The sequence below is a fragment of the Streptomyces mabaensis genome, assembly GCF_053763515.1.
Window position 1 is genome coordinate 114,071 of record NZ_JBSOPZ010000006.1, and the last position, 55,531, is coordinate 169,601.

Sequence of the window (55,531 nt, forward strand, 5' to 3'; positions counted from 1 at the left end):
GCCCCCGTACCGCCTGCGCGTAGCACCAGGGCGCCCGCGCGGGCCAGTTCGCCGACGGTGGTGGCGGGCCAGCGGGACGGGGCGGCGGCCGTGACGGGCGGGGGCGTGAGCCGGGTGGCCAGCAGCAGGGTGTCGCCGAGGTTGTCGCGTACGGCGGTGAGTTCGGCCGCGCCGCCGCCCGCGGCGGGGGGCGGGAGGTGCCGGGCGGGGGCCAGGTCCACGTCGTCGTCGAGGAGTTCGATGACAGGCAGGGCGCGGCTGATGCCGGGCCGCTCCTCGGCCGTCCCGTCGCGGTCGAAGGCCTGCCAGGCCTCCAGGACCGTGGAGTGGACGGTCTGCCAGGGCAGCCGGTCGCGGCCGTCGATGTTCAGTTCGGCGGTGTCGACGAGGAGGAGTTCGGGCGAGGGCTGCTGCCCGGCGCCCGGCCGGCGCAGCACCCACAGGTGCAGCGGGATGCCGTACGGCGGCGCGGCGCCGGCCGGCAGCGCGATGACGGCCCGGAGCGCGCCGCGGCGTAGCAGATCGGCGCGGATGCGGCGGCCGGAGCGGCGGGAGGCGACGGCCGGGGGCATCAGGAGAACGGCGGTGCCGCCTTCGCGCAGCCGGGCGAGGGTGTGCTGGACCCAGGCGAGCTCGGACTCGGTGCGGGCCGGGAAGCCGTACTCCCAGCGCGCGTCGTAGGCGAGTTCGTCGTGCCCCCAGTTGCGCTCGTTGAACGGCGGGTGGCAGAGCACCACGTCGGCGGCGAGTGAGGGGAAGGCGTCGGCGCGCAGGCTGTCCGCGGCCCGGACGCGTACCTCGGCGTCGCGTTGCAGGGCGAGGCGCAGGGCGGTGAGCGCGGCGAGGTCGGGCGAGGTGTCCTGGCCGCGGACGGCGGTGGGGTTCGGGACGGCGCGCAGCAGGCTGCCGGTTCCGCAGGCGGGGTCGAGCACGGTACGCGCGGGCCCGGCCAGGGCGGCCATGAGTTCGGCGGGGCCGGGCGGGGTGAGCGTGTACTGGCGCGGATTGGCGTCGAGATGCCGGCCGAGCAGGAACTCGAACGCCTGCCGGGCCCCCAGCTCAGCGGCAAGCTCGGCGACCGCGCGCAGGAAGGGCGCGGAGGCGGCCAGTCGGGCCGTTTCGGCCGCCGACGCGGGATCACCGGGGTGCGCGCCGGGCGTCCGGGGGGCGGGGGCCGGCGTACCCGAGGCCGGCGTACCGGGGGCGGGGGCAGGGGCCGGGGCCGGCGTACCGATGGGCAGCACGGGCGGCGCTTCGCCGAAGCGGGCGGTCAGTACCTGGTCCAGGACGCGCGGCAGCAGGGCGGCCATCCGCTCGTCGGACACGGCGGTCAGCTCCAGCCAGACGGTGGGCCGGTCCCGTACGAGCAGCAGCGCGCAGCCGGCCTGGACGAGGGCGTTCACGGCGCCCGCGGGGTGGCCCGAGAGCTGCTGCCAGACCCGCTCACGCAACGGAACCTCGGCGAGTTTGCCCTGCTCACGCAGCCATCGCTCGACGTCGGCGAGCGCGAAGGAGGGACTGGTCTCGCTTCCGCCGACGGGCTTGGGGAAGTCGGCGTGGCGGCGCCGCCAGTTGCTGACGGCGGCCCGGCCCACGCCCGCGAGGCGGGCGATTCCGGCAGCGGTCACCTCTGCTGCGTTCTCCGGCACCTGGCGCGTCCCCTCGTCCGATCCGGCTCCACTGTGGCGCCGAGCATACCCGTACACGCGACACAGACCCCTTCACGGCGTGAACTCTACGATTTCTGTGAATCGTGTTGACTCGGTTCACAAGCTCTGATGTGATTACCCCCGTCGCAACGAGAGTCCTCACCGCGCCAGAGAGGTGCACCCATGTCCCAGCAGCAGTTCCACCCGCACTACGGTCCGCAGCACGCCGCCCCGCAGCCGCCCCGCCGCAGCTGGGTCGCCCGCCACAAGGTGCTCACGGGCCTCGGCGCGGTGGTAGCCGTGATCACGATCGCCGGAATCGCGGGCGCCGGGGGCGGTGACAGCGAGAACGGCAGCTCCTCCTCCACCTCCGCAACGGCCAAGAAGGAGGACGGCTCCTCGAGCACGCCGAAGGCGAAGAAGGCGGCGAAGAAGGCGGTCCTCGGGGGCGACGGCGACGCGGAGGTCGGCACCGACATCAAGCCCGGCACCTACAAGTCCTCCGGCAACGACGACGGCATGTGCTACTGGGAGCGCGCCAAGGACTCCAAGGCCGAGCTCGACTCGATCATCGCGAACGACAACGTCACCGGCACCGCCTACGTGACCGTCAAGGCGACCGACAAGATCTTCAAGTCGACCGGCTGCCAGGACTGGGAGGCCGTCGACCCGAAGGCCACCGGCACCCCGGCCGCCGCGATGAAGGGCGACGGCGGTATGTTCAAGATCGGCACAGACATTGCCCCGGGCACCTACAAGTCCTCAGGCAACACAGACGACATGTGCTACTGGGAGCGCGCCAAGGACGCTGAGCACGGTCTTGAGTCGATTGCCGCCAACGACAACGTCTCGGGCAACGCGATCGTGACGATCACGGCCAAGGACGCGTACTTCAAGACCACCGGCTGCCAGGACTGGAAGAAGACGGGCTGACCCGCCTTCCGTCCGCAGACCGCTCCCCGCATCACCTCAAGGCCCTCTCACCCATGGAGAAGAACACCATGCGTTCCACCGCCCTCGCCGCGCTCTGCATCGCGGCCGCCGTCGGCCTCACCGCCTGTGGCACGGACAAGAAGGACAGCGACAGCAGCAAGGTCTCCGGCTCCGAGTGGCAGGAGAAGAAGAAGGAGCAGAAGCCGGAGCCGTTCGCGGACCTGTCCGGCCCGGAGATCGTCGAGAAGGCGGTCAAGGCCACCAAGACTGCCACCTCCCTGCGGATGAAGGGGAACATCGAGGACGCGGACGGCCCGATGACCATGGACATGGCGCTGAACACCAAGGACGAGTGCGCCGGCAAGATGTCGGTCAACCAGGAGGGCTCGCTGGACCTCATCAAGACCGGCGAGACCGTCTACATCAAGTTCGACGAGAAGTTCCTGCGGTCCCAGAGCAAGGGCGAGCCGAAGGCCGAGACGGACGCCGCGGTGGCCATGCTCGCCAATCGCTGGATGAAGACGAAGACCTCCGAGCCCGACGCCAAGGAGTTCGTCGGCGTCTGTGACCTCAACGCGCTTCTCAAGGAGTTCGACGACGTCAACTCCGTGGCGCGCAAGGGCGCGGTCACCACGGTGGACGGCCAGGAGGCGATCACCCTCACGGAGACCGACGGCGACGCGACCCACACCCTGTACGTCGCCACTCAGGGCGAGCCGTACCTGCTGAAGATCGTCTCCACGGGCGGCGACGAGCCCGGCACGATGAGCTTCACCGACTTCAACAAGCCCGTCCCGGCCGAGGCCCCGGCCGACAAGGACGTCGTCGACCTGGCCAAGCTGGGCGGCTGACCGGCGGACCGGCCGACTGACGCGCCGAGGGAGCCGCCCCGGAGGGGGAGGGCGGCTCCCTCGGCGTTCCGGCGTTACGCGGCAGCGCCGCCGAGCACCGCCCCGGTCTCGGCGACCAGCGCCGCGACGTACTCCGCGGCCGGCCGGGGCCGGGTGAGCGCCGCGGCCTGACCGGACCAGAGGTTCACGTAGTCCGGCAGCCCGCGCTCGGCCGCCGCCGTCCGCAGCGGGCGGGTGAGCGTGTACTGCAGCGGATAGGGCGCCACCTCGTGCTCGTGGGCCGCCGTCTCGCGGGTGAAGCGGTTCGGGATCGCCCGGGCGAGCCGGCCGGAGAAGGCACGGGTCAGTACGGTCGTCGCGGCCTCGGGGCCGTGCAGCGCCGCCCGGTGGACCGGGCTCGCACCGGACTCCTCGGTGGCCAGGAAGCCGGTGCCGATCTGCACCCCGTCGGCGCCCAGGGTGAGCGCGGCGGCGACGCCCCGGCCGTCCGCGATGCCGCCCGCGGCGATCACCGGAATCGACACGGCCCGGGCCACCTGCGGGACCAGCGAGAACGTACCGACGAGGGACTCGTTCACCGGGCGCAGGAACGACCCCCGGTGGCCACCCGCGTCGCTGCCGGAGGCCACGACCGCGTCGAATCCGGCCCCCTCGACGGCGACGGCCTCCTCGACGGTCGTCGCGGTGCCGAGGGTGACGATCCCGCGCCGCCGGGCCTCGGCGAGCACTCCCGCGGGCGGCAGGCCCATCACGAAGCTGATGACCGGCGGCCCGGCCGCGAGCAGCGCCTCGGCCTGCTCGGCGAAGGTGGGTGCCGCCGGGGGCTCCTCCAGATGTCCGGCCGGCAGGCCGAGTTCCTCGAACCACGGCCGCAGCAGCGCGGCGTACCGCTCGCGCGCCGCCGCGTCCGGTGCCGGTCCGGCCTCGTCGGGGTGCGGGACCCAGAGGTTGACCGCGAACGGCCGCGAGGTGGCCTTCCGCAGGTCGTCCACCAGCGTGCCGATGCCGTCGGGGGTGAGGATGTGCGCCCCGTACGAGCCGAGGCCACCGGCCTCCGAGACGGCGGCGGCGAGCGCCACGGACGACAGTCCACCGCCGAACGGACCTTGTACGAGGGGGTACTCCAGTCCCAGCAGCGTGCTGAGCCGGCCGTGCTCCCAGGAGCGGTTCGTGGCGTTCATGCGGTTCATGGTGTTCATACCGCCCACGCTAGACGACCGGTCAACTAAAAACCACCGGAATAGTTGACCGCCCGTATACTCGACCCATGGGACGGACCAGCACCGCACGGGAACGCCTCCTCGTCGCCGCCTGCTCACTGATGCTGAGCCGCGGATACGGGACCATCGGCGTCGCGGAGATCTGCGCCCGCGCGGACGTGAAGAAGGGCAGCTTCTACCACTTCTTCGAGTCCAAGCAGGCGCTGACCATCGAGGCGGTCAACACCCACTGGGGCGAGCAGCGCCGGGCCTGGGCCGCGGTGCTCGGCGGCGACGGCCCGGCCGAGACCAGGCTGGAGCGGCTGTTCCAGGAGCAGGCCGCCGGCCAGCGGAGAGCGAAGGAGGAGGGCGGGGCCGTGCACGGCTGCCTCTTCGGGAACCTCGCGCTGGAGCTGAGCACCCAGGACCATGTGGTCCGGGCCCGGCTGGCGGAGATCTTCGACGAGCAGATCGACCTCGTCCACGCGACGCTCGGCGAGGCCGCGGCGGAGGGTGTGATTCCGGCAGCCGCCGCCGACCGCGAGACGGCCCGGTCCGTACTGGCCCAGCTGGAGGGCATGGTGCTGTTCGCCAAGCTCGCCAACGATCCCGCCGTCCTGGACGGCCTGTGGGACCGGACCCGGCCGCTGCTGCGGGCGGCGGCGTAGGTCGGCATATGCCGTCCCAGGACGGCAATCCCGTCCCGCCGGAATCCCACAGGAATCCCGCAGGACTCCCGCATGCCCGGCGGGGGAATCGCTCATAAGGTGGCCGCGAGGGGCGAGGAGGTGAGCGGACGTGGGGCACGGCCGGAGGTACCTCCACGCGATCCGCACCGCGCGTCGCCTCACCACATCGCTCGCCCACAGCTTCACCCCGCGCGGCCGAGCCGCCCGCGACCACCTCCGCTGGCTCAACGAGGCGAGCGTACGGATCGGGACCACGCTCGACCTGTCCACCACCTCCCAGGAGTTCGCTGACTTCACCGTGCCCCGGCTGGCCGACGCCGCCGCCGTCGATCTTCTGGAGTCCGTACTCCAGGGGGAGGAAGGCGCACGCCCCAGCGGTGCGCGCCCGGTCACGCGGGCGCTGGCCGTCTCGGCGATCGACGTACTGGGGTCGCTGGAACCCGACCCGGTGGGCGAGATCTCTTCTTCCCGTCCCACGTACGCCACCCACTGCCTGACCACCGGCAAGCCGGTGCTGATCAAGCGGATCAGGCCGGACGAGTTCGAACGGGTGGCCCCGACCCTCAGCGCGGCCGCCCAGATGCGCAAAGCCGGCGTGCACAGCTACCTGGTGGTGCCGCTGATCGCCCGCGGAGTGCTGCTGGGCGCGGCCGACTTCATCCGCACGGGCAGCCGGCCCGGGTTCACCGAAGGGGACCTCGCACTGGCCATCGAGCTCGCCTCGAAGGCCGCCGTGTTCGTGGACAACGCCCGGATGTACGGGCGTGAGCGCGAGCACGTGGCCAGGCTCCAGCGGAACCTGCTCCCCCGTGCCACCCCGTGCACCCCAGGCCTGGAGGTCACCTCCCGCTACACCCCGACCACCGACCCGGGCGGGGTGGGCGGCGACTGGTTCGACGTGGCGCCCCTGCCGGGCGGCCGCACGGCGCTCGTGGTGGGTGACGTGATGAGCCACGGCCTGTCGGCGGCGGCCACCACGGGCGTACTCCGCGCCGTCGCCCGGACCCTCATGGCGACGGACATGTCCCCCGACCGGATGCTCGCCCGGCTGGACCTCGCCGCCCGTGACCTGGAGGAGGACCAGGTCGCCACCTGCCTGTGTGCCGTCTACGACCCGGCCGACGCCAGTTACACCCTGGTCAGCGCCGGTCATCCGCCGCCGCTGCTGATCGCTCCGGACGGCACCGCCGAGTATGTGGACGTGCCCGTCGGCGCTCCCATCGGCGCCGGCGTCATCCCGTACGACCCGTTGCGCCTGACCGTTCCGCCCGGGAGCCGGCTCGTGCTGTACACCGACGGGCTGATCAAGTCCCGCACGGACGACATCGACGTCCAGCTGGGGCGGCTGCGCGAGACGGCCGCCCGGATGGGGCCGTCCGAGCTGGATTTCTGCGCCCTCAGCGATTTCGCACCGGCCGGCGCCGCCCGGTTCGACGAGGCCGTCATTCTGGTGGCGGCCGCGCTGCAACCGCTGGGCGGAACGGATCTGCACGCGTGGGACCTGCCCGGCGACGGCTCGGCGGCGGGCGCGGCCCGCAAGTTCGTCAGGGACCAGCTGGACAGCTGGCAGCTCGGCGAACTCTCGGACGTCACCGAACTGGTGGTCAGCGAACTCGTCGGGAACGCGCTGCGGTACGGGGGCGGGCCTGGCCGGCTGCGCCTGATGCGGCACGACCGCCTGGTGGTGGAGCTCGCCGACACCGGGCCGGACCTGCCCCAGATCCAGCACGCGTCCCTCAGCGACGAGGGCGGCCGCGGTCTTCAGCTGATCAACATGCTCTGCCGGCGCTGGGGTTCGTGCCGGACGCCGTCCGGCAAGATCGTCTGGGCGGAGCAGGACATTCCGGCCGTGCCCTGAGGCCTGTCTCCGGCGGTGCCCTATAGCGTGTGCCGTACCCACACATTGGGCTCGACATAGACGGCGTACCCGCGCCCGGCCTCGCAGTGCACGGGCACCAGCGCCCCCGGTACCTCCACCGGACCGTCGGTGTCGAAGGGCAGCCCGGTCCACTCCCGCCACTGGCCGAGCGATCCCGAGACGGTCATCGAGGCGGGTGCCACCGCTTCGATCACCCCGCCGGCGCGGACGTGCACCCGCAGCCACGGGTCGTACGGCAGTCCGTCCTCGCGGGTGCGGTGCGCGTACTCCTCGATCGACGCGCCCGCTTCCCGGTGCTTCGCGCTCGGCCGGACCGGTGCGACGACCTCGCCGAAGCCGCGGGCCCGGGCGTTCTCCCGCAGCGCGGCGAGCACCCGGCCGGAAATCCCCTTCCCCTGAAGGCCGGTGGCGACCGTGATCTCGATCGCGCTGACTGTGTCCGGGACGACGCCGTGCCGCAGGTCGGAGAAGGCCCACAGCAGCACCTGGTCCCAGCCGCCCGCGGGCAGTTCGTCGCGACCGTCCTTCTTCAGCGCGAAGGGCACACTGAACGCGCGGGCCACGACCTCGTCGTTCTCGTCCGTCGTGACGAGGACGTACTCGGGCAGTTCGGCGACGATCCGCCCGATGAGCAGCCAGCCCACCGGATCCTGGAGCATGAAGGCGGGCCAGGTGTCGAGCATCCGCCACATCGGCCCCTGCAGTTCGGGCCGCTCGGCGAGGGTGGTCGTCGTCAACTCCATCCGCGCAGGCTAACGAACCCGCCCCCCGGGTCCCAACGGGTTTTCACCCGCACTGCGCCAGCATCATCCGCTTGTCGGCCGCAGTCACCGGCAGGTCGTACTTGAGCGCGACCTGCGAGAACCGCACCGCGTACGCGCAGCGGACCGGCTTGTTCGGCGGCAGCCAGGAGGCCGGGCCCGAGTCGCTCTTGGCGCTGTTCGCCGGGCCCGACACCGGGAGGAGGTTCAGCGGATCGTTGGCGATCTGCTCCCGCTTGCCCTCGTTCCAGCGGGCCGCGCCCATCTGCCAGTCGTAGGACAGCGGCATGACGTGGTCGATCTGGACCTCGGAGGCCTGCTGCTTGCGCCACGCGATGGCCCTGCCGGTGTAGGGGTCCTGGAGGGTCATGGAGACGACCACACAGTCGGAGCCGGACCGGTGCGTGATGTCCTGCCCGTCCCTGGCCAGAAGATCGTTTCGGGTTATCTCTATACCCTTCCTGATTGCGATGCACATGAGGCACAGCAGTAACCAACTCCTGTCCCTCGCCGTTATCAGTCATGCCATGAGGCACATGAGTGACATCGGAGACAGGAAGCAGATCCATGACGTTATGCACGGAGAAGGCCGTCTCGCCCACCACCGGCGAGACCACCTGGCTCCTGGTCGACGAGGAGACGTACGCGCCCCACCCCGAAGCCCGTGAGTTCTCCCTGTACCTGCGCGGAGCCGGGCGGTCACCGCAGACACAGCGCGCGTACATCCCCAGAATCGGCCACTACCTCAATTGGTGCGCAGAGCGGGGTACCGACTGGAGGACCGTCCGGCTCGGGGACATGAGTCTGTTCAAGTTCCACGTTGAGCGGACACCGACCCGGTACGGGCGGCCTCCGTCCGGCAAGACGGTCAACGCCACGCTCACTGCGGTGTGTGAGTTCCTCCGCTTCTGCGCGGTTCAGGGACATGTGGGTCACGAAGTCGCCGCGCGTCTCAGCGAGCCGCGCTTCCTCGCCCACGCCCCGGCCGGCTTCGATCCCGGCGAGGGCGGCCAACACCTGATGGTCAAAGCCCGCGTCCTGAAGGCGCCGGAGATCGAGCGGGCACCGCAGACGCTCACCCGAGCCCAGACGGATCAGATCCTCAACGCCGCTCGCACCGCGCGTGACCGGCTGCTGCTGACCGTCCTCCTGGAAGCCGGCCTCCGCATCGGCGAAGCCCTCGGACTGCGGCGCGAGGACATGCATCTACTCCCCGATTCCAGCCACCTCGGCTGCCGGATTGGTGGCGCGCACCTGCACGTCAGGCCTCGGCAGGACAACGTCAACGGGGCACGGGCCAAGGCCGGGCGCCCTCGCATGGTTCCGCTGACGCCAGAGGTGGTGCATCGGTATCGCGATCATCTCGCCGAGCGTGAACAGGTGGCCGGCTCCGCCGCCTGTGACTACGTCTTCGTCAATCTCGTCGGCGTGCACGCGGGACGGCCCCTGTCGTACTCCAACGCCAAGCAAGTGGTCGAACGGATCGGGAGACGCTGCGGTCTGACCGCCCGGCCGCACATGATGCGGCACACGGCCGCCACCCGCTGGATTCGCAACGGGGTCGCGCCGGACGTCGTGCAGACACTCCTGGGCCATGCCTCGTCGGCGAGCACAGCCGTGTATGTGCACGCCCAGGACGAGGATCTCCGCGCGGCCGTCGACAGCCTCGCTCCGGAGCTGCTGCGATGACCATTGCACCTCTCCGCTCGGCTGTCGTTGCCTCGGTCTCCGTTGAACCGGAGTGGCCGTCATGGCTCGCGGCGCGCCTTCCGTCGGGCTGGCGGGCAGATGAGTGGGACCCCGTTCAGGCACTGTTCACTGCCGATCCTGGTAACCCGACGACCAGCGTGTTCGTCTGCTCCGTGGCCTCCTGCACCACCCATGTGGCGAGCAACGGCTCCCGCTGCGACGCCTGCCGGAAAGCCCGATACCTCCTGGGGAACCCTGCGGACTTCGACACCACGCACACCCCGGATCCGTCTCGCCGCAGGCCCAATGCCTCCGCGAACGGGGCGATGCCCGGCGTCTCCCAGTTCTCGCTCGCGGGTGTGAGCCCCGCGGTCCGCCAGGAGCTCTTGTACGGGCTACAGCAGCGCGACGACGCCGGAATCAACCTGGTCCCCCAGCGGGTACGCCGCATCGTGGCCGGCCTCCCCGCCGGACTCGGCTCGCTCCTCGACCTGGACGCCTCCTTCTCCTCCGGGCTTCCAGCCGCGACCTCCGGCGTCCTGAACGGTGTTCTCCAGCACGTCCGACGCGCACGCATCGAGTTCGAGGGCACCGATCCGACCTCGGGCGACGTATGGGAGTGCGCTCTCATCGGGCTGACGGCAGGGCGCGGTCGCAAGTACACCGCTGTCCACGGCGACATCGACTTCCGTCCGGTACGGCAGCGTTGGCTGCGGGAGCTGGTCAAGGAGTACGGCCGCACGGCACGCCCCAACGTCATGGACCTACGGCAGACCGTCTACGCGGCGACCATCGCGTCCTCCGCGCTGGCAGGCCGCCCCCACGGGGATGAGCCCGGGCTCCTCGCCATGGCTGACATGAACGCCGTAGTGGACATGTTCCGAATCACCAAGCGTCCCGAGGACGGTCACGACTACTCCACCAGCCACCGCAGAGCCCTGCTCCGCCACTGGCGCACGTTCCTGGACTACGCCCGTCAGGCCGGGATGATGGATCACGTGCCCGGCGGATTCGCGCTCAACCCCCGCTTCCACAGCATCGCCGCCGCGGAAGTGACCGAGGACGATCTCGGCCGTGCGATCCCCGAGCACGTCATCGCCCAGCTCGACGCGCACCTCGATCTGCTGGGCACCTCGACGGGGTACGCGAGCGGCGGCTGGGCGGCCGCCGACTTCGCGCGGATGTACCAGGTGGTCTACGCGGTCCTCCGGGACACCGGCCGGCGTCCGGGCGAGGTCACCAGCCTGCGCCGCGACTGCCTGGAGCGGGTCGACGGCAAACCGACGCTGATCTACGACAACCACAAACGGCGACGCCACGGCCGTCGGCTGCCGATATCGGAGAGCACCGCCCAGCTGATCGAAACCTGGCAGAAGGAGCTCGATGCGCTACCGGCCGTACCGGCCTGCGCCCAGTGGCTGTTTCCCTCGCCCGGACAGCGCAACCGTCCGCGCCGCGGGCATCTGAACACTTCGCACTTCTGCAACCGGATCTTCCGGAACTGGATCGACGAACTGATCCCAGACCTTGTGGACGACCGGCTCGACGAGGACGGCGCCCCGCTCGCTTACGACCGGACCCAGGTCGTCCCGTACGGCTTCCGCCACGCTTACGCCCAGCGCCATGCGGACGCGGGCACTCGCCCCGACATCCTGCGGGAACTCATGGACCACCGTTCACTGGACGTGACCATGGGGTACTACAAAGTCTCCCTCAGCCGAAAGCAGGAGGCCGTGCGCACGGTCGCGGCACTCGCCGTCGACCGGCACGGAGCAGCCCGCGGATTCGGCGATCCCCTCGCCTACGAGGTGGAAAGCGTCGGGGTTCCCTACGGCGGCTGCACCGAGCCGAGCAACGTCAAGGCCGGCGGCGGGCACTGCCGCATCCGCTTCCAGTGCGCCGGATGCGACTTCTACCGCCCCGATCCCTCCTACCTCCCCGCCCTGGAACAGCAGGTCGCGGACCTGCGAGCCGACAAGGAAGCCGCCCTCGCGATGGAGGCCGCCGCCTGGGTCGTACGCAATCTCGATGACCAGATCCGCGCCTACTCGAAGTCGGCCGACGAGATGCGGCGGAAGCTCGACGCCCTGCCCGCCGAGGAGCGGGCCGCCGTCGAATCCGCCTCACGCGAGCTGCGCAAGGCACGTTCGGCAGCGGCCTTCATCCCTGTGCAGGCGCTGACGACACGGAGCTCGGAATGAAGATTCCTGCTGCTTCCGGCGGCAACGACCGGAGCGCCCGGGTCGAGCGGCTGCGCGTCAGCCGCGCCAAGGACAGCGAAGACAAGACGAGGCGTGCACTCGACGCCGTGGATGCCCTTCTCCGCTCGGGGCGACGGATCACCGTCGTCCAAGTGGCACGGGATGCCTCGGTGTCCACGTGGTTCGTCTACAACCAGCCTCAGGTGCACCAGGCCGTTCAGGACGGCATCTCCGCCCAGCGAACGCGAGGTCGCCAGAACTCCCACACTCCAGAAGCGTCCAAGGTGTCTCCGGCCGGGTTGCGGACGGACCTTGCACTGGCCCGCGAAGAGATCAAGGACCTCAAGAAGGAGCGCGATCGGCTCCGTAACCGGGTCAGGCTATCTCTCGGCGCCGAGTTGGAGGGCGTGAACCAGCACGAGCTGATCGAGCGGGTACAGCAGATCGAGCAGCGGAATACCGCGCTGGAGCAAGCGCTGTCAGAGGCCAGGGATCGGATCGCCGCCCTGGAGAGCCAACTGCGTGAGGCGGAGGACGACCTCACCGCCGCGCGAGCCAGTCTGCGCCGTGCCATGCGGGCTGTTCCGTCCCCGTAGCTCGCGTTCCACCACCACCTGCGGCTGTCCGGCTTGAGTGCTGTCTGCCGGGCAGCCGTGAGAGGCGGAATCAGAATGGGGGATCGTTGAAGAACGAGCCGGTCCGGACAGGCGAGACCGGCTCGGAATCACGCTGCTGAAGGAGTGCGACGGCGTCGTTGACGCGCCCCAGGTCGATGAGGTGGCCGGCAAGTTCGTTGCTGTTCTCGGGGGCGTGCTGTTCGAGAACGGCAACAGCTTCCTCGGGGCGCCCGGCGCCGACGAGCAGCTCGGCGATGTGCGGCGCCGCGTACGAGGTGGATCCCTCGGGGTGGGAGCAGGCCTGTGCGACCGCTGCATCGACGCCGTCGCGGGCGGCGATGAGCGGCAACCGTATCCAGTACAGGTCCCACTCCTCCTCGCCCCCGCGGGCGGCGGCGAGGGCGTCGAGGTGCGCCAGGCCGTCCTCGGGGCGGCCCTGAGCGAGGCACAGGTTGGACCACGTATGCAGGACCCAGTCGTCCCCGTTGTGGGCCTCGGCCAGGACTCGCATCACATCGACCGCTTCGCCCCCTCGGCCATGCCGTGCCAGGAGCTCCGCCAGACGCACCGTGCCGTGGCACCGGAAGTCCTGCGAGTCGCCCGACTGCCGGTACACGGCGATCGCGCCTTCCACGTCACCGCGCTCCTCCAGTGCCTCAGCCAGACGCTGCGCGGCGTGACCGAGACGATCGGTCACCGCGTACGCGCGCAGTTCCTCGATCCGACCGTGTCTCGCCAGCAGGTCGGCCAGCTGATCCCGGTTGTTGACCGAGGTGATGTACCGGGTGCGCAGCAGGGCGATCGCTTCGTCGACGCGGCCCTGGCGTTCGCGGATCGTGACAAGAAGCCCGATGGCGTCGTCGGGGTCGAGACCGTGGCAGCACCATGGACTGTCACAGCGGTGCTGGTCCGGGATACGGGCAGCCAGCAGCGCGGCGATGTCTTCGTCCCGGCCTGCTCCCTCGGCGATGTCGACCAGAGCGGCGGCAAGAAGCCGGTCCTCAATTCCTGCGCTCAGCCGAGTGACTGCCTCGTCCGTACGACCGTGCCGCGCCAGCAGGCGCGCGAAATACTCCAACGGGAGCCCTCCCGTGCTCGCGTACGGCAGGGCCAGCGCAATCGCTTCCTCTGCCCGCCCCCAGCTCTCCAGCAGCTCCGCCTGGGTCCGTGCTGCCGACCACCAGCCAGTGGCAACGTACGGAGAAAGCACCTCCAGCGCCTCGGCTTGCCGACCCTGGTCACTGAGCAGCTGCGCCCAGGCCCGCGCGCAGAACCATTCCCCGCGACGGGCTTGGGCCTCCACCTCTTCACTGTGGCCGATCTCAAGAAGCCGGGAGACCAGGAGTGGAGGAATACACCCGGACAAGGTCCGGGCCTGACGGTCGAGATCAGCAGCGTCCATAACAGCGCACCTTAGCCACCACGTCCGAGAGGGAACCCGCAACGCCGAGGCCGGGACAGCCATGGGGATGCTGTCAGCCCTGGCACTGCTTCAACATCGTCGCCCTGTCCGCCGCCGTCACCGCGAGGTCGTACTTGAGGGCCACCTGCGCGAACCGCACTGCGTACGAGCACCGGATCGACTTGTTCGGCGGCAGCCAGGATGCCGGACCGGAGTCGCGTTTGGCGGAGTTCGTGAAGCCCGAGACCGGCAGGAGATTCAGCACGTCGTTGGCCAGCTGCTGCCGCTTCTCCTTGCTCCAACGTGAGGCACCCATCTGCCAGGCGTACGACAACGGCACCACGTGGTCTATCTGTACCTCGGTGGCCTTGGCCTTCTTCCAGGCGATGTCCTTGCCGGTGTACGGGTCGTACAGGTCCATCGACACGACCACGCAGTCGGAACCCCTACGGAACTCGACGTCCTGTCCATGAAGTTTCAGCAAGTCGTTCCGGGTGTCACAACCGTTCCTCGCCAGCGGCACCCCATCCGCCGTGTCCATCCACGCATAGCCGAACTTGTCCCGTTCGTAGCCCGTCTTCGGCCCACGCCCCTTGACTGTGAGTTTGTCGACGAGCTTGCGCGCGTTCGCCTTGTCCGCCTCCGACGTGAGCGCGGCGAGCCCCGGCTTCGTTCCGTCCGGATTCGTCAGCGGGCTCGCCGCCCGCCCGGCAGCGGCGTCCGGTCCGGATCCCGCGGAGCTTCCGCCCGGCTCCAGACCATCACAGCCTGCGACGAGCGTGACGGCAACGGTGACCGTAAGGACGAGCCTCTTCCCGCGCGTACACAGCGGCCTGTGACTCATGTGCCTCTCACTACGCACAGGCGACCACACCCTGCATACGCTGAGAGAACAGCCCCACCACAGCGCGAACCATAGAGATAATTCGGGTGTCACAGCCGTTCCTGGCCAGCGGTATGCCGTCGACGGAGTCCTTCCAGGCGTAGCCGAACTCGTCCCGGTCGTAACCCGTCTTCGGCCCGCGGCCGGCCGTGCGGACCTTCGTGATGAGCTCCAGCGCGGCCTTCTTGTCCGCCGACGCCGTCACGGGCCCGAGGCCCGGCTTCGTCCCGTCCGGGTTGTCCAGCGGGCTGACGCCGTACCTCCCCGCACCCGGGGCCGCACCGGAGGCGCCGCCGCCCGCGTCGCCGTCCAGCGGCGTCCCGGTGCAGCCGGATACGGCGACGGCGACGACAAGGGCGATGGCCGGCAGGGCGGTTCGGCGGCCACCGGCAGGAAGGGCGAGGCGTATCAAGGCAGTCCGGTCCCGGCGTGAGTGCGGCATGAACCCAGCATCCCAGGCGGTAGCCGCGCACACCTGCCTCAGGCAGTGACGGGATCCAGCTTCCACCCCAGGTCGCCGCGTAAGCGACGAGGTCGGCAGGATCCGACGTGACGACGACATCCGTGTGATGCAGCACCGCCGTCACCACGACCAGGGCATCGACCACGTCCGGGCGCTTTTTGTGCGGCAGTTCGGCCTGGCCGAGCATCCAGCCGGCGCGCTGGTAATCGCTCACGGTGAAGGCCGAGAACACCTGACACTGCGTCAGGAACTCGGCCAACCGGTACTGACGCGGCCCGCCCCGCCAGACCTGTGCGAGCACGGGGCCCGGGACGATGGGCCGGATCCCCCGCGGAGCGCCATGCCGTATGCAGATACCGCAGGTCCCCGCTGCCGCGTCGACGGCGATCAGAGCTCCACGTCATAGACGACCTGTGGCGTCATACGGTCAGTGAGCCCTTGCCGAAGAACCTGCCGAGCACGTCGTCGAGTTCCGCCTTGCGCTCCGCCGACAGGGGTTCGGGCTCGGGCCAGCTGGCAGCGTCGGCAGCCCCATACGCCTCGTTGCTCGCCGCGTCCGCCTCGCGGAAGGCATGACTCGTCGCTTCGTCCTGCTCGACGGCAACCAGCACCCGCGCCTCGATGTACGCGGACATCGTGGCGCCGGCCCGCTCGGCGGCCCGGCGGAGTCGCTCCGCGTCCGCCGGGCCGATCCTGAAGCTCACTTGTGTCTTCGTCACCTGCCGAGCGTAGTCGGCCCTTACGACCCCAGGATCGTCGTCAGGAACTCGCCCGTCCAGGCCAGCAGTTCGCGGCCCACCACCGGCTTGCCGCCGATCTTGCCCGTCGTCGGGCGCGGGACCAGGATCTGGTGCGTGGCCGGCTTGATGACCGTACGCGGGTACAGCCGCTTCAGGCGCAGCTCCTGCGACTCCCGCAGCTCCACCGGGCCGAACCGCACGTTCGGGCCCTGCAGCGTGATGTCCGCGACCCCGCAGGCACGCGCCAGCATCCGCAGGCCGGCGACGAGGAGCAGGTTCTCCACCGGCTCGGGGAGCTTGCCGTAGCGGTCGGTGAGCTCCTCGCGGACCGCCTTGATGTCCTCCTCCGAGTTCGCCGAGGCGATCGAGCGGTACGCCTGGAGGCGCAGCCGCTCGCCGGGGGCGTAGTCGTGCGGGACGTGCGCGTCGACCGGGAGCTCGATCTTGACCTCCAGCGGCGGCTCCTCCTCCACGCCGCCCTCCAGCGAGGCCCGGTAGTCCGCGACCGCCTCGCCCACCATCCGTACGTACAGGTCGAAGCCGACGCCCGCGATGTGCCCGGACTGCTCGCCGCCGAGCAGATTGCCCGCGCCGCGGATCTCCAGGTCCTTCATCGCCACGTACATGCCCGCGCCCATCTCGGTGTGCTGGGCGATCGTCGCGAGCCGCTCGTGCGCGGTCTCGGTCAGCGGCTTCTCCGGCGGGTAGAGGAAGTACGCGTATCCGCGCTCCCTCCCCCGGCCCACCCGGCCGCGCAGCTGGTGCAGCTGCGAGAGACCGAAGTTGTCGCCGCGCTCGACGATCAGGGTGTTGGCGTTGGAGATGTCGATGCCGGACTCCACGATCGTCGTGGAGACGAGCACGTCGAACTTCTTCTCCCAGAAGTCGACCACGACCTGCTCCAGGGCGCTCTCCCCCATCTGCCCGTGCGCCAGCGCGATCCGCGCCTCCGGCACGATCTCGCGCAGCTTCGCCGCCGCCCGGTCGATCGACTCGACCCGGTTGTGGATGTAGAAGACCTGGCCCTCGCGCAGCAGTTCACGCCGGATGGCCGCGCCGATCTGCTTCTGCTCGTACGGGCCGACGAAGGTCAGCACCGGGTGGCGCTCCTCCGGCGGGGTGGTGATCGTCGACATCTCCCGGATGCCGGTGACCGCCATCTCCAGCGTGCGCGGGATCGGGGTCGCGGACATCGTCAGGACGTCGACGTTCGCGCGCAGCTTCTTCAGCTGCTCCTTGTGCTCGACGCCGAAGCGCTGCTCCTCGTCGACGATGACCAGGCCCAGGTCCTTGAACTTGGTCTCGGAGGAGAAGAGCCGGTGCGTGCCGATGACGATGTCGACCGCGCCCTCCTTCAGCCCCTCCAGGGTCGCCTTCGCCTCGCTGTCGCTCTGGAAGCGGGACAACGCCCGGGTGACCACCGGGAATTGCGCGTACCGCTCGGAGAACGTACCGAAGTGCTGCTGCACCAGCAGCGTCGTCGGGACGAGCACCGCCACCTGCTTGCCGTCCTGGACCGCCTTGAACGCCGCGCGGACCGCGATCTCCGTCTTGCCGTAGCCGACGTCGCCGCAGATCAGCCGGTCCATCGGGACGGACTTCTCCATGTCCTCCTTGACCTCGGCGATGGTGGTGAGCTGGTCGGGCGTCTCCACGTACGGGAAGGCGTCCTCCAGCTCCCGCTGCCACGGGGTGTCCGGGCCGAAGACATGGCCGGGCGCGGCCATCCGCGCCGAGTACAGCTTGATCAGGTCGGCGGCGATCTCCTTGACCGCCTTCTTCGCCCGCGCCTTGGTCTTGGTCCAGTCGGCGCCGCCGAGCCGGTGCAGCGTCGGCGCCTCCCCGCCCACGTACTTGGTGACCTGCTCCAGCTGGTCGGTGGGGATGTAGAGCCGGTCGCCGGGCTGGCCGCGCTTGGCGGGGGCGTACTCGACGAGGAGGTACTCGCGGGTCGCGCCCTGCACCGTGCGCTGCACCATCTCGATGTACCGGCCGACGCCGTGCTGCTCGTGGACGATGTAGTCGTCCGCCTGGAGGGTCAGCGGGTCGATGGTCTTGCGGCGGCGGGCCGGCATCCGGCCCATGTCCTTGCTGGCGGTGCGCTGGCCGGTGAGGTCGGTCTCGGTCAGTACGGCGAGCCTGAGCCCCTGGTCGACGAAGCCGTAGTCGATCGAGCCGCACGAGACGTGCACGACGGACGGGGAGATCTCCGCCAGGTCGGCGTCGAGGCGGGCCGCGATGCCCTCGCCGCCGAGCACCTCGACGGTACGGGCCGCCGGACCGTGCCCTTCGGTGATGTACACCGTGCGCCAGCCGTCGGCGATCCAGCCCTTGGTGTCGGCGAGCGCCCGCGCGGTGTCGCCGCGGTAGCTCTCCGGCGCGTGCATGCCGAGCTTCAGCGTTTCGTCCGACAGCTCCTCGTCGGCGGCGAACGGCGAGATGGACCACCACATCATTCCGAGCTCGCGGGCCCGGTCCCGGACGTCCGCGATGCCCCACAGGGACGCCGCGTCCACGTCGATGGGCGCCTCGCCGCCGCCGGCCGTCGCCGCCCACGACGCCTGCAGGAACTCCTGCGAGGTGGCCACCAGGTCGGCCGCCCGGGTCCGGACCCGCTCGGGATCGCAGACCACCGCCATCGAGTCCTTCGGCAGCACGTCGAGCAGCAGCTCCATGTCGTCGACGAGCACCGGAGCCAGCGACTCCATGCCCTCGACCGCGATCCCCTCGGCGATCTTGCCGAGCAGCTCGCCCAGCTCCGGGTGCTCCTCGGCAAGGGCGGCGGCCCGCTGCCGTACGTCCTGGGTCAACAGCAGCTCACGGCAGGGCGGCGCCCACAGGCCGTGCTCGGCGACCTCCAGCGAGCGCTGGTCGGCGACCTTGAAGTAACGGATCTCCTCGACGTCGTCGCCCCAGAACTCCACCCGCAGCGGGTGCTCCTCGGTCGGCGGGAACACATCGAGGATGCCGCCGCGCACCGCGAACTCGCCGCGCTTCTCCACCAGCTCCACCCGGGCGTACGCAGCCGCGGCGAGCGCCTCGGTCACCTCGCCCAGGTCGGCGCTCTGCCCGCTGCGCAGCGCCACCGGCTCCAGGTCTCCGAGCCCCTTGACCTGCGGCTGGAGTACGGAACGCACGGGCGCGACCACCACGCTGACCGGCCCGGCCGACGGGTCGTCCGTGCTCGGGTGCGCGAGCCGGCGCAGTACGGCCAGCCGGCGCCCCACGGTGTCGCTGCGCGGCGACAGCCGCTCGTGCGGCAGCGTCTCCCAGGACGGGTAGTCCACCACCTGGTCGGCCGGCAGCAGTGAGCGCAGCGCGGCGGCCAGGTCCTCCGCCTCCCGGCCGGTCGCGGTGACCGCGAGCACGGTCCGCTCGGTGCGGCGCGCGAGCGCGGCGACGGCGAAGGGCCGGGCGGCGGGCGGACCGACGAGGTCGACGTGCATGCGGTTGCCGTCGGCGGCGGCCTTCACCGCTTCGGTGAGTGCGGGGTCCTGGATGACGGCGTCGAGCAGACCGTGCAGGCTCATGGAGAAGGCTTTCCGTCCGGGGGCCGGCCGAGGGGGAGACCTGAGACCGAGGGGTGGGCAACGCGAAGGACCCGACACGTCGCACGGGCCGGGGGTTCCAGCCTACGGCGTGGGCGGGTCACTCGCGCGAGGGAATGAGGTCACTCCGGAGAGTGAATGGGCTGGCTCGGACGGCAGTGGGCCCGGTAACCTAAGTCCACTGCTTAGTCCACCCAGCTTGAGAGGCCGCCATGGAAGCAGCCCGGCAGTACAACGTGCACGAGGCGAAGACGCACTTCTCCAAAATCCTGGAGGTGGTCGCCACCGGCGAGGAGGTGATCATCAGCAAGTCCGGCGAGCCGGTTGCCAAGGTCATCCCGCTGAAGGGGAAGGTCCAGCGGACCGATTACGGCTCGCTCAGGGGGCAGATCGAAATCGCCGACGACTTCGATGAGCTCCCGGAGGGCTTCGCAGAGGCATTCGGAGCGGACGCGTGAAGCTGCTGCTCGATACGCACGTCGTGCTGTGGTGGCTGAACGGGGAGCTCGCCGATGAGACGCGCGACCTGCTCGCCCATGAGCGCTGGGTCTTCGTCAGCGCCGTGACTCCCTGGGAGATCTCGGTGAAGCAGGCGACGGGCAAGCTCACCGGCCGGGGCGACATGGCCGAACAGGCCCGGGACACGCAGTTCCAGGCACTGCCGGTCATCGCGGACCACGGCATCCGCGCCGGGCAGCTCCCGCCCCACCACCGGGATCCGTTCGACCGGATACTGATCGCCCAGGCCCAGACCGAGGGCCTGACCCTCGTCACCCGCGACAAGTTCATCCCGCTCTACGACGTCCCCGTCCTCGCCGTCTGAGACGCACCGACGGACGCACCGACGCGAACCGGCCCCGGCGCGCTCGCGAAGAGCACACCGGGGCCGGGCCCCCCGTATCCACCACCACTACTCCGTGGCGATGGCGTTTAGTACGTTCATCCGCCCCGCCCGGAACGCCGGGACCAGCGCCGCGAACAGGCCCACGAACGCCGAGCCCACGAACACCGTCAGGATCGTCGGCCACGGGATCTCCAGGACCCCGAGGCCCTCCAGCGCCAGCAGCTGCTGCGCGGTCGCGCCCCAGCCCAGCCCCAGCCCCAGGCCCAGCAGGGCGCCGAAGAGGGCGATGACCACCGACTCCAGGCGGATCATGCGGCGCAGCTGGCGGCGCGAGAGGCCGATGGCCCGCATCAGGCCGATCTCGCGGGTCCGCTCCACGACCGACAGCGCGAGGGTGTTCACCACGCCCAGCACCGCGACGATGATCGCGAGCGCCAGCAGCCCGTAGACCATGTTGAGCAGCTGCCCGATCTGGTCCTTCAGGTCCTGCTTGAAGTCGGTCTGGTTCTGCACCTTGTACTGCGGGTACGCCGCGAGCGAGTCCTTCAGGGCGGCGTACGCGGCCTCCTCCTTGCCGTCCTCCGCCTTCGCGAACATGATCATGTTCTTCGGCATCTTCTCGGCCGGCAGGTACCGCTCGACGGTCGTGATGTTCACGTACATCGCGCCCTTGTCGACGTTCGTGTCGTCGGACGTGATGGCGGCGACCCGCAGCCGGGCGGTCTCGCCGCCCTTGAAGGCGACCGTCATCTCGTCGCCGACCTCGACGCCGTGCCGCTTGGCGTAGGCGTCGCCGACCGACATGGCGTCCTTGCCGTACGCCGCCGCGAGTTCACCGGCGACCGTCACGCGCCGCAGGTCCTGCGCGTACGTCGGGTCGGCGGCGGCCAGTCCCTCCTCCTCCGTCTTACCGTCGGGGGAGGTCAGCTTCGCGTCCACGAACTTGTACTCGGTGACGTGGGCGATGCCGGGAGCCGCCTCCAGGGCCTGCTGGGCCTGCGGCATGATCGGCTGCCCGTTCGCGGACTGGACGATGAAGTCCGCGCCGACCGACCTGTCGAGCTCGTCGGTGGCCGAGGCCACCATCGAGGACCCGACGACCGACAGGCAGGCGACCAGCGCGAGCCCGATCATCAGCGCGGCGCCGGTGGCTCCCGTACGGCGCGGGTTGCGCAGCGCGTTGCGCTCCGCCATCCGTCCGACCGGGCCGAACATCCGCAGGACGACCGCGCTCAGCACCTTCACCACCCCGCCGGCCAGCAACGGTCCGATCACCACGAAGCCGATCAGCGTCAGCACCACACCCGCGCCGAGGAACAGCGAGCCCTCGCCCGCCTTGTCGGCGGTGGCCGCGAGGTAGAGCCCGGCGACGCCGGTGCTCGTCAGCGCCAGCCCGAGGATGCCCCGGATCCAGCCCGCCTTGCGGTCGCCGGGCGTTCCCGCGTCGCGCAGGGCGGCCATCGGCGAGACCTTGCCCGCCCGCCGGGCCGGCACGGCCGCGGCGATGAGGGTGACGACCACGCCGAGGACCACACCGACCACCGGGGTCGTCCACTTGACCGTGAGGTCGGCGGTGGACAGCTCCATGCCCATGGAGCCCATCAGCTCCATCAGCCCGACGGCGAGACCGACGCCGGCGCCCACGCCGAGGACCGAGCCGAACACGCCGAGCAGCAGCGCCTCGACGCGCACCGACTGGTTGATCTGGCCCCGGCTCGACCCGAGGGCCCGCATCAGGCCGATCTCACGCGTCCGCTGCGCGACCAGCATCGAGAAGGTGTTGAAGATCAGGAAGATGCCGACGAGGAAGGCGATGGCGGCGAAGCCGAGCATCACGTACTTCATCACGTCGAGGAACGAGCCGACGTCCGCGCGGTTGGCGTCCGCGGCCTCCTTCGAGGTCTGGAGCTTGTACGGGCCCTCGACCGAGGCGGCGAGGTTCCGCTTCAGCTGCTCGTCGCTGACCCCGTCGTTCGCGGTGACGGCGACATGGGTGAACAGGTCCGTCCCGCCGAGGAGCCCCCGCTGCGCGGTGGCGGTGTCGAAGTAGACGACGGCCGCACCCGGGTTGGTCACCTTGAAGGTGGCGATCCCGGAGATCTTCGCCCGGATGTCACCGGTGACGGCGATAGTGCGCAGCTCGTCGCCGAGCTTCAGGCCGTGCTTGTCGGCCGTGTCGGCGTCGACCATCACCTCGGTGGGGCCGCGCGGCGCGTGACCGGAGGTGATCTCCATCGACTTCAGTTCATTGCGGGTCCAGTTGCCGGCGAGCGTGGGAGCGCCGGTGGTGGAGCCCATGTTCTTGTTGTCGCTGTTGACGACGGTGACGCTCATCGAGACGACCGCGCCCTCGGCAGCCTTCACCCCGTCGGCCTCGGCGACCTTCGCCACGACCGAGGCGGGCAGCGTCTCGGGCCGGCCGGTCTGCGAGATCTCCTCGCCCTCCTTCGCGGACTTCGGGCTGACGGTGACATCGGCCGAGGTGACGGCGAAGAGCTTGTCGAACGTCGTGTTCATCGTGTCGGTGAAGACGAGCGTGCCGCACACGAACGCCACCGACAGCAGGACCGCGACGGCGGACAGCGCCATCCGCCCCTTGTGCGCGACGAAGTTGCGCATCGAGGTCTTGAGTACGGTCATGACGTCCGCCCGCGCGCGTCGAAGTCCTTCATCCTGTCGAGGACCTGATCGGCCGTCGGGTTGAACATCTCGTCCACGATCCGGCCGTCCGCGAGATACAGCACCCGGTCCGCGTACGAGGCCGCCACCGGGTCGTGCGTGACCATCACGATGGTCTGCCCCAGCTCGTCGACCGACTTCCGCAGGAAGCCGAGCACTTCGGCGCCCGCCCGGGAGTCGAGGTTTCCGGTCGGCTCGTCACCGAAGATGATCTCGGGCCGCGCCGCCAGCGCACGGGCGACCGCCACCCGCTGCTGCTGACCGCCGGACAGCTGCGTCGGCCGGTGCTTCAGCCGCCCGGCGAGACCGACGGTCTCCACCACCCGGTTCAGCCACTGGGCGTCGGGCTTGCGGCCCGCGATGTCCATCGGCAGCGTGATGTTCTCCAGCGCGTTGAGCGTCGGCAGCAGGTTGAACGCCTGGAAGATGAAGCCGATCCGGTCCCGGCGCAGCTGCGTGAGCTTCTTGTCCTTGAGCTTGGTGATCTCGGTGTCGTCGACGTAGATCTCGCCCGAGGTCACGGTGTCGAGGCCGGCGAGGCAGTGCATCAGGGTCGACTTGCCCGAACCCGACGGCCCCATGATCGCGGTGAACCGCCCCCGCGCGATGTCCACATCGACATGGTCGAGCGCGACGACCCGCGTCTCCCCCGACCCGTACGCCTTGACGACCTGCCGCGCCCGCGCGGCTACGGCCGTAGGCCCTCCAGTGCCCTCGTGCCTGGGAATGGTCACAGCCGTAGTCACGGTAAATCTCCTCGGTCGACGTCGTGGTGCGTGCCTGGAACAACTGGGTCGAGTCTGGTCGGCACAGGGGTACGGGCGCGCTGGTGCGCATCTCCGTATCCACCCGGGGGTTAGCCCCACCCACCGGGTGAGGCGGCCCGTAAGAACCAGTTAAGAACCGGTCCGCGGCCATCTCCTCCTCCACCGGTACGAACGGCCCCTGGCCCGAAGGGCGGAGGTCCCCCTAGGGGGAGTACGCCGTCGGGCGGAGTCCGTCTCGGGGACCCCCGCCCCCTCCCGCGGCCCGGCCCGGGAATGAGAGGGTGTCCCAGGAAAATAGATGCACGGTGAAAGGATTCGGGTGAGCGGCAGCAGCGGCGGCGGTACGGAAGCCCTGCCCGGCACCCGGTCCGCCCCGGAGTCCGCCCGCCGGCGCAGGCCGGTCGTCGCGGCGCTGATGCTCGGTATGGCGCTCGCCGCCCTCGACGGCACGATCGTGTCCACCGCCGTCCCCCAGATCGTCGGCGACCTCGGCGGGTTCGCGGTCTTCTCCTGGCTCTTCTCCGGCTACCTCCTCGCCGTCACCGTCACCCTCCCCGTGTACGGCAAGCTCTCCGACACCTTCGGCCGCAAGCCGGTCCTCATCGCCGGCATCGCCCTCTTCCTCGTCGGGTCGGTCCTGTGCGCGGTGGCCTGGAACATGGCGGCCCTGATCGCCTTCCGGGTGGTCCAGGGACTCGGCGGCGGCGCGATCCAGGGCACGGTCCAGACGATCGCCGCCGACCTCTACCCCCTCAAGGAACGCCCCAGGATCCAGGCCCGGCTCTCCACCGTCTGGGCCGTCTCCGCGGTGGCCGGACCGGCGGTCGGCGGGCTCCTCGCCGCGTACGCCCACTGGCGCTGGATCTTCCTGATCAACCTGCCGATCGGGGCGTTGGCGATGTGGCTGATCGCCCGTCACCTCAAGGAGACCGCCCGTACGGCTCCGGCCGCCCGCCCCCGGATCGACTGGGCCGGCGCACTGACCGTCTTCGCCTGCGGCGGCCTGCTGCTGACCGCCCTGGTCCAGGGCGGCGTCGCCTGGCCCTGGCTGTCCGCGCCCTCGCTCACCCTGCTCGCCGGGGCGGCGGTCCTCGCGGCGCTGGCCGTCGTCGTCGAGCGCCGGGCCGCGGATCCGGTCATCCCCGGCTGGGTCTGGCGCCGCCGCACCATCGCCGCCGTCAACCTGGCCCTCGGCGCGCTGGGGCTGCTGATGGTCGCGCCGACCGTCTTCCTGCCCACGTACGCGCAGTCGGTCCTGGGCCTCGGCCCGATCGGCGCGGGCTTCGTCCTTTCGATCATGACCCTGAGCTGGCCCATCTCCGCCGCGCTCAGCCAGCACGTCTACACCCGCATCGGCTTCCGCAACACCGCGGTCATCGGCATCTCACTCGCCGCCGTGATCCTCCTCGCCTTCCCCCTCCTGCCCTACCCGGGCTCCCCCTGGCAGCCCGCCCTGATCATGCTGCTGCTCGGCGCCGCCCTCGGCCTCTTCCAACTGCCGCTCATCGTCGGCGTCCAGTCGACGGTGGGCTGGTCGGAACGCGGCACCACCACCGCATCCGTACTCTTCTGCCGCCAGGTCGGCCAGAGCGTGGGCGCCGCGCTGTTCGGCGCCGTCGCCAACGCCACCCTCACCGCCCGCCTGCCGGACGCCGACCTCGACGGCGTCGCGCACGCCCTGGAACACCCCGCCTCCCTCACCGCGGAAGCGGCGGACCAGCTGCGCCGGGCGGTCGACACGGCGGTGGACCACGTCTACCTGGGCGCGGCGGCAGCGGCGGTACTGGCCCTGCTGGCCCTCCTGCTGATCGCGCCCCGCCGCTTCCCGGTCATCACGGAGGACTGACCCGACTGTTAGTCAGCCACCCTGCGCATGACCGACGTCGCCGAACCACGCCCCTGCGCGTCCCCCCATGTGGTGGGGGGCACAGCCGAAGGGCTGGCGCGGTCATGTGCGTTCTGGGATGCTTCCGTCCGACAAGCGACGGCGGAACGAGGAAGCCGGTGAGATTCCGGCACGGTACCGCCACTGTGTAGGGGGAGCGACTCCGCCGAAGCCACCGCCCCGTCGGGGTGGGAAGGCCGGAGAAGCGTCGATCCCGAGTCAGGAGACTCACGCCGTCGCACCTCGCCATACCGGGGCGGATTTCCCCGAGAGAGGACGGTGGCACTCGTGTGCCCGCGTGCTTGTGTGAAGTTTCCACTCCCGGCTGCCCGTATGAGATGGACGCGACGGCTTGTCGCTCGGACCCTGCCGTCGGAGCGCTGAAGGGCCTCCCGGCGACGCTCGGCGTCCCACCCTCTCGCTGACTGTGCGACCGCCCCTCGGTCGTTCCCTTTCCCACGCACCCGGAAGACCGGTGCGCTTCGACGCATGCCCAGGAGCCCTCGTGTCCGTACGACCAGTCCCGCCTCTTCGACGCCCTGCCGGCATTACGGCGCTGATCGCCGCTCTGAGTTTCACCCTCGCCGCGTGCGCCGACGGCGACTCCGCCCGGCCGGCGGATTCCCGGGCCTCGGGGTCCGCGGCCGGCTGCATCTCCGACTTCGATCCGGCCGAGGACTACTTCCCCGTGAAGTCCACGGTGGAGCACGCGAAGAACTTCACCTTGCGGTACGAGAAGAGCTACCAGGTCCTCACGGTCAAGGAGCCCTACCCCAAGGGCAAGCCCGAGTCGTACGTCCTGGTCAAGTGCGGGGCCCCCAAGCCGAAGCTGTCCGGCGACCTGGCCAAGGCCCAGCAGATCACCACTCCGGTCAAGAGCCTGTACTCCGCCTCGACCACGCACCTGCCGCTGCTGACCGAGACCGGCACGCTGAATGTCCTGACCGGTGTGGCAAGCGGCGCGTTCGTCAGCTCCGCCGAGGTCCGTGAGCGGGTGACGTCGGGCAAGGTCGCCGAGTACGCCAAGGACAACACCCTGAACGCCGAGCAGGTCATCGGCGCCAGGCCCGATGTCCTGATGACCCAGGGGACCGACGACCCGCAGTACCCGAAGCTGCGGCAGGCGGGCATCGCCGTCGTCGCCAACGCCGAGTGGCTGGAGCCCAGCCCGCTCGGCCGCGCCGAGTGGGTCAAGGCCATGGCCGCACTCACCGGAGCCGAGAAGCGCGCGGGCGAGGTGTTCGACACCGTCGAGAGCGACTACGGCAAGGTCGCCGCCAAGGCCGCGAAGTCCGTCTCGGCGGGCAAGCCCGTCAAGGTGCTGCCGGGCACGATGTACCAGGGCACGTGGAGCATGGCCTCCGGCGGCAGCTACGTCGGGAAGCTGATCAATGATGCCGGTGGCACCTACCCGTGGGCGGGCGACAAGGGCACAGGCAACCTTCAGTTGAACTTCGAGGCCGTGTACGCCAAGGGCGGCGACGCGCCGACGTGGCTGGTCGGCGAGCAGTGGAAGTCGACTGCCGACGCGGTCAAGGCGGACCGTCGCTACGCCAAGCTGAACGCTGTGAACGCGGGTGAGGTCTGGACGAACACCAAGGCGCTGGGTCCCGGCGGCGGCAACGACTTCTACGAGCGCGGCGTCCTGCGTCCGGACCTCGTCCTCGCCGACCTGTTCGCCCTCCTGCACCCGGACCAGGCCGCGGGCCACACCTTCACCTTCTACACCAAGGTGCCGCGCGCGTGACCACGCGGACAGCCGTGACGCCTGCCCCGGCCCCGGCCCCGGCCCCGGCAAGCCCGGTGCCCGGGCGTCGGCGTCTCCTGGTCGTCTCCGGGCTGGCCGTCGGCACGGCAGTTCTGTTCGTGCTGACGGTCGCCGTCGGCTCCTACCAGGTGCCTGTCGGGGAGGTGGTGCGTGTGCTGTTCGGCAGTGCGGGGGCCGACCCGCGGTGGGCCGTCATCGTCGAGGAGGTGCGGCTGCCGCGTGCGCTGACGGCCACCGCTGTGGGCGCTGCCCTCGCCGTGGCCGGCGTGCAGATGCAGACGCTGTTCCGCAACGCGCTGGCCGATCCGTTCTCACTCGGGGTGAGTTCGGGGGCAAGCATGGGGGTGGCGGCCGTGGTGGTCAGTACGGGCGGTGTGGCCGGGAGCTTCACCGGTGACCTGGCGGGGCTGGGCCGCATCGGCGTGGTGCTGGCCGCTTCCCTCGGCGCCGGGTGTGTGCTGGCGCTGGTGCTGCTGCTGTCGCGCTGGGTCCGCTCGGCGGTCACCCTGCTGGTCATCGGCGTGATGATCGGCTCGGCGGCCACCGCGGTGGTCAGCGTCATGCTGGTGTACGCCCGGCCCGAGCGCGCCCAGCAGTTCGTGATGTGGGGACTGGGCAGTTTCAGCGCCACTACCTGGCCCGACCTCGCGGTGATGCTCCCGGTGATCGGGGCGGGCCTGGCGGCCGCCCTGCTGACCACCAAGCGCCTCAACGCGCTGCTGCTCGGCGAGGACTACGCCCGCACCATGGGCCTGAACGTCCGCAGAAGCCGCGACCTGGCGCTGCTGGGAACGTCGCTGCTGGCCGGGGCCGCCACCGCGTTCTGCGGCCCGGTCGCCTTCCTCGGCCTGGCCGTACCGCACCTGACCCGCGTCGCCCTGGGCACCTCCGACCACCGGGTGCTCGTGCCCGCGTCGATGCTCGCCGGTGCGTTCCTGGCCCTGGCCTGCGCGCTGCTGAGCCAGCCGCCCGGTATGGACGCGGTATTGCCGCTGAACGCGATCACCTCGCTGTTCGGCGCCCCCGTCGTCATCACGTTCCTGATCCGCAGCCGCCGCGGCCTGCAAGGGGTGACCTCATGACCGACACGACAGTGGCACCCGGAGCTTCGGCCGCGCGGCCCGTCCCGTCCGCACGGTCGACCGCGCGCCCCGGCGGACTCGGCACCGACGGTCTCACCGTCGGCTATCGCACCCGCGCCGCGTGGGGACGCGGCACCCGGCGTGCGGTCCTGGAGGACCTGGAACTGGAGGCCCGGGCCGGTGAACTGACCGTGCTGCTCGGCCCCAACGGCGCGGGCAAGTCCACCCTGTTGCGCACCCTGTGCGGATTGCTGCCGCCCCTCGCCGGGGGCGTGCGCATCGGCGGCCGGCCCATCGCCGGGGAGTCACCCGCGGCCCTCGCGCGGCGGCTCGCCGTCGTCCTCACCGACCGCGTCGACGCGGGTCTGCTGTCGGCACGGGAGCTCGTTGCCCTGGGCCGTCATCCGCACACCGGGTTCACCGGACGTCTGGCACCGGCCGACGAGCATGCTGTCCAATGGGCCCTGGAGGCGGTGGACGCCAAGCACCTGGCCGACCGGCCGGCCGCCGAGCTCTCCGACGGTGAACGCCAGCGGGTGCTCACCGCCCGGGCGCTGGCCCAGGAGCCCGACGTCGTCCTGCTGGACGAGCCGACCGCCTTCCTGGACGTGCCCTCGCGGGTGGCACTCACCGTGCTGCTGCGCGACCTGGCCCGGGAGAAGGGCCTTACGGTCGTGGTCAGTACCCACGATCTGGAACTGGCGCTGCGTGTCGCCGACGCGGTCTGGCTGGTCGACCGCTCCTCCCACGTACACACCGGAGCACCCGAAGACCTGGTCAGCAGCGGGGCCGTCGCCGCGGCCTTCGACGCCGACCACCTCGCCTTCGACCCGCTCTCAGGCAGCTTCGGGCTGCGCCGGGCCGCCCGCGCCACGGTCACCGTGGACGCCCCGCCGGTCCTGCGCCCCCTGCTGGAACGCGCCCTGGCCCGGGAGGGCATGGCTGTCCAGCACGCCACACCGGGCGACGAGGCCCAGATCAGCGCCGACGAGCACGGCAACCTGACCCTGCGCCGGGCCGGCAGCGTCGTCAGCACGCGGTCCTTCCACGACCTGACCCGGACGGTACGCACATGGTGAACCGAACCGCCGCCACGCTGGAGCAGGTCGCGGCCATCGGCCCGTACTTCGCCGTGACATGCGGCGAGCGGCCCGATCCCGACGGGTTTCTGCCGCTGACCGAGCTGTACGCCGATGCCGACGCGCTGAAGGCATACGTACAGGCCGTTGGGCAGCGGATCGGCACCGACCAGATGCGCGTGGCCGCCTCCACCCTCCACCTGGGCACCGCCTCACGGCTCTGGTCGATCGCTCTTGCCTCCGTCGCACTCACCGGAGGTGTCCCCGACCTGAACCCAGAACAGCTGTGGTGGCGCCCGGCACTCTCCGGCCCCATCGACCTGTGGCTGCCCGCGCCGCGTGAGCTGCCCGGAGCCGCGGCCGCTGCTGTGCACGGCACCGTCGCCGTACAGAACCTGCGTCCGCTCGCCGAGGCCGTCCAGCGGGTCTCCGGGGTATCCCCGCGGATTCTGCGCGGCAACGCCGCCTCGGCACTCGTCGGCGCCCTGCGAGTCCTGATCACCCGCGCCCCGCACGTCCCACAGCCGGTGATCCCCCTCGTCCGCGACCTCCTCGGGCGCGAACCACTCACCGGCGCCGGTGCCTTCGACCCGGGCGCGGACGGAACCATCACCTTCCGCCGCCGCAGCTGCTGTCTCTACTACCGCGTCCCCGGCGCCGGCACCTGCGGCGACTGCATCCTGAATCACAAGGAGCGATCCGCATGACCACCATCGAACCGGCCGTCGTCGAAACCGAGAGCGGCGGCACCCAGCACGTCTGGGCCCTGCCGACGGACGAGACCACCCTCCTCGACCTGATCACCACCGTCTTCACCGACCACTGGCAGCAGATCAACTTCGGGCCCATCATCGAAGGCGCCGCCTGGGAAGTCGGCGCCCCCTGCGCCCCGACCGCCATCACCATGAACGACGGCTACGCCACGGTCGACTTCGGTGCCTGGCACTTCCACCTCTGTATCGGCGAGCACACCGCCTCCGGCCCCGAGCTGGGCCGCATCCGCCGCTGCTCCCGCGCCGAGCTCTACCGCAGCATCGGCTCCGACGGCGCCCCCGTCAGCTGGGGTCTGCGCCTGTTCAACGGCCGCGACGAACAGATGATGACCGTCCTGCTGCCCAACCCGTTCCTCACAGACCGCCAGGGCATTCGGGACACGCCCGACTTCGGCCGCCTCGCCGCGTGGGACGCGTTGCGGGCCCGCTTCCTCTCCCTGCCCGCCGACCCGCTCGACCGCACAGGCAAGGGCTTCAAGCACAGCGGCTGACCGGTGCCCGGCGCCCCACGCCCGGCCATGCCGCCATGCCGGACGTGGGGGCTCTTGCTCAGGAGGAGCTGAGGGAAAGCGAGGCACGCACTTCCCGGGCTTGCGCAGCAAGGCGGCCGCCTCGTCGGCGCTCAGTCAGTCGGTTGCGCCGAGCAGCTCGTCGACGGCAGTGCGAATGGACTCGTCTTCGGCGAAGGCGCGCCACCCGCCGAAGTAATGAAGACGCCGGTCACTTGTAGGCAGGTCGCGCAAGAGATGAGCGGCGGGCTGGGCGGCGGGCTGGGCGGCGTGGGCGATCCGGGTGAGATGGCGCACCGCGGGGAGCGTGACCGGTAGGTAGGCACCCTCGGCCAGGTCCTGCACGGCCTCCAGGAGGGCCGGGACGGTGCTCTCGGTGTCGCCGGTCGCGGCCCACAGGGCGTGCGCGGCCTCGACGCTGGTCCAGGGGTCGGCGGCACCGACCGTCGTCCGGAGTTGGTCCGCGAAGTCGACAGCGTGCGGGCCGAGGTCGGCCAGCTTGCGCAAGGCAGGGTGGGGGAAGCGGCCCTCAGTGGCGGCAGGCCCCAGCACCTTCAGGGCCGGGCCCGGCTCCCCGCCGACCTGCCAGTACGCCCACGCGGCGAGCTCCGCGTCTGCGCCTGCGCCTGCGGCGATCGACCGGGCCAGCAGCAGTTCACGTCCCCCGTTGCCCGCCATCCCGATCCCGGCCAGGGCTGTCGCCGCCGCGGTCCACCTCTGGTTGTCCCCCAGCAGGTCGAGCAACTGCGGCACTGCTGCCTTCGCAGCAGGTCCCCAGGCGGCGAGCACTTCGCAGAGGCGATTGAGCAGGTGGATGTCCGTGGCGGTGCCGAGTCGGTCGCAGATCGCCGGCAGAAACAGCTCCGCGTGGTCCGGAAGGCGAACGAGTATCTCGTGGTGGGCGGGGAGGCCCGGGTCGTGGAAGGCGTCGCGGGCGCTGCCGTAGAAGGCGGCGGCCGATGCGAAGCCGGACCGGGCGCCAACCACGCGATCGGCCAGACCCGGCACGCAGCGCGGATCGTTCATCCGGGCAAGCGCCCACAGGGCCGCCTCGGCGACCGTCTCTCCCTTGCGTGTCGTCCGGGCGGCGGTGTCGCCGAGCAGCCCGGCGACCGCGTCGGCATGGGCCGCGGCTGACGGACCGAGGCAGGCCAGCAGCTCGGTCGCCCGGTAGCGCACCTCGGTGACCGGATCGTCCAGCCGCGCCACGATGGCCGGCAGCAGTGCATCGACCGGGGAGCGCCACTGCGAGAGCCGCCCGCCCGCCTGCGCCAGGCCGCCGATCCGCTGCTCTTCGTCGGGATGATTGGCCAGCAGGCCCAGCGTGAAGGCGGAGGACGCACCTGTGAACAGCGCCGCCGTCCAGCGCTGTACACCCCGCGCCCCGCTTTCCACCGAGCTGGTGCGCTGCCACAACTCCACGCTCGGATCACGAACCGCGTCCAGCACGAGCTCCAGCCGCCTCGTCGCGAGCCCCGAGTCGCAGGCCGCGAGCGCATGCACCGCTGCCAAACGAAGCTGAGGCTCCGGGGAGTCGAGCAACGTGTGGAGGAGGGTGCTGACCTCGCCGGACCTGTCACCGGCCGGCTCCCGCCGGACCGCCTGGCCGAGTGCGAGGACCAGGTCAAGACGGGTCACCAGCTCACTCTCCGCCCGCCAGCACCGCAGGAGCGCGGGCAGCAGGAGCGCACCGGGGCTGGCGCAGGCACCGGATACGTCGGCCGCGGCGCGCCGGATCTCCGGCGCGGGATCGGCCAGCAGAGCCAGCACCTCGGGCAGCACCCGTTCCCACGTTGGCTCCCAGCCGGGATCCAGGAACCTCTCGGCGACCTGCCCGGCCTCCGCTGCCAGCCTCGCCACCAGTTCCAGCACCGCGCGACGGCTCGGCACATGCGGGGCGGCAGCCAGACGGAGCAGAAAGGGCAGCGTGGCCGGGACAGCGGAGCAGATCCAACCGCCCTGATGGAACAGCAGGTTGAGCAGCTCGAACGCTGCCTCCTCCGCGTCCTCCGGATTCGGTCCTGCGCATCGCTGCAGAAGGCCGGGCACGTCCTCGGCAGACCCGTAATTGTGTTCCAGACCTGCCCAGTCGACCGCTTCCAGCCCCTCCCACATGCGCGTGACCCTACCCGCCCGGCCGAGACGTGGTCGAAGAGCTTTCGACACAGGGAGCAGCGCAGCAGCCGCCCAGTGAACCGGCCCGGGCCAACTCAGATGCTCGGCGGGCGACACGCCCAGCCATGGCCGCCACAGTTCGAACTCTCCGTTACACGAGTATTACCGGCATTACCGTCATGACGCATGCGTCCTGCGGTCAGCGGAGTGAGCCATGCAGGAGGCCGGCAATGGGCGAGTTGATCAATGCCAACGGGACCGAGATCTGGGTCCATCGCCAGGGGCGGGGATCGGACGTCCTGCTCATCGGGGGCCTGAGTGATCCGGCCGAGTCGTGGCAGCCGCAACTCGACGGGCTCAGCGATCGTCATCGGCTCGTCGCGTTCGACAATCGTGGAGCGGGGCGTACCCGGCTGCCCGAGGGACAGCTGTCGGTGGCCATGATGGCCGACGACGCGGCTGCCGTGCTGCGCGCGCTCGATGTTCCGGCCGCCCACGTCGCCGGCTTCTCCGGAGGATCCGCCATCGCGCAGGAGCTGGCGCTCGCACACCCGGAGCTCGTCCGCAGCCTCGTTCTCATGAGCACCTGGGCTTGTGCGGACCAGTATTGCCGGTCCCTGCTCCGCTTCTTTCACTGGATGGCGGAAGCCGCTCCGAGCGAGCGCGCCATGCTGGAGGCGTTCTTCCTGTGGGTCTACTCCGCCCGCGCCCATGAGGACGGCACGGTGGCGCAGATCATCGACGAAGCACTGGCGTTTCCCCACCCGCAGTCGACCGAGGCATTCCAACAGCAGGTTGCCGCCTTCCTGGCGCATGACACGCTGGACCGGCTGCATGACATCACGGCGCCGACGCTCGTGCTGGCCGGGGAGGTCGACATTCTGCTGCCGCCCCGTTACGGACGCATCGTCGCCGAGGGGATCCCCGGTGCCACGTTCGAGGTGATGGCCAAGGAGGCCCACCAGCCGTTCCAGGAGGTCCCCGACACGTTCAACGCCCGTGTCAGCGCCTTCTGGCGCGAGGTCGAGGCACGGGGCTGATGTGACCGACGGCGACGGCCTCAGCCGCGCGGTGCCGCGCGGTGCCGCGCGGTCGACGGCCGCGCCTCGTGCGCCAACAACGCCCATGGGACCGGTTCAGCCTCCGAGGCGGTGCGTGAGGTGGAGCAGATCTGGCAGGTGCAGCACCCGTCCGCCGAACCCCGGGAGGGGGACATGGAGCGGCTGGGTCCAGTGGGCGGGGATCGCTTCAAGTCCGTAGTACGCGCCCGCGATGCCTCCCGTGACCGCAGCGACGGTGTCCGTGTCACCTCCGAGGTCGATCGCCGCGCGTATCGCGTCCTCGAAACCGGTGGTGGTGCGCAGGGCCCAGACGGCGGAGCCCAGGCATGGCCATACGGCACCGTTGAACTCGGTCGCCTGATCGGGGTGCCAGTCGGGCGCGAGGACTGCGGCGTAGCGCCCGCGGTGGTCGGGATGGACGAGAGCCAGGATGTCCGGGAGGGCGGTGAGGGGGTCGGTGCCTTCGAGCGTGACGCGGATGAGTTCGTGGAAGATGGCGGTGCCTTCCCAGGCGGCGCGGTCGCCGTGGGTGAGGGCAGCGATGCGGCGGGCCGCGTCCATCGTGGCCTCTGGGCCGGCGGGCGCGAAGTAGACGGCGGAGGTCGACGCCCGCATCAAGGATCCGTTTCCCGCAGCTCGCTGGTTGACCTGGAAGTGTGTCGCGGCGGCGAGGTCCCAGGGCATGCCGTTGGTCAGGACGTCTTCGGTCTGCAAGCCGATGTCCTTGGGTTCTGATGCCGCCCATTGCTGGAAGCGGGCGAACATGTCCGGCAGATCCAGTCCGCCCTGTTCCAGCAGGGACTCCGCGACCAGGACGGCCATCTGTGTGTCGTCGGTGGCCTCGCCCGGGTCCCAGCCGCCGCCTCCGCTCATCTCGCCACCGGCACCAGGCACGGGAAACCGCGCGGAGAACGCTCCTCGGGGGCCGAACTCGAAGGGACCTCCCAGGGCGTCACCCACCGCTGAGCCGACGACGGCGCCGGCGGTCCGCTGAACCCGTCTCATTCGCGCAGGCTATCCGGGCCGCGTCGGCGGTCGCGCGGGGCTGCCGCCACCCGACGGGTCGGGCGTCCGTTTGAGCCTGTGGGACGGCCTCATGCGTCCGATGGCGTCGGCAATACCGCGCGCTCGGCCTGCTCCAACCAGTCGGTGTACCAGCGGGAGAAGGTCATCGGCTTCCCGGCATCGTCGAGGCGCGGCACGAGGTCGACGTCGTCCACCCGGCGGTCGGACCAGATCGTGCCGCGGTGACTCCCGGAAACGGCTCGGCGAGCATGGAGAGGTCGGCCAGGTCGGCGCCGTCGCCTTCTCAGCGCCAGCGGCCTTGCACACGCCGGACGGGGAAAAGGCCGTACGCGGGGCCTGCACCGCCCGCACCGACGTGGAGGAGGAAGGTCCGGGCTCGCCCGCCTGGCCGGAGCCGCTGCCGTCGGTGGTTCAGTCCGGACACCGGGCCGGCAGCCCGGTGTCCGGAACACTCCGGCGGAGCCCTGAATCAGACTCCGCCACCGTACGGAGCGCCGACGGTGTACAGCAACGTGGCAAACGCTCCAAGGGTCAGCACGACACGAAGCCGTCGTGCATGCACAAGATTGCGCATCAGGATGGTCACCTCCTTCCCTTCCTCCTTCGCGTGGACGGGCGGACAGCCACACGGCACGGTTCGTGCGGTGCAACAATCGTGTGCGGCGGCAGCGTGAAGCTACCGGCCGCGAACAGGCCGGCCGTGGGCTGGGAGGCAAGGGACGTCCTCACCGTCATCCCTCACCTCCTTGTGGACACGGCCTGTGCCGCGCATTCCGGTCGACACCAGAACGACGATGCCGATTCCGATCAGGAGATCACCGGGGCTCACGATCTTCGCCAGAACCGGCACGGGCATCGTGTCGCCCAGATAGGCAAACTTCGTATCCTGGTTTGCCGGTTCGTTCTTGGGAGTCGTCACACCAGCCGGTTTGCCCAGCGCGACAGCTGCTTCGGGGGCGTACGGCATACGGCCGTTGGCAATCACCGCCGCACCGTTCGCCAGAGCGCCCATGAGCACAAGGGCGGCGCCGGTGCGCATGACCCACGACCATGTGCGGAGGTTGACCACCAACCATGCCGCTCCTGTGCCGAAAACCAGCCACAGCAGGGGAATGCGGAGGCTGTCGTCAAAGAAACGCCGCACGGGATGGACGTAGTACTGAAGAGCCTGGATGCCGGCCGCCAGCCAGAGGAGCCCCGCGGCACGAACAGAACCCGCGAGAGCGAAGAGGCGGCCGCCGGTCCCGTAGCCGACGACGACGCCGACGACGACCGGCAGCACACACAGGACAGCGAACGCCATCGGACAGCCTCTCCCCCAGAGCACATGACGCCCTCATCCGCACCGTATCCTGCACGGCCAGGGGGCAGAAGAACAGCGGTTGGCCGGCCGCATGCGGAAAAGGGCTGCGGGCGGGAACGGTCTCCGTGGTTGCATCGGCTTCATGGTGTCTACCGACCGACTACTGGCATTCGCGGCCATGTCGTTCCTGCTGATCGTGATTCCCGGTCCCAGCGTGCTGTTCGTGATCGGGCGGGCGCTGGCGCAAGGGCGCCGTGCCGCGCTGACCACTGTCGTGGGGAACACGCTCGGAGCCTACGTGCTCGTCGTGGCCGTGGCCCTCGGGGTCGGGACCATCGTGGAGCGCTCGGTCCTCGTCTTCACGGCGCTGAAACTCGTGGGCGCCGCGTACCTGGTGTACCTCGGTGTCAAGGCGGTGCGGCAGCGCGGGTCGCTGCACAACGCGTTCACCGGTGAGGGTCCCGCGCACGGCAGCCTGCGCACGTTGTGGGAGGGGTTCGCGGTCGGCGTGGCCAACCCCAAGACCATCGTGTTCTTCGCCGCCGTACTGCCTCAGTTCGTCGACCGCAGCCAGGGGCACGTCACGGTTCAAATGCTGTTGCTCGGCCTGGTCTTCAATGTCATCGCGGTGGCCTCCGACAGCGTGTGGGGATTGGTCGCGGCCACCACACGGACCTGGTTCGCCCGCTCACCGCAGCGGCTCGCCCTGGTCGGCGGGATCGGTGGGCTGACGATGATCGGCCTCGGCGTCACCGTCGCCGCGACAGGCCGCAAGGATTAGGCTCTGCCGCCGACTCGTGAGTCCTGCCCGACCCTCTCGCCACGGGCCGCATCATGAGCGACGGGCGGCTCGGAGCGATTCGGCGAGCGTCATGAGGGAGGCTCCGAGAAACACGGTGTCCTTGGCCAGGAACTGCCCGACCATGGAGAGCTTGGGAGTCTTGCGGTTCTCCTGCCAGGCCTCTGGCGTGGTGGCCAGGAAACTGAGGGTGGTGACGAACATCCCGACGGCCCCTAGGCTGCCGAGCGCAGAGGCTCGGGGTGCGAACGGCCTGGCCGCGATCAGCGAGCCGATCGCGATCTCCGTCACCCCGATGAGTCGTGCCGTCTTCTCCTCGCCGAGCTTGTTGACGAGCGGCGAGAACAACGGACTCGAGGAGACCAGAGGATGAATGTTCTCCACCTCGTAGTCCTCGAACTTGAGCGCCCCGATCCATACGAGGTTCCCCACCAGCGCGGAGCGCAGAGTCCAGGCGCCCACGGACTCCAGCGTGGAGGGTCGTGTTCCCATGATTGCCCTTTCGCCGCCATCGGAAGTCGGCAGCGCATACGTGCGGCACCGAAGCTGCCGGGTGGTGAGGTCGAGGCCATGAACGTCCCTCCACCCGGACCGGCAGCCGCATCCAGCGTTGCGCCGCCCGCCCACCGCCGCAAGCCGGACCGCTGCTGGTGACGGTAGCCGGGTGCGGTCGGTGGGCTGACGATGATCGGCCTCGGCGTCACCGTCGCCGCGACAGGCCGCAAGGATGAGGAACGGGCTCAGGCGCGCAGTGCCGCGCGGGCTGCGGCCGCGCCGCGTACTGCCACCAGGACCTTGTCCACCGGAGCGCGCTCCGGGGACTCCGCCCGCGTCTGGCGGCACTCGCCGCAGTGCGTCTCGTCCGTCAGCGGCCGGAACAGACGCGGCTGCGTATGGCTGCCCGCGCACTCCCGCATCAGCGCGACGCGCGGAGTCGGCACCTCGGCCGGCGGCCCCGGCGGCGCCGGAACCTCGCCCAGGAGGTGGCGCACCAGGCCGCCGGGCCGGTGGATCCGCCTCCCCGGCGCCGGCAGCCCCTGCCGTACCGCCGCCCGTACGTCCTCCACCGTGTGCCCGCACTCCAGCCACTGCGCCGCCAGCGCCGCGAGCTGCGGCAGCATGCCGCGCGGCACCCGCAGGCGCTCGTCGATCCGGTGCAGGTCGGCGACGGCCCGGCGGGCGTCGCCGCCCGGCCCGGGCTGGTGGGAGGTGTTCTCCTCCGGAGTGTTGAGTGGGTGACGGCCGACGGCCCGACGCGTCGGCTCACCGGCGGCCGGAACACCGCCCGCCGGTGCCCCGTCCCGTACCCGGGCCGCCTCCTCGGCGCTCAGCGGAACGCTGGAGACGAGCTGCCGCGTCACCCAGCGCCCGCGGTCACCCTGCTCCCGCCACTCATGCACATAGCCCTCGGCCTTGAGCTGCTGCTTGGCGCGGATGAAGGCGACCTTCTTGATCCCGGCCCGCTGGGCGGTACGCGACAGGGGCTCGTCCGCGCCCTGCGGCAGCGAAAGCTGCCAGGTCAACAGCCGTACGGCGTCGGAGGACAGACGCGGATGGCGAATGATTTCGTTCGGCACCTGGGAGAAGAAACGCGCAGGCGGGATAACATGACGGAGCATTGCGGTGGACCTCTATTCCACTCAGCGGTGTAGGCCCTCGGAGCTGGCTGCTACCAGCGACGGGGGCCGTCTTGCGCTCACCGTACAACAACTTCCGTACACGCACGGTCACTTCGCGTAATCGCACCTCGGGCACGAACAGGGTGGAAAACGCCCGGCGTTCTCGATCGCGGCCGCGTCCCGCCCCGGCTCGTACGTCGACCTCGGCCCCCACGTCCGCCCGCCGTCCCGCGAGACGCGCAAGGTCAGGGACGCGCCCAGCCCGCCACTCACCAACGGCCCCCGTACCGCGCCGCCTTCTGCCTCAGCCATTCCGTCACCTGTTCCGTTTCGTCGCGAGAGGCGGCACGCAGGTCACGTACGGCGATGGTGGCGACGAAGTGCACGAAGCGCACGCGCCGCAGCTCCCCTTCCACGCCGATCACCTTGCCGGGGCCGTAGACGTCCGTACCCGCATGGGCCACGAACGCGCCCTGGTCGTGCAGCGTTGCCATCGCATCGCCTCTCGCTGTGTGTGCTGATTCAGTCACAGCGTGGGATCGCCGCAGGTACTCTCGCCAGAGGGACAGGCGTGACAACGCATTTGGCACACCAGGGAGTTGCCATGGCGATCGAGGACAACCCGGAATCCCGTACGAAATACGGCGAGGAACTGAAACGCCGCCGCGAGGCCGCCGCGCTCACGCAGGAGGAGCTGAGCCAGCGCGCGGTCATGTCGCGCACGCACATCGCGCATATCGAGGCGGGCCGCCGCAGACCGGACGTGGAGGACGCGCGCCGGCTGGACCGGGTACTGGGGACGGGAGGGTTCTTCGAGAACTTCCTGCCGACGCTGGACGGTCGTAAGGTCGCTGAACACTTCGCCGAGGCCGCGGAGTTGGAGCGTCAGGCGACGGTGATCCACGAGTACGCCTGCACGCTGGTGCCAGGATTCCTGCAGACGGAGGCATACGCGCGCGAGGTGCTCAGCTCGGGCTTCCCCGCCAAGAGCGACGAGGAGCGTGACAGGCTCCTCGTCACGCGCCTCGAACGCGCCCACCTTCTCGGCGATTTCCGCACACCGGAGGTCTGGATGCTGTTCGACGAAGCAGTTCTACGACGGCATATCGGCAGCCCGGCCGTCATGTGCGAACAGCTCTGGCACATCGCAGAGTTGGGAGAGAGCCGCCGCATCCGCGTGCACGTCCTCCCCTTCGGAGCGGGATATCACGCGCTCATGGAGGGCCCGGTCAAGCTCATGTGGTTCGAGGACCTCCCGCCCGTTGCATACGTGGAAGGCTTGAAGTCAGGCAGAGTCTGGGAGATCCCGGCTGTGGTGCGCCAGTGCCAGGCGGCTTACGATCACGCCTTGGGCGATGCGCTGTCGCACCGCAAGTCCCTGGCTCTGATCAGGTCCGTCGCAGAGGATTACGAGCATGCACAGCACTGAGCACCCCATCGCGGACGCGTCACCCCTGCCCGGATGGCGCAAATCGAGCTACAGCGGGGGCAACAGCGGCGACTGCCTCGAAGTGAACGACGCCTGCGCCGCCTGCGTCCCCGTTCGCGACAGCAAGAACCCGCACGGACCTGCGATCGTCTTCGCCCCCGCCGTCTGGACGTCCTTCGTCGCCGCCGTGAAGTCCCGCGGTCTCCACACCTGACGGCCTAGGACCGGTCCGGGCTGGTGTACTGCTCGGCGTACTCCGGGCTGGGGGCGGTCGGCGTGATGACGTCGATCAGGACACCGTTGGGGTCGGCCACGATGAAGTGGCGCTGGCCGAAGTCCTCGCTGCGCAGCTCCAGTTCGGCGCTGAGGCCTTCGCGTACGACGAGCCGGTCCCACTCCGCGTCAACGTCCTCCACTTCGAAGTTGAGCAGCAGTCCGCGCACGGGGTCGCGGTAGCCCTCGGGCAGCGTCGGGTGCGTGTGGTCGAGGAGGGCGAGCTCGTACGGAGGGTTCCCCGGCCGCCGCAGGCTCACGTACCAGTCGGCCTCGAACGTCGTCTCGAACCCCATCAGCCGGGTGTAGAAGTCCTGGGACTCCCGCAGCCGCGCCGTGCCGATCACGGGGTAGAAACTGGTCAGCTTCATCATGGCCCCTTTCGCATACCATTGGTATGCGAACGAAGCTATTCACGTACCGTTGGTATGTCAACCGGGGGAGTCAGCGATGACGCAGCACGGCGCCAGAGCGCAGCAGCGAGAACAGACCAGGCTGACCCTGCTGCGGGAGGGCAGACGCCTGTTCTCGGGCCTCGGCTACGGCGCCGTAAGCCTCTCGGAGATCGTTCTTGCCGCCGGAGTGACCAAGGGCGCGCTCTACCACCACTTCGACAGCAAAGCGGGCCTGTTCCGCGCCGTCCTCGAAGACGTGCAGCAGGAGGTGGGCCGACGGGTGGCCACGGCCGCGGAGGCCCACGACGATCCCTGGACGCAGCTGACCGCCGGCTGCGAGGAGTTCCTCACCGCGACCACCGATCCGGACATCCAGCGGATCATGCTCGTCGACGGGCCCTCCGTGATGGGCTGGAGCGAATGGCGGGCGATGGACGAAGCCGCCTCGGCCCGCCACCTCACCGATGCGCTGACCACCCTCGTCAACGCGGGCGTCATCGCTCCGCAGCCGGTCGCCCCGTTGAGCCACCTGCTCTCGGGCGCGATGAACGAGGCGGCCCTGTGGCTGGCGTCGCCGTCGGACCCCGGAGACCTGGCCGACACCCGGGCAGCGCTGAGGCGGGTGCTCCAGGCGCTGCGCACCTGATGGCGAGGCCTGTCAGTGATTACCTTGCGGCTTCGGCACCAACGCCCGCCTCACCGGCCGCCCTTACCTATTACATAGTTCTTACGTGGCGATATGCCCCGTTTGACTTTCATCTGATCATCTGGCTAGCTTAGATACAGATTGAACGAAATATCCGTCTTCTTTGCGTGCCTGCACACGAAGACGGAACAATCTCAAGATCCCCGATCGATGGCCACCCTGGTCGTCGGTTGTCCTAGGGACGGATGCCCCGCAACGGGGTTGCCCGATGCCACGCGTTTCAGCGTGTGAGTCGGCGGTGGCTGCTCTCGCCACCCAGAGGCCGACGTACCGGGTCCATTTCGCGAACGCACCGTGCTGTGCGCTGGCACTCGTGCCCTCGCGGCCGTGTGGGGCCATCGGCCCCGTCTACGCCCCCGGGAAGGAAGCACCATGCGGGCAAAGACATCCAGGATTCTCCAGCTCTCCGCCGGCCTGTTCGCAGCTCTGGCTCTCGCCTTCGGTGGAGCCGGCGTCGCGAGTGCCAGCTCGTCCCAGTCGGTCTCGAACGGGTACTCGAGCCACTGGGACCGTGACGACGACAAGCACGACGACGACAAGCACGACAACGGCAACGGCAAGCACCACGGCAAGGGCTATCACCACGACAAGGACGACAAGGACTACGACCACAAGTCCTACAAGAACCACGACAACGGCAAGGACCACGACAACGGCAAGCACAACGGCAACGGCAAGCACAACGGCAATGGCCACGACAAGGGCAACGGCCACAGCAACGGCAAGAACGGCCGCCACTGACGCCTGACAGCTGACGGCGAATCACCACGGCCAGACCAGTAGTCCCGCGCCGCGACAGCTGCGCGGGACTACTCATAACCGGACAACCGCACCTTCCATGGAGCGACGGTCATGGGCATGCCCTCGATCGACCAGTTGCGCGAACGTGCACGTGGGCCGGTCGTCACCCCTGATGACGACACCTACGACGAGGCCCGCAAGGTCAACAACGCCATGATCGACAGGAGGCCGGCCGTCGTCGTGCACTGCGCCCACGCCGGCGACGTCATCGCGGCGGTCGACTTCGCCCGCGAGAACGGGCTCGATCTGGCGGTGCGCGGCGGCGGGCACAGTGTGCCCGGCTTCGGCACCTGCGACAACGGCGTCGTGGCTGACATGTCCCGGATGCGTTCCGTACGCGTCGACCCCGAGCGACGGACGGCGCGCGCCGAGGGCGGAGCGACCTGGGGTGACTTCGACGCGGCGACTCACGCCTTCGGGCAGGCGACGACCGGCGGGATCATCTCCACCACCGGTATCGGCGGGCTCACCCTCGGTGGCGGCATCGGATACCTCGCCCGCGGACTGGGCCTGAGCTGCGACAACCTGATCTCGGCCGACGTGGTGACCGCGGACGGCCGGCTGCTCGTCGCGAGCGAGAAGGAGTACGACGACCTCTTCTGGGCCATCCGCGGGGGCGGCGGCAACTTCGGCGCGGTCACCTCGTTCGAGTTCCGGCTCAGCCCCGTCAAGGACATCTACGGCGGGCCGATCGTCTTCGAACTGGACGACGCCGGCACCGTCCTGCGCGCGTTTCGCGAGCTCATCGTCGAAGCACCGGAGCAGCTCGGAGCGTTCCCGGCGTTCCAGATCGCCCCGCCGCTCCCCTTCATCCCGGAGAACCGGCACGGCGACCCCTTCATCCTGATCGTGTCGTGCTGGGCCGGACCGCTCGACGAGGGACAGCGGGCCCTCCAGCCCTTCCACGACATCGCGCCGGTGGTCGCCGAACACGTCGGCCCGATGCCGTACCCGGCGCTCAACAGCGCCTTCGACGCGCTCGTACCGCCGGGCCTCCAGCATTACTGGAAGGCCAACTTCGTCACCGAGCTCAGCGACTTCGCCATCGATGCGCATCTGGAGTACGGGCCGCGCGTACCGGTCGTGAACTCGACCGTCCACATCTACCCGGTCAACGGCGCCTGCCACCGCGTGGCACCCGAGGCGACGGCCTTCGCCTACCGGGACGCCTCGTTCGCGGCCGTCATCGCCGGAATGTGGCCCGACCCCGCCGACAACGAGGCGAACATCGCCTGGGTCCGGGACTACTACCAGGCCACCGCCCCGCACTCGGAGGAGGGCGGATACATCAACTTCATGGCCGACGACGACCAGAGCCGGATCAGGGCCAACTACCGGGGCAATTACGACCGTCTGGTCCAGGTCAAGCGGGCGTACGACCCGGACAACCTGTTCCACCGGAACCAGAACATCAAGCCCTGAAGCACGGCGGTGTTCCGCCATGCGCAACAGATGTGTCGTCGTGGCCGCGGCGCTGACCGCGATGCTGATCCCGTTGGCCGGCTGCGGCGCGCCTGGAGCGGGCCTGGCCCAAGGTGCAGCAGGGCCTGGTGGAGCTTCGACCCCAGACACCCCATCTGCTGGCCACGGGCAGTGACCACTACGTGCAGATCCATGACCCCGACCTCACGATCAGCGCGATCAGGCTGATCACCGGCCGGCTCCAGGCGTAGCTCCAGCGGGCCTGAAGGTTTCTTGATCACGCCGTGAGGGCCGGTCTGCCGCCCCAGCGGATGCCCTTCTCGCTGCGGATGCGGGCGCGTTCCTTGCGCTGGGCGGCGAGGACGTCACAGCGCTAGAGAGCCTGGGCACCGGGTCGCGAACCCGCGCTGAGCTTCTTCGGGTCGATTACCTGCTCGGCCGGCGGTGGGGTGGCCACGACCGGCTTGTTGTAGTCGGAGAAGAACAGGGTTCCCGGCTCGTCGCCGCCCACCTCGACGGTCTTGAGGATGTAGGGCTCGCCTTCCTTGGCCACGTAGAGGGTGAGCATCTTGCCACCGCTCTGCTCTTTGACGAGGGTCGCGGCGGGCTGGCCGTTGACGTCAGCGTCGGCGGCCCTGGTCATGCCCTTGCGTTCGGACTTGTCCTCGTCCATGTCCGTGATCATGGCCTTGAAGTCACAGAGACCTGCCATGTCGCCGGACTTGTCGTTCGGCATCTTGAACCAGCGGCCCTTGACGAGCTCGATCACGCCTTCCGTTTGGCCGGCTGAGCGCTCGGATCCGAGGGAGGCGCGCCAGAACGCCTCATTGCCCTTCATGTACTTGACGTTGTCGACCTGGAGGATCTCGGCGGTGCCGCCTTTGACAACCATCTTGCCCACGCAGGCGCCTTCTTTGTCCACAGCCAGGTCGACCTCCATCATGTCGCCGTCCGACTTGCCGTTGCCAGCTATCCGGAGCGACGTCGCAGATTTCGTGGTATCCACAGCCTTCTGGGCGATTTCGTCGGCGCTCAGGCCCTCGAAAGGGTCGATGGGAGGCTGGGTCGTGGCGGACGCCGGCGACTTCTTTGTGTCGCCCTTGCCCTTTGAGTCCTCGCCTTTGGAACAGCCCGTCACACCGCCGATGGTGGCCGCGCAGACCATCGCCGCGACCCAAAGCTTCTGATTGCCCGTCATCTGCCTCTCCTTGCAAGATCCTTTACCGCAGACTCGTTTGACTGTTCTGACGCCTCTTTGGATGCACGACCATGACGTGATCCACACCACACCCATGGGGACCCGTTCTGAGATGTCGCAGCTCAGGACCGCGTCCTGCACCACCTTCTTTGCTGCGGTGGACAGAGCCTTCGACAGGCGCCACCATCCCAGGTCAGGAGCACTTTGCTCTTATTTGAATCAACCTGCGCACAGCCATCTCGTGAAAGCGCGAGGCTAGGCGTACTCCCAACGACACCCCGTGACCGCCCGCGCGTACGAGTGCAGTGCGGTGATCACTTCGAGCCGTGAACGGCGGCCCGCGAGCACGTCCATCTGGTAACCGTCCTCCAGTGCCACGAAGTTGGAGGCGACCATGCGCGCGGAGTCCGCCAGGGTGAAGTGGCCCTGAGACTCGCCGAGCACCAGGATCCCCTGGTAGACGCTGATCTGACGTTCGGTCAAGGCGCTGTCGAGTGCGGCAGCCTTCGGGTCACGCAGGGTGCGGGGCCAGTACTCGAAGAGCAGCCGGGGCAGCCGGTCCTGGGGGCCGACCGCCACACCGGAGGCGATACAGGTGCTCAGCCGCTCCCGCGCGTCCGCATGCCGCTCCGCCGCCGTCTCGCGGTCTCGGCAGAACCGCTCGATGGCCTGCTGGAAGGTCTCGTACATCAGCGCGTCGAGGTCGTCGTAGTAGTAGAGGACCGCAGCGGGGGTGACCCCCGCCTCCTCGGCGACGTCCCGCAGCCGCAGTCCCTCCAGGCCGCGACTGAGCAGGGCCCGCCCGGCGGCCTCGCTCAGCTGAGCCCGCCGCGCTTCCTGATCCTTGCGCCGTGCCACCGCGCCCCTCACCCTCTCATTCGCTGAAGCGAAACAAAAAGATACCGCCCCAGGCCTTGACCACACCAGCAGCGTTTCATTAAATCGCTGTTTAATGAAACAGCGACGCAGTACCACCGCGTCCACCTCATGGGAGACCGTCATGACCACGGACGCCGTCGGGGCCGCTCAGGAGCCCTCACCCGCACCACCCCGCACCGCGAAGGGCCTGCGCGGCGACTCCGTGGGCCTGCTCGCCACGGTGGCGCTGGGGCTCGCCTCCGTCGCGCCCGCCTACAGCATCGCCATCACCCTGGGCCTGGTGACCCTGGTGGTCGGTGACCTCGCCCCGGCCGCCCTCCTGCTCGGCTTCGTGCCGATCCTGCTCACCGCCTTCGCCTTCCGGGAACTGAACCGGGAGATGCCGGACTGCGGCACCACCTTCGTGTGGAACACGCGCGTCTTCGGCCCGGCCGCCGGCTGGCTCGCGGGCGGCTGGACGGTCCTGGTCGCCACCGTCATCGCCATGACCGCGCTCGCCCAGGTCGGCGCGTCCGCCCTGCTGGGCGTGCTGGGCCTCGACGCCGCGGCGGACAGCAGCCCGGTCGTCACCGCCGTCGCCGTGCTGCTGCTCGCGCTGGCCGTCACGGTCGCCTGTCGCGGCATCCAGCTCGCCGCCCATGTGCAGTACGCCATGCTCGGCCTGCAGCTCATCGCCCTGCTCGCCTTCGGCGTCGCGGCGTTCGCCCGGGACGGCGCGGCCACGCCGTCCCTGAGCTGGCTCAACCCGCTCGGCTTCGACAGTTTCGGCTCCTTCGCCGAAGCGGTGCTGCTGTGCCTCTTCATCTACTGGGGCTGGGATGCGCTGATCACCATGAACGAGGAAACGGTCGACAGCGAACGCACACCCGGCAGGGCCGCCGTGACCTCCACCCTGATCCTCGTCGTCACTTACCTGTTCACCGCTTTCGCCGCCCTCTCCTTCGCCGGGACCGGCAGTTCGGGCCTCGGCCTCGGCAACGAGGAGACCGCCGCCGACGTCCTCACCGGCCTCGCGCCCGCGGTCCTCGGCGACGCCCTGGCCAAGGTCGTCCAGCTCGCCATCGGCGTCTCGGCCGTCGGCGCCCTACTGACCTGTACCGTCTCCGCCCCGCGCACCACCTTGTCCATGAGCGCGCACGGCGCCCTGCCGGCCGCATTCGGACGCATGCACGCGCGCTTTCGCACCCCCGCCTTCGGCACGGTGTTCTTCGGCGTCGCGGCCGCAGTCGTACTGGTCCTACTCACGCTCGTCTCCGCCGACTTCCTCGGCGACGCCGTCCTGTCGATCGGCCTGCTGATCGCCTTCTACTACGGCGTCACCGGATTCGCCTGCGCCTGGTACTTCCGCGGCCAACTGCGCCGTTCACCGCGTGACCTGCTGGTCAAGGGGGTCATGCCCGTCGCGGGCGGCCTGATGATGCTGGCGGCGTTCGTGCGCAGCGCCTACGACATGCTCGACCCCGGCTACGGCTACACGTCCCTCGGCGGCGTCGGCGGCGTCTTCCTGCTCGGCGTCGGCTCGCTCCTGCTCGGCGCCGCCGTGATGCTCCTCGTCCGCTCCCGCCACACCCCCTTCTTCCTCGACGGCCGTACGTCCGTCGTCAGCCCCGCCCCCGTCGCCACCCCGCCCGTCACGGAGAACTGACCACTCATGCGCACGCTCGCCATCGCCGCCGTCCAGACCACGCCCGTACCGCACGACCTGACCGCCACCTGGGAACGCTTCGCCGACCGGGTGCGGGCGGTGCGCGCCACCTTCCCGCACGTGCAGCTCGTCGTCGTGCCCGAGCTGATGCTCGCCGCCGAAGCACCGCTGCTCCAGGCACGCCCCGACTGGATGGAGAAGGCGGCCGTCACCATCCCGGGCCCCCTCACCGACCGCATCTGCGCCCTGGCCCGCGAGACCGGCCTGTGGCTCATCCCCGGCAGCCTCTACGAGCAGGCCGACGACGGACACACCTACAACACCGCCCTCGCGGTGTCCCCGGCCGGTGAGATCGTCGCCCGCTACCGCAAGGTCTTTCCGTGGCAGCCGTACGAACAGACCAGCCCCGGCCGGGAGTTCGTCGTCTTCGACCTGCCCGGCATCGGCCGCGCGGGCCTCGCGATCTGCTACGACGGCTCCTTCCCGGAGACGGCGAGGCAACTGGCCTGGCTCGGCGCCGAGGTCATCATCCAGCCCACCCTCACCACCACCCGGGATCGCGAGATGGAGCTGGTCTGCGCGCGGGCCAACGCCTGGACCAACCAGCTCTACGTCGTCAACATCAACGCGGCAGACCCGGCCGGAGTCGGCGCCAGCGCGATCGTCGACCCCGAGGGAACCGTCCGCCAGCAGGCGGGCACCGGGGAGGAGGTCCTGATCGACGTCCTCGACCTCGACACCGTCACCCGCGTACGCGCCCACGGATCCGCCGGCATCAACCGCCCCTGGGCCCAGCTCGCACGCTACGGCGACCGGATCGAACTGCCCATGTACGGAGGGACGTTCCGGCCGGTGCCACAGGGCTGAGCCGGGACGCGGGCCGAAACCGGGCGCGCGTGGCTACCCCGCCGCGCCCCGGGCCCCCTCACCGGTAGGTGCCGGTCATAGCTCAGGGCAGCTCCGGGTCCGAAGCTTCGGACCCCGGAGCTGCCCCGGTATCAGCGCTCAGAGACGGCTGAGGAGGCCGTTCAGGAGGCCGCCACTGGTCTCCTGGACCTGCACGGCGTAGACGTCCCCACCGGCGCAGATGTTCTGCTGCTGGGTCTGGTTCGCCGTGGTGTCGAGGAGCGAGAGATTCAGCGGGAGACCGAGAAGGCCGCCGTCCTCGTAGTAGCTTGCCTCGCTCTGGGTGGATTCGCTGAGGTTGGCCTGCTCACAGGCCACCACCACCGTCTTGTCCTTCTTGTCATCCCCGTTGTCGTAGGCGTCCTGGGCGGAGGCGACACCGGCCCCGACCATGCCGAGGCTTCCGACCATGGCAGCCACGAGAGCAGCCCTGCGAAGCTTACGCATTACATCCCCATTTCTGTCTGAGTGATCCGTTTCGCGCTTGACCGAAACGTTACGGCTGCGCACGCTATGTGATGAACACACCTTTTGTACCGCAACACGCCGCCCCGCGCGCGGGACTACCCCGCCGCGCGGCCGGTGAGGGCTGCCAGGCTGGAGTTGATGTTGTCCATGTGGGCCCGCATCTCCTCCCGCGCCTCCTCGTGCTCCCGCAGCACCCGCTCCGTGTCCCGCTCCAGCCGCTCCGCCCGCGCCTCTGCCTGCGCGATCAGCTCCGCGGCCTGCGCCTCCGCGTCCTCCTGGCTGCGCCGCGCGGCCTCCTCCGCCCCTGAGAACGCCTGCTGCGCCTCCATCAGCCCGCCTTCCGCGTGCGCCTCCAGCTCCACCTGGCGGGCGTCCAACTCCGCCTCCCGCTCCAGGTAGTCGCGGACCGCCGCGTCCCGCCGCCCGGCCTGTTCCTTCTCCAGGGCGGCCAGCACGTCGTCCGCCTCGCGGCGCGCGTCCTTCAGCGCGTCCAGCGCCGCATCGCGCCACTCCTTCGCGTCCTGCCGCGCCGCCGACCGCAGCTCGTCCGCCGTGTCCCGCGCGCCGAACAGCACCTGCTGCGCATACGCCTCCGCGTCCGCGCGCACGGACTCCGCCCCCGCGCGCGCAGCGTCCGTCACCTCCCGCCCGGCCGCCTCCGCCGCGTCCCGCGTCGCGTTCGCGTCGTCGAGCGCGGCGCCGCGTACCGCCGCATCCTCGTCCTGCGCGAGGGCGAGGAGACGCTGAGCGCCCTCGCCGAGCATGTCGTACGTCTGCGGGGAGAGCGTCGCGACGACTTCGCGCAGCCGGGCCGCATCCGCCTCCATCTGCTTGGCGAGGACGGTCAGCCGCGCCGCCCGTTCCCAGGCGTCGTCGCGGCTCCCGGACAGGCGGGCGAGATAGCGGTCGACCTCGTCCGGCCGGTAACCACGGCCCCGCACGACGGCCAGCCCATCAGGTGACACCGGTGAACTCATGCGCTACATCTTGAAGGACCGGAGCGAATCAGTCATAACGCGACACTCCGCCCATCCGTCACGGCCGGATATGCGCTATTTGCCATCAGAACCGACAGCCGGGGAGCCAGGGAGGTCGCATGAAGCGCAACGAGCTGATCTGGTTCCTCCGCCGGCACAAGCTCGCCATCCAGGCGTCCGTCACCCCGGACGGAGCACCCCAGGCGGCCGTCGTCGGATTCGCGGTGAGCGACGGGCTCGAGATCGTCTTCGACACGGTCGAGACGACGCGCAAGTACCGGAACCTGCGCGCCGACCCGCGGATCGCGCTCGTGATCGGCTGGGGCGACGAAGTGACGGCCCAGATCGAGGGCGTCGCGGACTTCCCCACCGGCTCCGAACTCGAACGCATCCGCGCGTGCTACTTCAGCGCCTGGCCGGACGGCCGCGACCGGCTCACCTGGCCCGGCATCACCCACGTCCGCGTCCGGCCGACGTGGGTGCGCCTCAGTGACTTCACCCGCGACCCGCCGCTGATCGTCGAACTGCCCGCCGAGCACCTCGTATGAGCGGCGCGGTGGAGCCGGCGGAGCCGGTGGAGCCGGCGGAGCCAGGCCGCGTCAGAGCAGGCCGTCCCACATCTGCTCCAGCAGCACCGACCACCAGCTCTCCGGCGAAGCCAGCGCCGCCGGGTCGAGCGCGGCCAGCTGCGCCTGGAAGTCGACCGTCCAGCGGCCCGCCTGTTCCGGCGTCAGACTGAACCGCAGCCGCCACATCCGGCCGAGCAGCGCCAGACAGCGGACGAACTCGGGCAGCCCCGCGTTCACGAACTGCGGCGCGGCCGGCCGGCCGTCGGGCCCGGCCTCGACCGGAACCGCCACGATGTGCGCCGTGCCGTACTGGACACAGATCGCGCGGCCGAAGTCGCTGCCCATGACCAGGTACGAACCGGCGTCCGAGGCAGGCTGCACCTGCCGCTGCGCGGCCAGCTCGGCCAGCGTCGGCACCGGCTGACCCGGCACCGCCTGCGCCCAGAAGAACGGACCGAAGTCCACCGGCAGCCCCGCCCAGACCAGCGTCTGCGCCACGATCTCCGGTACGCCCTGCCGCGACACCGCCCGCTGGTCGAAGCGGAAGACGCCCTGCGGGCCGAACGCGCCCATCAGCTCGTGCGCGATCCCCTCCGGGGGAATCGGCGGCGCCGGCTGCACCGGCGGCAGCGGCGCCCGCACCGGCGCGGGCCGGGCCGGGCCATCCGCGACCTGGTGCAACTCGCCCTGGTGCGTGATCAGATGCTGCATCCCCTGCTGCCGGCTGGCGTGGTCCCTGCCGTACGGGGCCACGCTCGTGATCCGCACCTGCGGCCAGGTCTCCCGGATCATCCGGGCGCAGTAACCGCCGGGCAGCTCGCAGGACTCCAGCTCGGTGTGCAGCTCCAGCACCTGCTGCGGCGGCACGTTCATGGCACGCAGCTCGTGCAGCATCTGCCACTCGGGGTGCGGGGTGCCCGGCGCCGAGCGGCGGATGAGCTGCTGCTCGCTGCCGTCCTGCGCGCGGTAGCGCAGTACGGCCTGGTAGCCGGGACCGACGGTGGGCACGCCGGCGGGAGGCTGCTGCGGGTACCCGTACGCGGGGCCGGGGGCGGGGGCAGGCGCAGGCGCGGGCGCGCCGGGCGGCGGCGTACCGGGCGGGCCCGGCGGCTGCTGCGGTGCGCCCGGGCCCATGGGGCCGGGACCGGCGAGCATCGTCGCCGCATGGTCCAGCCCACCACCGGGCGCACCCGGAGCACCGGGCGGACCGGGAGGCTGAGGCGCACCCGGACCACCGGGGCCTCCCGGGCCCATCTGGCCCGCCAGCATCGTCGCCGCGTGATGGACGCCACCGCCGGGCTGACCGGGCGGCGGGGTCGGCGTACCGGGAGGGCCGGGCGGGGCGGGCGGACCCGGCGGCTGCTGCGGCGCACCCGGGCCACCCATCTGGCCCGCCAGCATCGTCGCCGCGTGCTGCACCCCGCCACCGGGCTGACCGGGCGGGCCGGGCGGCGTCGGCGGACCGGCGGGACCGGCGGGACCGGGAGCGGCAGGCGCACCGGGGCCTTCCGGACCGAGCCGGGACACCATCTGGGTCGGTACGTACCCGCCCGCCGGAGCACCGGGCGCACCCGGACCGGAGGGCGGCGGCGGGGTCGCGCCCGGCCGCGCGCCCGGCGTACCGGGGGCGCCGGGCGGCGGCGGAGTCGTCGGCCCACTGCCTCGGGCGGCGCGCGGCGGCCTGACCGCCTTGCTCGTCGCGGCGTCGGCGATGTCCTGCGCACCGGGGCCGGCGGGCGGCCGCGGACCACCGGGCGCGGCCTGCGCACCGGGCGCACCCGGAGTGCCCTGCGGATAGCCGTACGGCGGAGCGCCGGCCGGCGGGGCCGCGTTCGGGTCCACCGAGGGCGCGAGCGCCGTCCGGGGGAGCTGGCTGCCGCCGGACATCAGCGCGGTCTTGGCCTCCGGCGCCACACCGGGCGGCGGGGTGTCGTCCTCGTCCGAACCGGACAGCGGCGGCGCGAACACCGTGGCGGGCAGCGGCACCGACCCCTCGTCGGAGGCGGCGTTGGTGTCGGTCCCGGCCCACGGCGTGGCCCCGGCGGGCGCGCCCGGCGATGCGGGCACACCCTCGTTCGCGGTGGGCTCGTACGCCCCGGAGCCGCCCCCGGCGCTCGGCCAGGCACTGGCACCGGCGGGAGCCGAAGGACCGGCCGCGCCCGGCGGACCCTGCGGACGGCCGTACGGCGGAGCGCCGCCCGGCGGGGCCGCGTTCGGGGCCGGCGAGGGCGCCGCAGCAGCCGGGCCGTGCCCGTGCCCCGGTGCCGAAGCCTGGCCCGGAGCCGCAGGGGCCGGAAGCGGACCCGGCGCTGCTGGCGTGGCACCGGCAGCCGAACCGGGCGTCGGCGCCGCACCCGACACCGCACCCGAGCCGCCCGCCGCAGACGAACGGCGGTCCGGAATGCCCAACTTGTCCGCCGCGTCCTGGAGCCACTCCGGCGGCGTCAACAGAAACGACGTCTGCTCCAGATCGATCCGCTGCGCCGGCGGCGGCGCATCGGACGGCCGCGCGTCCGCGGCCGCCCCGTACTCCTCCTCGTACCGGCGGATCACCTCACCCACCGGCAGCCCCGGCCACAGCGTCGCCTCACCGCTGTCGCGGGCGATGACCAGCCGCTGCGAACCGCCGCCGCCGGACGGGCCGTTCTCCCGGTCCTCCGCCCACACCACGAAACCGAGGTCGAACTCCCGCACCCGCACCTCGCGATGCTGGTACGCGGGCACGTCCCCGTTGACCCACTCTTCCGCGCGCTCCTGCGCCTGCGCGAAGGTCACCATCGCGCTCACCCCTCCACCGGGACGGCCTGCGCGAAGCCGCCGTCCACCATCAGGTTGGCCACGGTCTCCAGCTCCGGCGGATTGCCCGCCAGCCGCTGCAGGAACGCGTCGAAGTCGTCCCCACACGGCAGCAGCAGCCGCTCCACCCGCTCCTGGGTGCTCCAGCCGTCACGGTCACGCGCGTCGTCGTACGCGCAGAACCACACCGACCCGACCGACGACCCCTTCACCTTCACCGCGAGGATCCCGCCCTGGACGAACGCGACGCCCAGATAGTCCTTGGTCAGGTGGTCCCGCAGGCACTTGTTCACGTACACCAGGTCGTTGACGGCCGCCTCGTCCCGCACCGTGAAGAACGGCTGGTCGACCAGCAGCCCCAGCTCCGCGTCCAGCCCCGCGCCGACCGGCGCGCAGCCGCCCGCCGCCTTGAGGAAGGACCGGTACGCACCCGGCAGCCGGTAGCCGAGGTCCTCCTCCACACCCAGCACCTGCTGCTCGGTGACGGACACCGCGTTCTTCGGCAGCCCGACATGCACCGGCCGCGTCTCCTGCAACGGACGCGTCCCGCGCTTGGCGTGGTCGACGGGCGCCGTCGACAGCCCGCCGTGATGCCGCAGCAACGCCTTCACCTCGACCGGCACCAGCTCCATACGGCGACTTCCGGCCACGTGGTGCCAGGTCCAGCCGTGCGGGGTCGCCACCGCGGGAATCGTGTCCCACAGCTCGTGACCCTCCGCATGCAGCGCGGCATTGGCCGAGACGTAGTCCGTCAGCCGCAGCTCGTCCACACCGAAGCCCTCCGGGGGCTCGGCGATCTCCGCGGCGGCACGCGCGTACGGCGAAAAGTCCGGATAGCCGTTTCCGTCCACCCGCACACCATGAGGGTGGCGGGAAGCCCGGACCGGGTCCGGGAAGTGCACGACCTGCCCGGCGTAGGCCGTATTCGGTGGCGCGGCATGCTGCCCGAGCCGACCTGTCGTCATGGCGGTTGCCCCCTGCTGGATCTGGCTGGTTCAGCACAGCCTATGCGGTACGGCAATACGGGGAACCGCCCGTCCACTCCGGTCACCAACTGTCACAACCCCGTGACGGCGGACGGCAAAACTGACACGACTCAGTGCCCCAGCTTCCGCACCACACCGCACATTTGGCAGGCTGTTCCCGCGCGCGGGGGGCGTGCACTTCCGCGGCTACCGCCGCGGGCACGGGAGGGGAAGCACCACATGCACACAGCGCAAGCAGGCACACCAGGCACAGCAGGCTCCGAGGGAACGCCGTCGGCCGGAAGCGTCACAGCCGGTGACCCGAGGCTGAGTTGGAGCAGCACCGGCGAAACCCGCCCGCCCGCACTCCGCCACCGCCGCGGCATCCTTCCCGCCGTCGGCGCGGCACTCTCCGTACGCGGTGAAACCCTCACCTGCACCGCGGGCAAGGGCGACCAGCCGCCCGTACTGCACGCCCTCGTCCAGGACTTCCTCGACACCCTCACCAGCGGCCAGCGCGAACGCTTCACCGGACGCTGCCCCGAAGCCATCCTGCTCTCCCGGCACTTGACGGCCGTCGAAGCCGGCCGCAGCAGACGCGCGTCACGCAAACCCCTGACGCACGGCGAAGCCCGCCGCGCGCTCAAGCACGCCAAACTCACCGCCCGCCGCATCCGCGAGGACGGCGACCCGCTGCACGGCAGCTACGCCCCGCCGTGCCGCTCCTGCGACGCGCTCCTCGCCCACTTCGGCGTACGCCCCGTCGACCTCACCGACCCCGCCGCCGCCGGCACCACCGAGAAGGGCTGACGCCGCACCGATGCCCGCCTCCGCTCCGTACGACCGCACCTCCGCCACCCGCTTCCCCGTCGCCGTCGACGCTGCACTGCGCGCCGCCGGCTGGCAGCCCGGCCGCTGGGACATCAAGCAGGCCGAATACTGGGCCGACACCCTCCGCGACCACGTCTCGCCCGCCGGCCACCGGCACACCGTCTTCCCGGCCGCCGTCGAGGCGTGGGCCGAGTTCGGCGGCCTGCGCATCGCCGGACCCGGACCCGGCCGGCAGATCGCGCCCGCGCCGCTGCGCGTCGACCCGCTCGCGGGGCTGCACCTCGCACGTACCCTCGCCGACCTGGGACGGGCGCTCGACACCGAGATCTGCCCCCTGGGGGAGGAGGCGGACGGCCGGGCCCACCTCGCGATCGACCACGCGGGCCGGGTCTACAGCCTCGACCACGCGGGCGACTGGTACCTGGGCGCGGACATCGACCAGGCCCTGGCCACCCTGA

51 protein-coding genes, 2 pseudogenes and 1 riboswitch (2 of these 54 cut by a window edge) are annotated in these 55,531 nt (G+C 70.6%); of the genes and pseudogenes, 28 read left to right on the plus strand and 25 right to left on the minus strand.

Going from position 1 to position 55,531, the window contains the following annotated elements; genetic code table 11:
• Positions 1-1,649, minus strand: the 5' portion of a protein-coding gene (locus ACWV17_RS07440; RefSeq protein ID WP_455358987.1) for an N-6 DNA methylase. 502 nt of this gene lie to the left of the window's left edge; 1,649 of the gene's 2,151 nt are visible here — the first part of the coding sequence; it begins with the start codon at positions 1,647-1,649; the stop codon falls past the left edge of the window.
• Between the two features lie 183 nt (positions 1,650-1,832).
• On the opposite strand from ACWV17_RS07440, the gene ACWV17_RS07445 reads away from it, so the two are divergent.
• Together ACWV17_RS07445 and ACWV17_RS07450 are read left to right on the plus strand one after the other, a co-directional pair.
• Positions 1,833-2,582, plus strand: a complete 750-nt coding sequence (locus ACWV17_RS07445; RefSeq protein ID WP_455358988.1) for a hypothetical protein — start codon at positions 1,833-1,835, stop codon at positions 2,580-2,582.
• A gap of 53 nt (positions 2,583-2,635) precedes the next feature.
• Positions 2,636-3,433 (plus strand): hypothetical protein, encoded by a 798-nt coding sequence (locus tag ACWV17_RS07450; RefSeq protein WP_455358989.1) that lies wholly within the window; start codon positions 2,636-2,638, stop codon positions 3,431-3,433.
• Between the two features lie 74 nt (positions 3,434-3,507).
• Here the strand turns inward: ACWV17_RS07450 and ACWV17_RS07455 are convergent, their stop codons facing one another.
• Positions 3,508-4,614, minus strand: coding sequence for an NAD(P)H-dependent flavin oxidoreductase (locus tag ACWV17_RS07455; RefSeq protein ID WP_455359076.1), 1,107 nt, complete (start codon positions 4,612-4,614; stop codon positions 3,508-3,510).
• Between the two features lie 86 nt (positions 4,615-4,700).
• Between ACWV17_RS07455 and ACWV17_RS07460 the strand changes: the two genes are divergently transcribed.
• Complete coding sequence (locus ACWV17_RS07460) at positions 4,701-5,300, plus strand: TetR/AcrR family transcriptional regulator (protein WP_455358990.1); 600 nt, start codon at positions 4,701-4,703, stop codon at positions 5,298-5,300.
• 130 nt (positions 5,301-5,430) lie between these two features.
• On the plus strand, positions 5,431-7,179 hold the full coding sequence (locus ACWV17_RS07465) for an ATP-binding SpoIIE family protein phosphatase (RefSeq protein WP_455358991.1): 1,749 nt from the start codon (positions 5,431-5,433) through the stop codon (positions 7,177-7,179).
• Between the two features lie 20 nt (positions 7,180-7,199).
• Here the strand turns inward: ACWV17_RS07465 and ACWV17_RS07470 are convergent, their stop codons facing one another.
• Together ACWV17_RS07470 and ACWV17_RS07475 are read right to left on the minus strand one after the other, a co-directional pair.
• Positions 7,200-7,943: an N-acetyltransferase gene (locus tag ACWV17_RS07470; protein WP_455358992.1), complete on the minus strand. Its 744-nt coding sequence runs from the start codon at positions 7,941-7,943 to the stop codon at positions 7,200-7,202.
• A gap of 43 nt (positions 7,944-7,986) precedes the next feature.
• Positions 7,987-8,406, minus strand: a pseudogene (locus ACWV17_RS07475) (HNH endonuclease family protein); the annotation flags it as partial.
• 122 nt (positions 8,407-8,528) lie between these two features.
• Here ACWV17_RS07475 and ACWV17_RS07480 point away from each other — a divergent pair.
• From ACWV17_RS07480 to ACWV17_RS07490, 3 genes are all read left to right on the plus strand, one after another.
• Positions 8,529-9,650: a tyrosine-type recombinase/integrase gene (locus tag ACWV17_RS07480; protein ID WP_455358993.1), complete on the plus strand. Its 1,122-nt coding sequence runs from the start codon at positions 8,529-8,531 to the stop codon at positions 9,648-9,650.
• Positions 9,651-9,823: 173 nt separating this feature from the next.
• Positions 9,824-11,851 (plus strand): tyrosine-type recombinase/integrase, encoded by a 2,028-nt coding sequence (locus ACWV17_RS07485; protein ID WP_455358994.1) that lies wholly within the window; start codon positions 9,824-9,826, stop codon positions 11,849-11,851.
• Positions 11,848-12,447: a DUF6262 family protein gene (locus tag ACWV17_RS07490; RefSeq protein ID WP_455358995.1), complete on the plus strand. Its 600-nt coding sequence runs from the start codon at positions 11,848-11,850 to the stop codon at positions 12,445-12,447. Before ACWV17_RS07485 ends, ACWV17_RS07490 begins: the two co-directional genes overlap by 4 nt.
• 70 nt (positions 12,448-12,517) lie before the next feature.
• Here the strand turns inward: ACWV17_RS07490 and ACWV17_RS07495 are convergent, their stop codons facing one another.
• The 5 genes and pseudogenes from ACWV17_RS07495 to mfd all read right to left on the minus strand — a co-directional run bounded on the left by ACWV17_RS07495 (position 12,518) and on the right by mfd (position 19,486).
• Entirely contained in the window at positions 12,518-13,870 is a 1,353-nt protein-coding gene (locus ACWV17_RS07495) for a hypothetical protein (RefSeq protein ID WP_455358996.1), read from the minus strand.
• 73 nt (positions 13,871-13,943) lie between these two features.
• A complete protein-coding gene (locus ACWV17_RS07500) occupies positions 13,944-14,714 on the minus strand; it encodes an HNH endonuclease family protein (RefSeq protein WP_455358997.1) in 771 nt (256 codons plus the stop codon).
• A gap of 82 nt (positions 14,715-14,796) precedes the next feature.
• Positions 14,797-15,195 (minus strand): annotated as a pseudogene (locus tag ACWV17_RS07505) (HNH endonuclease); the annotation flags it as partial.
• 440 nt (positions 15,196-15,635) lie between these two features.
• Positions 15,636-15,935, minus strand: coding sequence for a hypothetical protein (locus ACWV17_RS07510; protein ID WP_455351346.1), 300 nt, complete (start codon positions 15,933-15,935; stop codon positions 15,636-15,638).
• Between the two features lie 20 nt (positions 15,936-15,955).
• Positions 15,956-19,486 (minus strand): transcription-repair coupling factor, encoded by a 3,531-nt coding sequence (gene mfd, locus ACWV17_RS07515; RefSeq protein ID WP_455358998.1) that lies wholly within the window; start codon positions 19,484-19,486, stop codon positions 15,956-15,958.
• A gap of 230 nt (positions 19,487-19,716) precedes the next feature.
• Between mfd and ACWV17_RS07520 the strand changes: the two genes are divergently transcribed.
• Positions 19,717-19,962, plus strand: a complete 246-nt coding sequence (locus ACWV17_RS07520; protein ID WP_455358999.1) for a type II toxin-antitoxin system Phd/YefM family antitoxin — start codon at positions 19,717-19,719, stop codon at positions 19,960-19,962.
• Complete coding sequence (locus ACWV17_RS07525; protein WP_455359000.1) at positions 19,959-20,327, plus strand: type II toxin-antitoxin system VapC family toxin; 369 nt, start codon at positions 19,959-19,961, stop codon at positions 20,325-20,327. The genes ACWV17_RS07520 and ACWV17_RS07525 overlap by 4 nt, the downstream gene beginning before the upstream one ends.
• An 87-nt stretch (positions 20,328-20,414) precedes the next feature.
• Here the strand turns inward: ACWV17_RS07525 and ACWV17_RS07530 are convergent, their stop codons facing one another.
• Both ACWV17_RS07530 and ACWV17_RS07535 read right to left on the minus strand, forming a co-directional pair.
• On the minus strand, positions 20,415-22,988 hold the full coding sequence (locus ACWV17_RS07530) for an ABC transporter permease (protein WP_455359001.1): 2,574 nt from the start codon (positions 22,986-22,988) through the stop codon (positions 20,415-20,417).
• Positions 22,985-23,773: an ABC transporter ATP-binding protein gene (locus ACWV17_RS07535; RefSeq protein WP_455351339.1), complete on the minus strand. Its 789-nt coding sequence runs from the start codon at positions 23,771-23,773 to the stop codon at positions 22,985-22,987. Before ACWV17_RS07535 ends, ACWV17_RS07530 begins: the two co-directional genes overlap by 4 nt.
• A gap of 319 nt (positions 23,774-24,092) precedes the next feature.
• Here ACWV17_RS07535 and ACWV17_RS07540 point away from each other — a divergent pair, with 319 nt between their 5' ends.
• From ACWV17_RS07540 to ACWV17_RS07565, 6 genes are all read left to right on the plus strand, one after another.
• Positions 24,093-25,640, plus strand: a complete 1,548-nt coding sequence (locus tag ACWV17_RS07540; RefSeq protein WP_455359002.1) for an MDR family MFS transporter — start codon at positions 24,093-24,095, stop codon at positions 25,638-25,640.
• Positions 25,641-25,742: 102 nt separating this feature from the next.
• A riboswitch (cobalamin riboswitch) is annotated at positions 25,743-25,931 on the plus strand.
• 253 nt (positions 25,932-26,184) lie between these two features.
• On the plus strand, positions 26,185-27,426 hold the full coding sequence (locus ACWV17_RS07545) for an ABC transporter substrate-binding protein (protein WP_455359003.1): 1,242 nt from the start codon (positions 26,185-26,187) through the stop codon (positions 27,424-27,426).
• The gene (locus ACWV17_RS07550; RefSeq protein WP_455359004.1) at positions 27,423-28,529 is read left to right on the plus strand and encodes a FecCD family ABC transporter permease; all 1,107 of its coding nucleotides are present in this window, start codon (positions 27,423-27,425) and stop codon (positions 28,527-28,529) included. The genes ACWV17_RS07545 and ACWV17_RS07550 overlap by 4 nt, the downstream gene beginning before the upstream one ends.
• Positions 28,526-29,608 carry an ABC transporter ATP-binding protein gene (locus ACWV17_RS07555; RefSeq protein WP_455359005.1) on the plus strand — a complete coding sequence of 361 codons (1,083 nt, stop codon included), beginning with the start codon at positions 28,526-28,528 and terminating at the stop codon, positions 29,606-29,608. Before ACWV17_RS07550 ends, ACWV17_RS07555 begins: the two co-directional genes overlap by 4 nt.
• Positions 29,602-30,315, plus strand: a complete 714-nt coding sequence (locus ACWV17_RS07560; RefSeq protein WP_455359006.1) for a (2Fe-2S)-binding protein — start codon at positions 29,602-29,604, stop codon at positions 30,313-30,315. The genes ACWV17_RS07555 and ACWV17_RS07560 overlap by 7 nt, the downstream gene beginning before the upstream one ends.
• Positions 30,312-30,872 carry a DUF7676 family protein gene (locus tag ACWV17_RS07565; protein WP_455359007.1) on the plus strand — a complete coding sequence of 187 codons (561 nt, stop codon included), beginning with the start codon at positions 30,312-30,314 and terminating at the stop codon, positions 30,870-30,872. The genes ACWV17_RS07560 and ACWV17_RS07565 overlap by 4 nt, the downstream gene beginning before the upstream one ends.
• 135 nt (positions 30,873-31,007) lie before the next feature.
• On the opposite strand, the gene ACWV17_RS07570 is transcribed toward ACWV17_RS07565, so the two are convergent.
• Positions 31,008-33,005 carry a hypothetical protein gene (locus ACWV17_RS07570; RefSeq protein ID WP_455359008.1) on the minus strand — a complete coding sequence of 666 codons (1,998 nt, stop codon included), beginning with the start codon at positions 33,003-33,005 and terminating at the stop codon, positions 31,008-31,010.
• A gap of 230 nt (positions 33,006-33,235) precedes the next feature.
• On the opposite strand from ACWV17_RS07570, the gene ACWV17_RS07575 reads away from it, so the two are divergent.
• On the plus strand, positions 33,236-34,045 hold the full coding sequence (locus ACWV17_RS07575) for an alpha/beta fold hydrolase (RefSeq protein WP_455359009.1): 810 nt from the start codon (positions 33,236-33,238) through the stop codon (positions 34,043-34,045).
• 96 nt (positions 34,046-34,141) lie between these two features.
• On the opposite strand, the gene ACWV17_RS07580 is transcribed toward ACWV17_RS07575, so the two are convergent.
• From ACWV17_RS07580 to ACWV17_RS07590, 3 genes are all read right to left on the minus strand, one after another.
• Entirely contained in the window at positions 34,142-35,071 is a 930-nt protein-coding gene (locus ACWV17_RS07580) for an ADP-ribosylglycohydrolase family protein (protein ID WP_455359010.1), read from the minus strand.
• A gap of 89 nt (positions 35,072-35,160) precedes the next feature.
• Positions 35,161-35,286: a hypothetical protein gene (locus ACWV17_RS07585; protein WP_455359011.1), complete on the minus strand. Its 126-nt coding sequence runs from the start codon at positions 35,284-35,286 to the stop codon at positions 35,161-35,163.
• 482 nt (positions 35,287-35,768) lie between these two features.
• Positions 35,769-36,395 (minus strand): DUF5317 family protein, encoded by a 627-nt coding sequence (locus ACWV17_RS07590; protein WP_455359012.1) that lies wholly within the window; start codon positions 36,393-36,395, stop codon positions 35,769-35,771.
• Between the two features lie 142 nt (positions 36,396-36,537).
• On the opposite strand from ACWV17_RS07590, the gene ACWV17_RS07595 reads away from it, so the two are divergent.
• Positions 36,538-37,176, plus strand: coding sequence for a LysE family translocator (locus ACWV17_RS07595; RefSeq protein WP_455359013.1), 639 nt, complete (start codon positions 36,538-36,540; stop codon positions 37,174-37,176).
• A gap of 51 nt (positions 37,177-37,227) precedes the next feature.
• Here the strand turns inward: ACWV17_RS07595 and ACWV17_RS07600 are convergent, their stop codons facing one another.
• From ACWV17_RS07600 to ACWV17_RS07610, 3 genes are all read right to left on the minus strand, one after another.
• Positions 37,228-37,686, minus strand: coding sequence for a YkgB family protein (locus tag ACWV17_RS07600; protein WP_455351319.1), 459 nt, complete (start codon positions 37,684-37,686; stop codon positions 37,228-37,230).
• Between the two features lie 248 nt (positions 37,687-37,934).
• On the minus strand, positions 37,935-38,771 hold the full coding sequence (locus ACWV17_RS07605; RefSeq protein WP_455359014.1) for a hypothetical protein: 837 nt from the start codon (positions 38,769-38,771) through the stop codon (positions 37,935-37,937).
• Positions 38,772-39,082: 311 nt separating this feature from the next.
• On the minus strand, positions 39,083-39,307 hold the full coding sequence (locus tag ACWV17_RS07610) for a hypothetical protein (RefSeq protein ID WP_455351317.1): 225 nt from the start codon (positions 39,305-39,307) through the stop codon (positions 39,083-39,085).
• A gap of 110 nt (positions 39,308-39,417) precedes the next feature.
• On the opposite strand from ACWV17_RS07610, the gene ACWV17_RS07615 reads away from it, so the two are divergent.
• Together ACWV17_RS07615 and ACWV17_RS07620 are read left to right on the plus strand one after the other, a co-directional pair.
• Positions 39,418-40,242 carry a helix-turn-helix domain-containing protein gene (locus ACWV17_RS07615; RefSeq protein ID WP_455359015.1) on the plus strand — a complete coding sequence of 275 codons (825 nt, stop codon included), beginning with the start codon at positions 39,418-39,420 and terminating at the stop codon, positions 40,240-40,242.
• Positions 40,229-40,456 (plus strand): DUF397 domain-containing protein, encoded by a 228-nt coding sequence (locus ACWV17_RS07620; protein WP_455359016.1) that lies wholly within the window; start codon positions 40,229-40,231, stop codon positions 40,454-40,456. Before ACWV17_RS07615 ends, ACWV17_RS07620 begins: the two co-directional genes overlap by 14 nt.
• 4 nt (positions 40,457-40,460) lie before the next feature.
• Here ACWV17_RS07620 and ACWV17_RS07625 read toward each other — a convergent pair whose 3' ends face one another.
• Positions 40,461-40,886, minus strand: a complete 426-nt coding sequence (locus tag ACWV17_RS07625; protein ID WP_455359017.1) for a VOC family protein — start codon at positions 40,884-40,886, stop codon at positions 40,461-40,463.
• A gap of 79 nt (positions 40,887-40,965) precedes the next feature.
• On the opposite strand from ACWV17_RS07625, the gene ACWV17_RS07630 reads away from it, so the two are divergent.
• The 4 genes from ACWV17_RS07630 (at position 40,966) to ACWV17_RS07645 (ending at position 44,090) form a co-directional block, all read left to right on the plus strand.
• Complete coding sequence (locus tag ACWV17_RS07630) at positions 40,966-41,556, plus strand: TetR/AcrR family transcriptional regulator (RefSeq protein WP_455359018.1); 591 nt, start codon at positions 40,966-40,968, stop codon at positions 41,554-41,556.
• 432 nt (positions 41,557-41,988) lie between these two features.
• On the plus strand, positions 41,989-42,357 hold the full coding sequence (locus ACWV17_RS07635; RefSeq protein ID WP_455359019.1) for a hypothetical protein: 369 nt from the start codon (positions 41,989-41,991) through the stop codon (positions 42,355-42,357).
• A 111-nt stretch (positions 42,358-42,468) separates the two neighbouring features.
• The gene (locus tag ACWV17_RS07640) at positions 42,469-43,839 is read left to right on the plus strand and encodes an FAD-binding oxidoreductase (RefSeq protein ID WP_455359020.1); all 1,371 of its coding nucleotides are present in this window, start codon (positions 42,469-42,471) and stop codon (positions 43,837-43,839) included.
• A 128-nt stretch (positions 43,840-43,967) separates the two neighbouring features.
• Positions 43,968-44,090 carry a hypothetical protein gene (locus ACWV17_RS07645; RefSeq protein WP_455359021.1) on the plus strand — a complete coding sequence of 41 codons (123 nt, stop codon included), beginning with the start codon at positions 43,968-43,970 and terminating at the stop codon, positions 44,088-44,090.
• Between the two features lie 122 nt (positions 44,091-44,212).
• Here the strand turns inward: ACWV17_RS07645 and ACWV17_RS07650 are convergent, their stop codons facing one another.
• Positions 44,213-45,037 (minus strand): hypothetical protein, encoded by an 825-nt coding sequence (locus ACWV17_RS07650; RefSeq protein WP_455359022.1) that lies wholly within the window; start codon positions 45,035-45,037, stop codon positions 44,213-44,215.
• 255 nt (positions 45,038-45,292) lie between these two features.
• The gene (locus ACWV17_RS07655) at positions 45,293-45,895 is read right to left on the minus strand and encodes a TetR/AcrR family transcriptional regulator (RefSeq protein WP_455359023.1); all 603 of its coding nucleotides are present in this window, start codon (positions 45,893-45,895) and stop codon (positions 45,293-45,295) included.
• Positions 45,896-46,037: 142 nt separating this feature from the next.
• Here ACWV17_RS07655 and ACWV17_RS07660 point away from each other — a divergent pair, with 142 nt between their 5' ends.
• Complete coding sequence (locus tag ACWV17_RS07660; protein WP_455359024.1) at positions 46,038-47,561, plus strand: APC family permease; 1,524 nt, start codon at positions 46,038-46,040, stop codon at positions 47,559-47,561.
• Between the two features lie 6 nt (positions 47,562-47,567).
• On the plus strand, positions 47,568-48,428 hold the full coding sequence (locus ACWV17_RS07665) for a carbon-nitrogen hydrolase family protein (RefSeq protein WP_455359025.1): 861 nt from the start codon (positions 47,568-47,570) through the stop codon (positions 48,426-48,428).
• Between the two features lie 138 nt (positions 48,429-48,566).
• Here ACWV17_RS07665 and ACWV17_RS07670 read toward each other — a convergent pair whose 3' ends face one another.
• Positions 48,567-48,878 (minus strand): hypothetical protein, encoded by a 312-nt coding sequence (locus ACWV17_RS07670; protein WP_455359026.1) that lies wholly within the window; start codon positions 48,876-48,878, stop codon positions 48,567-48,569.
• Positions 48,879-49,030: 152 nt separating this feature from the next.
• Positions 49,031-49,912, minus strand: coding sequence for a cellulose-binding protein (locus ACWV17_RS07675; RefSeq protein WP_455351308.1), 882 nt, complete (start codon positions 49,910-49,912; stop codon positions 49,031-49,033).
• A gap of 119 nt (positions 49,913-50,031) precedes the next feature.
• Here ACWV17_RS07675 and ACWV17_RS07680 point away from each other — a divergent pair, with 119 nt between their 5' ends.
• Complete coding sequence (locus tag ACWV17_RS07680) at positions 50,032-50,460, plus strand: pyridoxamine 5'-phosphate oxidase family protein (RefSeq protein WP_455351307.1); 429 nt, start codon at positions 50,032-50,034, stop codon at positions 50,458-50,460.
• Between the two features lie 51 nt (positions 50,461-50,511).
• Here ACWV17_RS07680 and ACWV17_RS07685 read toward each other — a convergent pair whose 3' ends face one another.
• The gene (locus ACWV17_RS07685; protein WP_455359077.1) at positions 50,512-53,259 is read right to left on the minus strand and encodes an SUKH-4 family immunity protein; all 2,748 of its coding nucleotides are present in this window, start codon (positions 53,257-53,259) and stop codon (positions 50,512-50,514) included.
• A gap of 5 nt (positions 53,260-53,264) precedes the next feature.
• Positions 53,265-54,242: an SMI1/KNR4 family protein gene (locus tag ACWV17_RS07690; protein ID WP_455351306.1), complete on the minus strand. Its 978-nt coding sequence runs from the start codon at positions 54,240-54,242 to the stop codon at positions 53,265-53,267.
• Between the two features lie 240 nt (positions 54,243-54,482).
• On the opposite strand from ACWV17_RS07690, the gene ACWV17_RS07695 reads away from it, so the two are divergent.
• Positions 54,483-55,052, plus strand: coding sequence for a YwqJ-related putative deaminase (locus tag ACWV17_RS07695; RefSeq protein ID WP_455359027.1), 570 nt, complete (start codon positions 54,483-54,485; stop codon positions 55,050-55,052).
• Between the two features lie 10 nt (positions 55,053-55,062).
• Positions 55,063-55,531 carry the 5' portion of an SUKH-3 domain-containing protein gene (locus ACWV17_RS07700; protein WP_455359028.1) on the plus strand. It continues 38 nt past the right edge of the window, so the window shows 469 of its 507 coding nt (coding positions 1-469); the start codon lies at positions 55,063-55,065; its stop codon lies beyond the right edge, outside the window.

Excerpts from the sequence above, each read along its gene's own strand:
- ACWV17_RS07580 (WP_455359010.1), bottom strand. The coding sequence starts at position 35,071 with ATGAGACGGGTTCAGCGGACCGCCGGCGCCGTCGTCGGCTCAGCGGTG.
- ACWV17_RS07675 (WP_455351308.1), bottom strand. The coding sequence starts at position 49,912 with ATGAGTTCACCGGTGTCACCTGATGGGCTGGCCGTCGTGCGGGGCCGT.
- ACWV17_RS07660 (WP_455359024.1), top strand. The coding sequence starts at position 46,038 with ATGACCACGGACGCCGTCGGGGCCGCTCAGGAGCCCTCACCCGCACCA.
- ACWV17_RS07640 (WP_455359020.1), top strand. The coding sequence starts at position 42,469 with ATGGGCATGCCCTCGATCGACCAGTTGCGCGAACGTGCACGTGGGCCG.
- ACWV17_RS07590 (WP_455359012.1), bottom strand. The coding sequence starts at position 36,395 with ATGGCGTTCGCTGTCCTGTGTGTGCTGCCGGTCGTCGTCGGCGTCGTC.
- ACWV17_RS07685 (WP_455359077.1), bottom strand. The coding sequence starts at position 53,259 with ATGGTGACCTTCGCGCAGGCGCAGGAGCGCGCGGAAGAGTGGGTCAAC.
- mfd (WP_455358998.1), bottom strand. The coding sequence starts at position 19,486 with ATGAGCCTGCACGGTCTGCTCGACGCCGTCATCCAGGACCCCGCACTC.
- ACWV17_RS07460 (WP_455358990.1), top strand. The coding sequence starts at position 4,701 with ATGGGACGGACCAGCACCGCACGGGAACGCCTCCTCGTCGCCGCCTGC.
- ACWV17_RS07520 (WP_455358999.1), top strand. The coding sequence starts at position 19,717 with ATGGAAGCAGCCCGGCAGTACAACGTGCACGAGGCGAAGACGCACTTC.
- ACWV17_RS07635 (WP_455359019.1), top strand. The coding sequence starts at position 41,989 with ATGCGGGCAAAGACATCCAGGATTCTCCAGCTCTCCGCCGGCCTGTTC.
- ACWV17_RS07565 (WP_455359007.1), top strand. The coding sequence starts at position 30,312 with ATGACCACCATCGAACCGGCCGTCGTCGAAACCGAGAGCGGCGGCACC.
- ACWV17_RS07600 (WP_455351319.1), bottom strand. The coding sequence starts at position 37,686 with ATGGGAACACGACCCTCCACGCTGGAGTCCGTGGGCGCCTGGACTCTG.
- ACWV17_RS07570 (WP_455359008.1), bottom strand. The coding sequence starts at position 33,005 with ATGTGGGAGGGGCTGGAAGCGGTCGACTGGGCAGGTCTGGAACACAAT.
- ACWV17_RS07540 (WP_455359002.1), top strand. The coding sequence starts at position 24,093 with ATGCACGGTGAAAGGATTCGGGTGAGCGGCAGCAGCGGCGGCGGTACG.
- ACWV17_RS07500 (WP_455358997.1), bottom strand. The coding sequence starts at position 14,714 with ATGAGTCACAGGCCGCTGTGTACGCGCGGGAAGAGGCTCGTCCTTACG.
- ACWV17_RS07650 (WP_455359022.1), bottom strand. The coding sequence starts at position 45,037 with ATGACGGGCAATCAGAAGCTTTGGGTCGCGGCGATGGTCTGCGCGGCC.
- ACWV17_RS07575 (WP_455359009.1), top strand. The coding sequence starts at position 33,236 with ATGGGCGAGTTGATCAATGCCAACGGGACCGAGATCTGGGTCCATCGC.
- ACWV17_RS07620 (WP_455359016.1), top strand. The coding sequence starts at position 40,229 with ATGCACAGCACTGAGCACCCCATCGCGGACGCGTCACCCCTGCCCGGA.
- ACWV17_RS07470 (WP_455358992.1), bottom strand. The coding sequence starts at position 7,943 with ATGGAGTTGACGACGACCACCCTCGCCGAGCGGCCCGAACTGCAGGGG.
- ACWV17_RS07610 (WP_455351317.1), bottom strand. The coding sequence starts at position 39,307 with ATGGCAACGCTGCACGACCAGGGCGCGTTCGTGGCCCATGCGGGTACG.
- ACWV17_RS07490 (WP_455358995.1), top strand. The coding sequence starts at position 11,848 with ATGAAGATTCCTGCTGCTTCCGGCGGCAACGACCGGAGCGCCCGGGTC.
- ACWV17_RS07680 (WP_455351307.1), top strand. The coding sequence starts at position 50,032 with ATGAAGCGCAACGAGCTGATCTGGTTCCTCCGCCGGCACAAGCTCGCC.
- ACWV17_RS07630 (WP_455359018.1), top strand. The coding sequence starts at position 40,966 with ATGACGCAGCACGGCGCCAGAGCGCAGCAGCGAGAACAGACCAGGCTG.
- ACWV17_RS07625 (WP_455359017.1), bottom strand. The coding sequence starts at position 40,886 with ATGAAGCTGACCAGTTTCTACCCCGTGATCGGCACGGCGCGGCTGCGG.
- ACWV17_RS07450 (WP_455358989.1), top strand. The coding sequence starts at position 2,636 with ATGGAGAAGAACACCATGCGTTCCACCGCCCTCGCCGCGCTCTGCATC.
- ACWV17_RS07670 (WP_455359026.1), bottom strand. The coding sequence starts at position 48,878 with ATGGTCGGAAGCCTCGGCATGGTCGGGGCCGGTGTCGCCTCCGCCCAG.
- ACWV17_RS07445 (WP_455358988.1), top strand. The coding sequence starts at position 1,833 with ATGTCCCAGCAGCAGTTCCACCCGCACTACGGTCCGCAGCACGCCGCC.
- ACWV17_RS07530 (WP_455359001.1), bottom strand. The coding sequence starts at position 22,988 with ATGACCGTACTCAAGACCTCGATGCGCAACTTCGTCGCGCACAAGGGG.
- ACWV17_RS07480 (WP_455358993.1), top strand. The coding sequence starts at position 8,529 with ATGACGTTATGCACGGAGAAGGCCGTCTCGCCCACCACCGGCGAGACC.
- ACWV17_RS07595 (WP_455359013.1), top strand. The coding sequence starts at position 36,538 with ATGGTGTCTACCGACCGACTACTGGCATTCGCGGCCATGTCGTTCCTG.
- ACWV17_RS07495 (WP_455358996.1), bottom strand. The coding sequence starts at position 13,870 with ATGGACGCTGCTGATCTCGACCGTCAGGCCCGGACCTTGTCCGGGTGT.
- ACWV17_RS07560 (WP_455359006.1), top strand. The coding sequence starts at position 29,602 with ATGGTGAACCGAACCGCCGCCACGCTGGAGCAGGTCGCGGCCATCGGC.
- ACWV17_RS07690 (WP_455351306.1), bottom strand. The coding sequence starts at position 54,242 with ATGACGACAGGTCGGCTCGGGCAGCATGCCGCGCCACCGAATACGGCC.
- ACWV17_RS07615 (WP_455359015.1), top strand. The coding sequence starts at position 39,418 with ATGGCGATCGAGGACAACCCGGAATCCCGTACGAAATACGGCGAGGAA.
- ACWV17_RS07555 (WP_455359005.1), top strand. The coding sequence starts at position 28,526 with ATGACCGACACGACAGTGGCACCCGGAGCTTCGGCCGCGCGGCCCGTC.
- ACWV17_RS07695 (WP_455359027.1), top strand. The coding sequence starts at position 54,483 with ATGCACACAGCGCAAGCAGGCACACCAGGCACAGCAGGCTCCGAGGGA.
- ACWV17_RS07665 (WP_455359025.1), top strand. The coding sequence starts at position 47,568 with ATGCGCACGCTCGCCATCGCCGCCGTCCAGACCACGCCCGTACCGCAC.
- ACWV17_RS07455 (WP_455359076.1), bottom strand. The coding sequence starts at position 4,614 with ATGAACGCCACGAACCGCTCCTGGGAGCACGGCCGGCTCAGCACGCTG.